Origin of the sequence: Pseudomonas sp. AE27 (assembly GCF_037113495.1) — a bacterium.
Taxonomy (GTDB): Bacteria; Pseudomonadota; Gammaproteobacteria; order Pseudomonadales; family Pseudomonadaceae; genus Aquipseudomonas; species Aquipseudomonas palmensis.
The window spans coordinates 5,618,529-5,676,199 of sequence record NZ_CP146966.1 but is presented as its reverse complement, the minus strand read 5'-3'; the positions used below and the strand labels follow the sequence as shown (position 1 = coordinate 5,676,199).

The following is a 57,671-nucleotide window of genomic DNA, read 5'->3' as shown; positions in this document are numbered from 1 at the left end:
AGCGCCTGCAGAACGCAGGCTACCAGGCCTACCTGGTCGGCGGTTGCGTTCGCGATCAACTCCTGGGCATTACCCCCAAGGACTTCGACGTCGCCACCAGTGCCACCCCCGAACAGGTCCGTGCAGAGTTTCGCAATGCCCGGATCATCGGCCGGCGGTTCAAGCTGGTGCATATCCATTTCGGTCGCGAAATCATCGAAGTCGCCACCTTCCGCGCCAACCATCCCGAGGTCGAGGAAGAGAACAGCCACACCTCTTCACGCAACGAGAGCGGGCGCATCCTGCGTGACAATGTATACGGCACCCTGGAAGAAGACGCGCAGCGCCGCGACTTCACCATCAATGCCCTGTACTACGATCCGGTCAGCGAGCGCATTCTCGATTACGCCAACGGCGTGCACGATATCCGCAACCGTCTGATCCGCCTGATCGGCGACCCTGTGCAGCGCTACCAGGAAGACCCGGTACGCATGCTGCGGGCCGTGCGCTTCGCGGCCAAGCTCAACTTCGGTATCGAAAAGCACACCGTGCAGCCGATCCGCGAGCTGGCCCCGATGCTGCGCGAAATCCCTGCCGCACGCCTGTTCGAAGAAACCCTGAAGCTGTTCCTGTCCGGCTATGCGGCCGACACCTTCGAGATGCTGGTCGACCTGCAACTGTTCGACCCGCTGTTCCCGGCCAGTGCCCAGGCGCTGGAAGACCAGCCGACCTACACCCACACCCTGATCAGCCAGGCGCTGATCAACACCGACCTGCGCATCAAGCAAGGCAAGCCGGTCACCCCGGCCTTCCTGTTCGCCGCCATGCTCTGGCCGGCGCTGCCAGGGCGTGCCCTGCGCCTGCAGAGCCGCGGCATGCCGCCGATCCCGGCCCTGCAGGAAGCCGCCCACGAGCTGATCGCCGAACAGTGCCAGCGCATTGCGATCCCCAAGCGCTTCACGATGCCGATCCGCGAGATCTGGGACATGCAGGAGCGCCTGCCACGGCGCAGCGGCAAACGTGCCGACCTGCTGCTGGACAACCCGCGCTTTCGCGCCGGCTACGACTTCCTGCTGCTGCGCGAGAGCGCGGGCGAGGAAACCGACGGCCTGGGCCAATGGTGGACCGACTACCAGGACTGCAACGACAGCGAGCGCCGCGACATGATCCGTGACCTGGGCAGCCGCGACGACGGCGCCGGCGCGGGCCCGCGCAAACGCAAGCGCAGCCCGAGCAAGCGCAAGCGCGCCGACGGCGCAGGCGAGTAACGCCGCATGGTGCGTGCCTACATCGGCCTGGGCAGCAACCTGGCCGACCCGCAACAGCAACTGCGCAGCGCCCTCGAGGCGCTGGGCCGGTTGCCGGGTTCGCAACTGGCCGGTGTGTCGTCGTTCTACGCCAGCGACTCGCTGTCGCCTGGCCAGCCGCGCTACACCAACGCGGTTGCGGCGCTCGAAACCTCGCTGGCGCCGCTGGCGCTGCTCGATGCCCTGCAGGCCATCGAGGCCGACCAGGGCCGCGAACGCAAGGAACGCTGGGGGCCTCGCACCCTGGACCTGGATATCCTGCTGTATGCCGATCAGGTGCTCGACGAGCCGCGCCTGAAGGTTCCCCACTACCACATGCACGCACGCCCGTTCGTGCTGTACCCCCTGGCAGAGCTGGTGCCCGGCAACTTCTGCCTGCCCGACCAGCGCCCCCTCGCGCGATTGCTGGCAGAATGCCCGTTCGTTGGCCTCGAGCGCCTGTAACCGGGCGCTCCCCCACGCGGTAACGCCCGTAACAGCGCCTTCGTAACAATGCGGTAACAGGGTAATTGACTTCAGTCTTCGTGCTCACGACTATAGGCGTCCTGCAGCGCCCCGGCGCCGCATAAGGCGTATATAGGCCTGGAACAGGGTTGTACTCCAAACACCACAATCGATGATGTGCTGTTCCAGTAGATGAATACACGCGTTGTACGCAGTCGTTTTTCACAGCGCCTGAACGAGGATTCCTTTCATGCCAGAAGTAACCCTGACCACCCTGCAAGGCCTCAAGGCCAAGGGCGAGAAAATAACCATGCTGACCTGCTATGACGCGACCTTTGCCAAGGTGGCGAGTCAGGCCGGCGTGGAAATATTGCTGGTGGGTGACTCCCTGGGCATGGTCCTGCAGGGCCATGACAGCACCTTGCCGGTGACCAACGCCGAAATGGCCTACCACACCGCCTGCGTCAAGCGCGGCAACCAGGGTGCGCTGATTCTGGCCGACCTGCCCTTCATGGCCTGCGCCACCACCGAGCAGGCCTTCGCCAATGCCGGCGCACTGATGCAGGCCGGCGCGCACATGGTCAAGGTCGAGGGCGCCGCCTGGCTGGCCGAGACCATTCGCCTGCTGGCCGAACGCGGCGTGCCGGTGTGTGCGCACATGGGCCTCACGCCGCAGACCGTGAACATCCTGGGCGGCTACAAGGTCCAGGGCCGCCAGGAGAACCAGGCACGGCAGATGCGCGCCGACGCCATCGCCCTGGAGCAGGCCGGCGCAGCCATGCTGCTGCTCGAATGTGTGCCCAGCGAGCTGGCGGCGGAAATCACCCAGGCCGTGACCATTCCGGTCATCGGCATCGGTGCCGGCAGCGCCACCGATGGCCAGGTACTGGTGATGCACGACATGCTCGGCCTGTCGCTCAGCGGCCGCGTGCCCAAGTTCGTGAAGAACTTCATGCTCGGCCAGCCCGACATTGCCGGTGCTTTCGGTGCCTACGTGCAAGCCGTCAAGGGCGTGACCTTCCCCGGCACCGAACATGGGTTCAGCGCATGAATACCGTCAAGACCATCCTTGAACTGCGCGCTGCGGTCGCCCGCGCACGCAGCGAGGGCAAGCGCATCGGCTTCGTGCCCACCATGGGCAACCTGCACAGCGGGCATGCCGCGCTGGTGACCAAGGCCGCGCAGCGGGCCGATTTCGTGGTGGCGAGCATCTTCGTCAACCCGCTGCAGTTCGGCGCCAACGAAGACCTCGACAAGTACCCGCGCACCCTCGCCGCCGACCAGGAAAAACTCCTGCAGGCCGGCTGCCACCTGCTGTTCACCCCCAGCGTCGAAGAAATGTACCCCGACGGCATGGCGGCCCAAACCCTGGTCAGCGTGCCGCACCTGTCCGAAGGGCTGTGTGGCGCCAGCCGTCCCGGGCACTTCGAGGGTGTTGCCACGGTGGTCAGCAAGCTGTTCAACATGGTCCAGCCCGACCTGGCCGTGTTCGGCCAGAAGGACTTCCAGCAACTGGCGGTGATCCGCGCGCTGGTGCGCGACCTCAACCTGCCCATCCAGATCATCGGCGAGCCGACCGTGCGCGCCGAGGACGGCCTGGCCCTGTCGTCGCGCAACGGTTACCTGACCGACGCACAACGTGCCACTGCGCCCACGATCTACCGCACCCTGAGCCGGATCGCCCAGGCAATCGGCCAGGGCCGCCGTGACTTCGAGGTGCTGATCGCCGAAGGTCGGCAACAACTGGTGGAGGCCGGCTTCAAGCCCGACTACCTGGAAATCCGTCAGGCGCTGAACCTGCGCCCGGCAGCGGCGCACGACCGCGACCTGGTGATTCTGGTGGCAGCGGTACTGGGCGCCACGCGCCTGATCGACAACCTGCACCTGAACCTCGACGAACAGTGACAACGCACCCGGCCGGGCTGCCGGGCAATTAACCTGCCACACTGGAAACGGGCCCGTCTTTCCAGTGTCAAAGGCAGTTCACGTACCAAGGAAACCTGCAGCGATGGCGTACTACCGCACCCCCCACGATGTCACTACGCTGCCCGCCTGGCAGGCGCTCCAGCAACACCGCAGCGCCATGCAGGGCTTCAGCATGCGCGATGCGTTCAACGCCAACCCGCAGCGCTTCGAGCAGTTCAGCCTGAGCAGCTGCGGGCTGTTTCTGGACTATTCGAAAAACCTCATCGACCACCAGACCCGCGACCTGCTGGTGGGGCTGGCCAACGAAGTGGGCCTGCAGGACGCGATCAAGTCGCTGTTCGCCGGCGAAATCGTCAACGCCTCCGAAGGCCGCCCGGCCCTGCATACCGCGCTGCGGCGCCCGGTGGGCGACAAGCTGAGCGTCAATGGCGTGAACATCATGCCCGACGTGCACAAGGTGCTGAATCAGGTCACCGAGCTGGTGGGGCGCATCCACGACGGCCTGTGGCGCGGCTACAGCGAAAAGCCGATCACCGACGTGGTCAACATCGGCATCGGCGGCTCGTTCCTCGGCCCGGAGCTGGTCTCCGAAGCCCTGCTGCCCTACGCCCAGCGCGGCGTGCGCTGCCACTACCTGGCCAATATCGACGGCAGCGAATTCCACGAGCTGTCGGCCAAGCTGCGTGCCGAGACCACGCTGTTCATCGTGTCGTCCAAATCCTTCAATACCCTGGAAACCCTGAAGAACGCCCAGGCGGCTCGGGTCTGGTACCTGGCCCAGGGTGGTTCGGAAGCCGAGCTGTACAAGCACTTCATCGCCGTATCGAGCAACAAGGCCGCTGCGGTGGCCTTCGGTATCCGTGAAGAGAACATCTTCCCGATGTGGGACTGGGTAGGCGGACGCTATTCGCTGTGGTCGGCCATCGGCCTGCCGATCGCCCTGGCCATCGGCACCGCCAACTTCAAGGAGCTGCTGTCGGGTGCCCACACCATGGACCAGCACTTCCAGACCGCACCGTTCGAGCAGAACATGCCGGTGCTGCTGGCCTTGCTGGGCGTGTGGTATGGCAACTTCTGGGGCGCCCAGAGCCACGCGATCCTGCCGTACGACCATTACCTGCGCAACATCACCAAGCACCTGCAGCAACTGGACATGGAGTCCAACGGCAAGAGCGTGCGCCAGGACGGCACCCCGGTCGACCACGACACCGGGCCGGTGATCTGGGGCGGCGTGGGCTGCAACGGCCAGCATGCCTATCACCAGTTGCTGCACCAGGGCACCCAGCTGATCCCGGCCGACTTCATCGTGCCGGTGGTGAGCTTCAACCCGGTGGCCGACCACCACCAGTGGCTGTACGCCAACTGCCTGTCCCAGAGCCAGGCGTTGATGCTCGGCAAGACCCGCGCCGAAGCCGAGGCCGAGCTGCGCGACAAGGGCATGGCCGAAGCCGAGGTACAGCGCCTGGCGCCGCACAAGGTGATCCCGGGCAACCGTCCGAGCAACACCCTGGTGGTGGAGCGTATCAGCCCGCGGCGCCTGGGCGCGCTGGTGGCGATGTACGAGCACAAGGTGTTCGTGCAGAGCGTGGTGTGGGGCATCAATGCCTTCGACCAGTGGGGTGTGGAGCTGGGCAAGGAACTGGGCAAGGGCGTGTACCAGCGCCTGACCGGCGGTATCGAAGAGCCGGCCGAAGATGCCTCGACCCAGGGCCTGATCAACTACTTCCGCGGGCGTCACCGGGGCTAAGGGCTACACTGTCGGGATGTTGTTGTACCCATCGCGGGCCAAGCCCGCTCCCACAGGTACGATGTACACCTCGTGGGAGCGGGCTTGGCCCGCGATGGGAGCGACACCTATCCAACAGGAAAGGGCCCCCCAATGTTCGATATCAGCGACTACCCCGAAGCCGATGCCGTCAGCAAGGCGGCACAACTCTCCCAGGCCGACTACCAGCGCCTGTATCGCCAGTCCGTAGACGATCCCGACACCTTCTGGGCCGAACAAGCCAGGCGCCTGGACTGGGTCAGCCCCTGGTCGGCTGTTCAGCAGAGCGATCTGCGCACGGGCCAGGCAACCTGGTTCAAGGATGCCAAGCTCAACGTCAGCTACAACTGCCTGGACCGCCACCTGGCTCAGCGCGGCGACCAGCCGGCGATCATCTGGGAAGGCGACGACCCGCAGCAGTCCACCACCCTCACCTACCGCCAGGTTCATCAGCAGGTGTGCCGCCTGGCCAACGTGCTCAAGCAGCGCGGGGTGAAAAAGGGCGACCGGGTGTGCATCTACATGCCGATGATTCCCGAAGCTGCCTTCGCCATGCTGGCCAGTACCCGCATCGGCGCGATTCACTCGGTGGTGTTCGGCGGCTTTTCCCCCGACGCCCTGCGCGACCGCATCCTCGACGCCGACTGCCGCACGGTGATTACCGCCGACGAAGGCGTGCGCGGCGCCAGGAGCATTGGCCTGAAGAACAACGTCGACAAGGCCCTGCAAAGCTGCCCGGACGTCAGCAGCGTGGTGGTGGTACGCCGCACCGGCGGCCCGGTGGACTGGAACGAAGCCCGCGACCTCTGGTACCACGAGGCAATCAGCCAGGTGGGCGACGACTGCCCGCCCGAGCCGATGGATGCGGAAGACCCGCTGTTCATCCTCTACACCTCCGGCAGCACCGGCAAGCCCAAGGGCGTGCTGCACACCACCGCCGGCTACCTGCTGCAGGCCGCCCTGACCTTCAAGGTGGTGTTCGACTACCGCGACGGCGAGGTGTTCTGGTGCACCGCCGATGTCGGCTGGGTAACCGGCCACAGCTACATCGTCTACGGCCCGCTCGCCAACGGCGCCACCACCCTGATGTTCGAAGGCGTGCCCAACTACCCCGATGCCTCGCGCTTCTGGCAGGTGGTCGACAAGCACCAGGTGAACATCTTCTATACCGCCCCCACCGCTCTGCGGGCACTGATGCGCGAAGGTTCGGCGCCGCTCGACGGTACCTCGCGCAAGAGCCTGCGCCTGCTGGGCAGCGTGGGCGAGCCGATCAACCCGGAAGCCTGGGAATGGTACTTCGAGAAGGTCGGTGAGAAGCGCTGCCCGATCGTCGACACCTGGTGGCAGACCGAGACCGGCGGCATCATGCTCAGCCCGCTGGTCAGCGCCCGCCACATCAAGCCCGGTTGTGCCACCCGTCCGCTGTTCGGCGTGCAGCCAGTGCTGCTGGACGACAAGGGCGCGCTGATCGAGGGCCCCGGCAGCGGGCTGCTGGCGATCAAGGCCAGTTGGCCGGGGCAGATCCGCAGCGTATACGGCGATCATCAGCGCATGATCGACACCTACTTCAAACCCCTGCCGGGCTACTACTTCACCGGCGACGGCGCGCGCCGCGATGCCGATGGCGACCTGTGGATAACCGGGCGCATCGACGACGTGATCAACGTGTCCGGGCACCGCATCGGCACTGCCGAGGTGGAAAGTGCCCTGGTGCTGCACGACAGCATCGCCGAAGCCGCCGTGGTCGGGTACCCTCACGACCTGAAGGGCCAGGGCATCTATGCCTTCGTCACGCCCATGAACGGCGTGACCCCGGACGACCACCTCAAGCAGGCACTGCTGGCGCTGGTCAGCAAGGAGATCGGCAGCTTTGCCAAACCCGAGCTGATCCAGTGGGCGCCAGCACTGCCCAAGACCCGCTCGGGCAAGATCATGCGCCGCATCCTGCGCAAGATCGCCTGCAACGAGCTGGACAACCTGGGCGACACCTCGACCCTGGCCGACCCGAGCGTGGTCCAAGGCCTGATCGACAAACGCCTGAACCAATGAACGGCACCGCGGCGACGGTGCCTCAAGGTACCCATGGAAGCGCTACGCCGCCGTATCGAAACACAGTTGCTGAGCCTCACGGGCCTGGCCCTGGGCCAACTCGACCTCGAACAGCCCAAGGGCGACCCCGGGCTGTTCGGCCCGCGCAGCATCAGCTGGCAGGTGCACGGGGATTTCCCCAGCATGCTCATCGGCGGTATCAGCGCCTTGCTGCTGCAGGTGCTGCACCCGCTGGCCCTGGCCGGGGTGTGGGACCACTCCAGCTTTCGCCAGGACATCATCGGCCGCCTGCGCCGCACCAGCCAGTTCATCTCCGGCACCACCTTCGGCTCCACCCGCGACGCCGAATGGCTGATCGACAAGGTACGCACCATTCACCTGCAGGTGGTGGGGACCGCGGCCGATGGCCGCCCGTATGCCGCCAGTGACCCGGACCTGCTGACCTGGGTGCACGTGGCCGAAGTCAGCAGCTTCATGGCCGCGCACCTGCGCTACCGCAACCCGCACCTCTCGCTGGCCGACCAGGACGCCTACTACGCCGAGATCGCCCTGGTGGCCGAACGCCTGGGGGCTCGCAACGTGCCGCGTTCGCGCCAGGCGGTGGCGCACTACCTGCAAGCCATGCGTCCGCAACTGGTATGCGACGAGCGCAGCCGCGAAGTGGTGCGTGTGTTGCTGGAGGCCCCGGCGCCGAGCCGCCTGGCCAAACCGGTGGCCAACCTGATGATGCAGGCGGGGATCAACCTGCTGCCCGATTGGGCCGGCGAACTGCTCGAGCGCACGCCGCACCCGCTCAAGCGGCGGCTGGTAGGCCTGGGCATCGACAGCACGGCGCCGGTACTGCGCTGGGCCATGCGCGACAGTTCGCTGCACCGGGCCAGGCGGCGAGTGGGCTGCGCCTGAACAGGTGCAAGGCACCCGCCTGCTGTTAAACTGCACGCCCGCAAACCAAGGCTACGTGCATGTCCTCCTTGAATCAGGCGCTGCGCGCCGCCCTCGACGCCCGCCAGCAGCTTCTAAGTGAGCTGCACGCCCAGGGCACCGACTGTTACCGGCTGTTCCACGGCAGCCAGGAAGGCGCGGGCGGACTGACCGTCGACCGCTATGGCCCGCAGTTGCTGGTACAGAGCTTTCACCACACCCTCGAGCGCGATGCCCTGCTGGACCTGCATGGGCACATCGAGCGCGAACTGGGCCTGCCACTGCTGCTGGTGTACAACGACCGCTCCCAGGGCAACAGCCGCATCGACCGGCGCGACCCGGTCTACCAGCCCAGCGAGGCCGCGCTGGCCGACCTGGTCGGTCACGAGTGGGGCCTGAACTACCGCGTGCGCGGTCGCCATGCCGGCCAGGACCCGCTGCTGTTTCTGGACCTGCGCAATGCCCGTGGCTGGGTCAAGCAACACAGTGCCGGCAAACGCGTGCTCAACCTGTTCGCCTATACCTGCGGGGTAGGCCTGAGCGCTGCCGCCGGGGGTGCCAGCGCGGTGTGCAACCTGGATTTCGCCGAAGGCAACCTGGCCGTTGGCCGCGAGAACGGCGCACTCAACCCGCAACTGGCGCCCATGGAGTTCATCCAGTCCGACTACTTTCCGGCCATTCGCCAGCTGGCAGGCCTGCCGGTCAGCCAGCGTCGCGGGCACAAGCTGCCGGCCTACCCGCGCCTGGAGCCGCGCGAGTTCGACCTGGTACTGCTCGACCCGCCTGCCTGGGCCAAGAGCGCGTTCGGCACCGTCGACCTGCTGCGTGATTACCAGAGCCTGCTCAAGCCCGCCCTGCTGAGCACGGCCGAAGGCGGCGTGCTGATCTGCTGCAACAACCTGGCCAAGGTCGGCCTCGACGACTGGCGCGAGCAGGTGCTGCGTTGCGCACAGAAGATCGGCCGCCCGGTGCGGGAATGGCAGGTGCTCAAGCCGGCAGACGACTTCCCGTCACTGGACGGACAGCCGCCCCTGAAGTGCTTGATCCTGCAGCTGTAAGTGGAAAAAACCGCAGGTAGTCCGGTATTTCGGACTACCTTCGGAACCGAATTAACGTGCCATACTCCAAGCACTCCCGCTCTAGACAGACGACGCCGCACATGCCCAAAGGATTGAAACGCGCCCTCGGCGCCTTGTTGGCCGGCCTGGCCCTGTACAGCCTCCTCGGTTTCCTGATCCTGCCTGGCGTAGCCTTGCGCATCGCCAATCAGCAGTTGGCCAGTTACGCCACCGTGCCGGCGCACATCCAGCGTATCGAGCTCAATCCGTTCAGCCTCGAGCTGACGCTATGGGGCTTGCAGATCGGCGAGACCGGCAAGGAGCAGGTCGGCTTCGAACGCCTCTACGCCAACCTGCAGCTCGACAGCCTGTGGTCCGGTGCCCTGCACCTGGCAGCCGTCGAGCTGGACAAGCCGCGCACCGAGCTGCTGTTCGCCAAGGACGGCAGCCTGAACCTGACCCAGCTGTTCAAGCTGCCGCCCAGCGAGCCCAAGGCCGAGACACCGGCAAGCGAACCGTTCCCGCTGCGCATCGGCAGCATCAAGCTGAGCGAGGGCTACCTGCACTTCCAGGACCTGCGCCCGAGCGAGCCGATCGAATTCCTCTACGACTCGATGAACCTGGAGCTGAAGAACCTCAGCACCCTGCCCGACGACAACGCCGACATGACCCTGGTGGCCGCCGGGCCAGAGGGCGGGCGCATCGACTGGGCCGGCACCATCAGCCTGGTACCGATCGCCTCCGAAGGCACCCTCAAGGTCACCGACGGCAAGATGAAGGTGTGGTGGCCGTACGTGCGCGACGCCCTGCCGCTGGTGCTTGAAGACGGCGTGCTCAACCTGGACACCCATTACAAGCTCAACCTGTCGAAGGAAACCGAGCTGCTGCTGGACAACGCCTCGCTCAGCATCGCCCCCTTCGCGATCAAGGCCCCGGACGGTCGCCCGCTGGCCCGCCTGGCCCGACTGGACGTGAGTGAAACCACGGTCGACCTGGCCAAACAGCTGGTCACGGTCGGCAAGATCCGCAGTGAAAAGCTGGAAACCTGGGCTGCCCTGGAAGCCGACGGCCAGCTCGACTGGCAAAAACTCTTCGCCAGCCAGCCTGCCAAGGCCACCCCCAAGGAAAAGGCCGAGCCGGCCACTGCCGGGGCCGCGCCGCAGGAAGCCAGCGCCAAGGTCGCGCCCGGCAAGCCGTGGCAGGTGCTGCTGCGCGACGTGCAACTGCGCAACTACCAGGTTCATCTGGCCGATCGCTCGCAGAAAGAAGCGGTGGCGCTGGATGTCGGCCCGCTCAACCTCGACCTGCAGAACTTCGACAGCCTCAACAAGAGCCCCTTCACCCTCAAGCTCGACAGCGGCGTCGGCCGCCAGGGCAAGCTGCAGGCATCGGGTGAGGTCAACCTGGCACCGGTCAGCGCCCGGCTCAAGGTCAGCACACAGGACATCGACCTGCGGGTAGCCCAGGCCTACATCAGCCCGTTCATTCGCCTGGAGCTGCGCAGCGGCATGCTCGGCAGCGACCTGAACGTGGACCTGAAGAACACCGCCCCGCTGGCGTTCAGCGTCACCGGCAAGGCGCAGGTCAATCAGTTGCATACCCTGGACACCATCAAGGGCCGTGACTTCGTCAAATGGCAGCAACTGAACGTGGACGGCCTGGACTATCGCCACGGCGATGCGCTGAGCATTGCCAAGGTGACCCTGCAGCAGCCCTATGCCCGCTTCATGATCAACGAAGACCGCACCACCAGCGTGGATGACCTGCTGATTCCGCAGCCGGCCAACGGCGCCGCCAAGCCCCAGGGCAAGCGCACGGCCAGCAATGAAAAGCCCCTGGGTATCCGTATCGGTGGCATCGACATCAACGATGGCTCGGCCAACTTCGCCGACTTCAGCCTGACGCCCAACTTCGCCACCGCCATCCAGCAGCTCAACGGCCAGATCGGCACCATCGACAACCGCCAGCCACACCCGGCCAAGGTCGATATCAAGGGCAAGGTGGATCGTTATGCGCCCGTCACCATCAAGGGCGCGCTCAACCCGTTCGACCCTATGGCCAGCCTGGACATCGCCACCAGCTTCAAGCGTGTCGAGCTGACGACCCTGACGCCGTACTCGGGCAAGTTCGCCGGCTACCGGATTCGCAAGGGCCGCCTGAACCTGGACCTGCATTACCTGATCACCAAGGGCCAGCTCAAGGCCGAGAACAAGGTGGTGGTCGAGCAGTTGCAACTGGGTGAGAAGGTCGACAGCCCCGACGCCGTCAACCTGCCGATTCGCCTGGCGATCGCGCTGCTCAAGGACACCGAGGGCAAGATCTCCATCGAGTTGCCGGTGTCGGGCGACCTCAACAACCCGCAGTTCAGCGTAATGCCGATCGTGTGGCAGACCCTGCGCAACCTGGTGCTGCGCGCCGCCCAGGCGCCGTTCAAGTTCATCGGCGGGCTGGTCAGTGGTGGCGGTTCCGAAGACCTGGGCACCGTGTCCTTCGCCCCCGGCTCAAGCGAGCTGAGCAGCGATGCCCAGGGCTCGCTGGACAAGCTGGCGGCAGCACTCAAGGAACGCCCTGCCCTGCGCCTGGAAATCGAAGGCACCAGCGCCCAGAGCAGCGACGGGCCACTGATTGCCGCACAGCGTCTGGATCGTGAGTACCAGAGCACCTACTACAAGATCCTTCAGCGTCGCGGCGACAAGGTGCCGGCACAGGCCTCGCAACTGCAGGTGCCCGATGGCGACAAGCCGGCCATGCTCGAGGGCATCTACCGTACCCGTCTCAAGCAGCAGCCACCGGCCGAGTGGGAGCAGCTGGACCGTGCACAGCGTACTGCCAAGCTGCAGGAAGCGGTGATCAAGTCGTGGGCAGAGAGCACCGTGCTGCTGCGTCAGCTCGGTCAGGCACGCGCCAGCAGCATCAAGGACTACCTGGTCGACAAGGGTCAGTTGCAAGACGACCGGGTGTACTTCATCGACGCCACGCTGGGCCAGGCCGAAGCGGATGGCCGGGTGATCTCGCCCCTGCACCTGGACGCCGAGTAGGGCTGGCGGGAGCACTGGCGCCAGGCCAGCGTTCCAACGCACAAAGAAAAGCCCCGGCTGACTGCGCCGGGGCTTTAGGGTTGGCCACCTCCGTGTGGCCTTTCGCATGAACCGTCAGGATCAGCGAGCGAAACGCTTACTCAGCTTTCAGGCCATCAGCCGAAACGGCTTTCACGCCCTTGATTTTCTTGGCGATGTTCACCGCAGTGGTTTTCTGCGCTTCGGTGATCGCGGTGGTCGAGGACAGGGAAACCACACCTTTGTTGGTTTCGACCTTGATGTCGGTACCCGGGATGCCTTTCTCGGTGACCAGGTCGGCTTTGACCTTGGTGGTGATCCAGGTATCGGAAGTTTCTTCTTTGGCCTTGGTCATTTCACCAGCAGCCAGCATCATCGGTGCTTGCGATGCAGGTTGGGCTGCAAAGGCGGCGTTAGCCATGGTCAGGGTCAGCGCGGTGGCAGTAGCAGCAGCAATAGCGAACTTCTTCATACGAGACACTCCTGTTTTTCGAAAGGTCTGCGCCGTCATTCCTGGCAGCAGGTAACAGGGATATTGCAGAAGCTGTGCCAATCCGAATAAAAAATAAAACCTTTAAAAATCAATAGCTTAAAAATCACCAAAAAATAGCCCATCGTGCACATTGCATGCTTTGCGATGGATGCGCGTGCAAGTTGCATGTTCACAAAATACCGCCGCACCCATGCCCGGGAATCCAACGGGCGTTGCAATATGTACCACTGCCTTCAACAGGGCACCCTCTAACGTGGCAGGCGTCGTGAGCCGGATGAACCGGGTCCCCCGCTGCAGGAAACGCCATGATCGTGATGCCCTACTTTGAGCCCGGCACCTTGCGCGCAGGCTTCATCACCGCGCTGGAGACCGCACAGCGCGACCTGAGCCTGAGCATCATCGAAGCGCGGTGGCTGCGTCGCCTGGCCGATCAAACGTCCCTGCCGGCGAGCATGCGGGTGGAGGTGACAGGCAACCTGCAGCCACTGTCTGCCAATTGCCTGGTCATTCATCAGCGCGACCCGCTGCTTGAGGCGACCTACCTGTACAGCCCATTGCATGGCGTACAGGGCTTCAACACGCTGCAACAGCTTGAAAGTGCCCTGCAGGCACAGCTGACTCACCTGGGCGTGCCGAGCGAACCGCTGCAGTTCGTGAACCTGAGCGATGCCGTGTTCACCCGGTGGTCACACCACCTGATGCAACAGCAAATCGATCTGCTGCGGGGGCAATCGGGCGGGCTGGCCAAACTGCCCACCCTGACCGGTGTTCTCGACAGTTGCTTGAGCACAGCCTTCTCGACGCTGCTGGAGGGCGTCGACGACATCGCGCAACAACGGGTCCAGGTCATTGCCAGTAACGCCAGCGTGGTGCGCACGCAGGCCCTGGCCGATGTTGCACTGGACGCGTTCAGCGGCCAGCCGCTGGGCATCGACCTGAAGCGCCGCTTCGTACGCGATGGCACCGCAACGCACGACACGCCCGACCCGCTCGCCTGCGAGCAGGCCCTTGCCAGCACTGCCAAGGCCGTTCCGGGGGCCTTTGCACAGGCGCTGCGAAGCTATTGGAGCAGTGTCGACAACGACGTGGGCAGCGATAACCGCGAAGCCCTGGCTCTTGGCCTTGCCGACAACTACTGTCGTACGCTGTTGCGAGCGGCCAATGAACAACGCATCGACACCCCTCAGCTGCAATGGCTGCGTGAAGCGCTGATCCCCGACCTGGGCGCCTTGCGGGTGTGTAGCCTGGCGTTGGTGCCAGCGGCTCAGGACATGGGTAGGACGGTGCTGCTGGCCGACAGCCTGGCCCTGCAGCAACCGACCGATACCAGCAAGGGGGTGTTCCTGTTCAGCACACGAACCGGGTTCCAACACTTCGCCGATCAGGCCGCCCTTGAACGGCATTGCCAGGCCCTGCTCACACAACCTGCTTGCCCCGCCTCGATCAGCCGCGATGACTGGGAGCAGTTGCAAGCCAGCGCGACACCTGTGGTCAGGCTGGTCGAGGTCGGCCAACCGATGTTCCTCGCACTTGCTGATGCGCTGATCGCACTGGTCAACCGGCGTCTTGCCCACGCACTACGCTTCCCGGGTGCCCAGAGCAGCACGGCCATGGCCGGGGTCGAAGATGCACTGGACATGCGCGCGCTGGTGGACAGGCGCCTGACCCACCTGGGGGTCAACGGTCGATGGCTGCCCGATGCACAGCCAGCAGTCGCCATGAGGCTGCCCGTGCCACCCAGCCAGAGCGTTACGCTGGTAGAGCGCCTCACCCGTGCCAGGGCACTGCATCAGCTGTTTCAATCCCTGGCCACCGCCCAGCCGAAGGTGCAGTCCTGTGTTCTGGACATGCTTGCCCCCAGCCTCGACGCCATCAGCGACGGCCAGTTGCACCCCTTGGACATTCAGCTCAAATGGGCAGAAAAGACTGGCACGGTGGTCGACAGGTTTCTCGAACAGCTGGGCGAAACAGGCAACCAGCACGCGCCGCAGGATCAGGTGCAGGTGCAGGACCGGCAAGGCTTGCCACTGTCGTGGCCGTCGGCACCCGTGATCCGGCAACAGATCGACACCCTTAAAGCGGGCTTTGCCTCGACCTACCTTGAACAACTCGAGGCGTTCGACACGGGTCGGTTACGCCTGAAGGACAGTGTGGTGTCCCCGCTCACGAGCATGCGCAGCTTGTACGAAGCGCTACTGCGCATCGAACTGGAGCAAGCCCGCGAGAACGGCGTGATCGATGACGCGCTGCTCGACCTGCTGCAGCAAGCATTGGACCGGCCGGGGCACAGTGCCATTCGCCTGCACAGCCTGAGCTTGTCGGTACCCGGCAAGGCCGGGCTGCTGCCACTGGCCGATACATTCGTGCTGCAGCGGGCAACGGCCGACAATGACAGCCTGTTGCTCTGGTCACCGCTGGAGCCACTGAGCCAATTCAGCAGCGAAGCAGCCTTGCGCTCTGAAATGACCGGCGCATTCGACGACCCGGAGAAGCTTCATCAGTGGCTGAGCCTGGTGAACGCCGAAGACCTGCGCAACTGGCACACCCTGGCGCAGCTTCCAGGTGCCAGTCAGCCCAGCGTACGTCTCATCGAACAAAGCGAGCTGTTCGCGTTTGTTGAACACAGTGCGGCACGCTTTCGTGCTGCAACCCGGCGTTACTACCTGGGCTATGCCCTGCGCAGCAGGCTCGGCACCTCATTGCTGCAACGCTTCATCGATAACCAGACCGCCAGGCACCCGTTCGAAGGGGCCTTGCAGCGAGTACGCGACAGCCTCGAGGGTCAGTATTTGCGCACCCTTCTACCGGCATGGCTATGCAACGCGACACCGCAGCAAATGAAAAACTACGCGCAACTGGTGCAGGCCTGCGCCCGTGTCAGCAACCCCAAGTTCAACTACCTGTTCTCGATCCCAACGCTCAACGACTTCGCCAATCAGCAGCTCAAGGCAGGGCTCGCCCAGGATTACCCGAGCGCACCGGACGATCCCGACCTGATTACCGTCACCTTCACGCACTTCACCCCCAACCTGGTAATGCCCGGCCAGACGCCCTCGCCGATTTCCTCGGACCTGGCCACCACCACCAAGACACTGAGCGAGTACGCCCTGACCCACAGCCGGTTGACCGGCACAGCGACAAGCATGAAGGTCAGCGTCACGCGACCAGGCATGGCACCTGAAGCGCTGGAAGCAGCCACCATCCGCAACATGATCGACCGCCTCGACGTGGCCAGTGCATACCGTGCCCTGCTCGAGAAGAAGTTCACCCCGCAGGATCCCGACTACCTCGAACGCCGTCATCGCTACACGCTGGTAGCCACCGCCTACCTGATGGAAGAGGGGTATCAGCATTTTCTGGACAACAAACTATCGGCCAAGGCGCTTTACTACTTTTCCCATGTGCTGGCCAAGCCGGATGCCCTCGCCCGCGACCTGGTCGAGGGCAGGAAGATCACCCTGTGCCAATTGCAGCTACGGGCCGAGCAAGGGTTCGCCCCCGATACCGTGAGGGGCATGTATGTGATCGGCCCGCAGGGCGAACAGGACGGGCCCCTGGTGTTGTACTGCGCCTACCGGCCACACAAGATGTTGCTCGAGTTCAAGGACCAGGGCGCACTGCGCAGTGCCATCCTTTCGGACCCAGAGCTGCAACGAGATATTCTGAACCGGCTTCCCGACACGGTGCAGTCGCGATACGACCACAACGGCTTTCTTCACCCCCACCTGTTCTGGTCCTCATCGGACCTGTTCGATTTCTCGCCCACCCCCGGTGCGGTTCAACTGGTGCGCAGCGAGATCGAAGGCAATGCCCTTGACTACCTGTTCACCGAGAACGTGGCATTCCTGCGGGCACTGACCAAGGCACGCACGGTAACTACCGCCGAGGAATACTGGAATGTGCTGCGCTATGTAATGGGCCTTGCCATCGAGCAGAGTTCGTTTTTCCTGCCTGGAAAGCTGGCAGCCATGCTCAGCTCGCTACAGAGTGTCCAGTGGTTGCAGGCATCCGGTAACGCCGCTTTGCAGCACAACTGGGGCGAATCGCTTGCGGAGTTCGTCACCGCCCTGAGTGGCCTGGTCATGATGCGCCCAGGTGGCTCGAGCGTGAGCAGGAAGACACCTGACGAGCCTTCACCCGTCACGCCTGCACTGGAACTGGACCCTGCCTGGAACGAGGTACTGCTCAACCCCCTGGTACCCAACCGGCTGAGTGACCTGCAGGCGCAGAACGTGCAACTCAAGGACATGGTCCGCAACACCACCCTGGGGCTTTATTTCGCCCCGGGTACCGAACGTTTCTATTGCGTGATCGCGGGCCACGTCTATGAAGTGGCCAAGCCAGCACAGCAGTGGCAGATCATCAAGCAGGGCCGACTCGGGCCCACACTGCAAAGAACGGGAAATCAGTGGCAGGTTGATCTGCAGGAAGGCTTGCGTGGCGGCGGCGCGGCCTACAGCAGTTTCGAATCAGCCCTGGCCGACGAAGACATATCCCTGCGCTACACCACGCTGGCTTCGGGGATGAAGAACATTGCCGCGCTCCAGCCGACCAAGTACCAGATGCTACTGCGTGCCCATGCCTTGAGCCGCCACTATCTGGACACCTGCCTGAAGAACCTCAACCTGTCTTCGCCCCAGGCGCCCCTGCCGCCCGAGACACTGAGCATCTTGCAAAACGTGTTCGACCACCCTCCCTCCGACCAGACAGTACGCCTGCTGCGTGACTATACCCAGCGGATACTGGACGAGCTGTTGTCGGCCTCGATGGACACGGTCACCTCCAAACGCCTCGTGGTGGGCATGAACATGCCCGATCAGCGCGATACCTACGGTTTCACCTACCACAACGACCCCGGCAAGCGGATCTTTCTCACCGAGCGCGTGTTCACCCTGCCATGGGACGTTTCGATTTACGCAACGCCACCGGCCATCGAGCTGCTCGCCCACCAGCAAGCAACGACGCTGATACACGAGCTGTCACACCAGGTGCTTCGAACCGTGGATATCGCCTACGTGGAAGCCGCGGCCCCCTTCCCGGACCAGATCAGCCAGCACACGCGGGGCGGGCGTATCGCCTATCAGACGATCCTTGGCTACAAACAGAACGGGCTCTCGATCAACACCCCCGCCCAGGCGCTGTTCAGAACCTTCGACACCTCGAGCCAGACCTGGAGAGATATCAGGAAAAAGGATGGACGAGCCCTGCCCGCGATCTTTCGGCTAAGCAAGACAAACACCCTGGCGGCTGCACGCACTGCGTTCTACAGCGATCCGCAGGTACGCACCGACCTGATCCTGGCCAACGCCGACTCGCTGAGCCTGATCATCACCAACCTGGGGCGCAGGCGCTTTGCCGGCGCTGCCGGCTGAAAGCAAAAAAAATGCCCCGTATCCTGCGATACGGGGCATTGGCACTACCGGGCAGTTACCTGCCCTGCTGCATCATCAGACGCCCGACGCCTTGGCGGCGGCAACGTCCTTGATCGACAGCTTGATACGGCCGCGGTTGTCCACGTCCAGTACCAGTACTTCGACTTCCTGGCCTTCTTTCAGGATGTCGGTCACTTTCTCGACGCGAGCATCGCTCAGCATGGAGATGTGAACCAGACCGTCCTTGCCCGGCAGGATGTTGACGAATGCACCGAAGTCGACGATGCGCTCGACCTTGCCGACGTAGATCTTGCCGATCTCGGCTTCGGCAGTGATGCTCAGAACGCGCTGGCGCGCAGCTTCTGCAGCATCCTTGGTTTCGCCGAAGATCTTGATCGAACCGTCGTCTTCGATATCGATCGACGCCTTGGTTTCTTCGCAGATGGCACGGATGGTTGCGCCGCCCTTGCCGATGACGTCGCGAATCTTGTCGGTGTCGATCTTCATCGCGATCATGGTCGGTGCGTTTTCCGAAAGCTCGGTACGCGACTGGCCAATGATCTGGTTCATCTGGCCGAGGATGTTCAGGCGCGCTTCCAGGGCCTGGCCCAGGGCGATTTCCATGATCTCTTCGGTGATGCCGTTGATCTTGATGTCCATCTGCAGCGCGGTCACACCCTTGGCGGTACCGGCTACCTTGAAGTCCATGTCGCCCAGGTGGTCTTCATCACCCAGGATGTCGGTCAGGATGGCGAACTTCTCGCCCTCTTTGACCAGACCCATGGCGATACCGGCTACCGGCGCCTTCATCGGTACACCAGCGTCCATCAGGGCCAGGGAAGCGCCACAGACCGAAGCCATCGAGCTCGAACCGTTGGATTCGGTGATCTCCGACACCACGCGGATGGTGTACGGGAACACGTCGGCGGCCGGCAGCATGGCCTGGACCGAACGACGGGCCAGACGGCCGTGACCGATTTCGCGACGACCAGCACCGCCCATGCGGCCACACTCGCCCACCGAGAACGGCGGGAAGTTGTAGTGCAGCATGAAGGGGTCTTTGCGCTCGCCTTCCAGGGTGTCCAGCAGCTGTGCGTCACGTGCAGTACCCAGGGTCGCAACGACCAGGGCCTGGGTTTCGCCACGGGTGAACAGGGCCGAACCGTGGGTTTTCGGCAGCACGCCGACTTCGATGTTCAGCGGGCGCACGGTCTTGGTGTCGCGACCATCGATACGTGGCTTGCCGTTGACGATGTTTTCGCGAACGGTGCGGTATTCGATTTCACCGAAGATCTCTTTGACTTCAGCGGCAGTCGGCTGGCCTTCTTCGCCGGAGAACTTGGCGATGACCTGCTCGCGCAGCTCGCCCAGGCGAGCGTAACGGTCGGCCTTGACGGTGATGGTGTAGGCATCGGACACCGCGGCACCGAATTCGCCACGAATGGCGCTCAGCAGCGGGGTGTTCTCGGCCTTGGCAGTCCAGTCCCAGGTAGGCTTGGCGGCTTCGGCAGCCAGCTCCTTGACGGCCTGGATCACGGCCTGGAATTCGTCGTGGGCGAACAGCACGGCGCCCAGCATCTGGTCTTCGGTCAGCTCCTTGGCTTCCGATTCGACCATCAGCACGGCGTCGGAGGTACCGGCAACGACCATGTCCAGGCTCGAGGCAGCCAGTTGCTCGTAGGTCGGGTTCAGCAGGTAGCCGGTGCTTTCGTGGAAAGCGACACGGGCGGCGCCGATAGGGCCTTCGAACGGAATGCCGGAGATGGCCAGCGCAGCCGAGGTACCGATCATGGCAGCGATGTCCGGATCGGTTTTCTTGCTGGTGGAAACGACGGTGCAGACAACCTGCACTTCGTTCATGAAGCCTTCAGGGAACAGCGGACGGATCGGACGGTCGATCAGACGCGAGGTCAGGGTCTCTTTCTCGGAAGGACGGCCTTCACGCTTGAAGAAACCACCAGGGATCTTGCCGGCGGCGTAGGTCTTTTCCTGATAGTGAACGGACAGGGGGAAGAAGCCTTTGCCTGGATCGGCCTGTTTGGCACCGACCACGGTCACCAGCACGGTGACATCGTTGTCGACGGTGACCAATACGGCGCCGGACGCTTGACGAGCAATACGGCCCGTCTCGAGGGTAACGGTCGATTGACCGAACTGGAATTTCTTGATTACCGGGTTCACGGTTTCCTACCTTCTTCAGTGGCTCTGGGGGAACTGGTTCTTGCGAATTCTTGGGCAGCACAGGGAATCGGCCCTGTTGGCAGTCCAGATAAAACTAGAGGTTGGGAGCCTGCCCTGCCCTTGCGGTAAACCGCGCGGGCGAGGCAGACAGCCAACCTCATAGATACGCGCGGCGTGCTCACCCGCGCGGGGGCCGAAGCCCTCGGCGGATGACAGCAGCACGCCGTGCACACCACTGACCAGGCCGCTATTAGCGACGCAGGCCCAGACGACCGATCAGGGCGCTGTAACGAGTGGTGTCTTTACCTTTCAGGTAGTCCAGCAGCTTGCGACGCTGGTTTACCATGCGGATCAGACCACGACGGGAGTGGTGGTCTTTACCGTTGGCCTTGAAGTGGCCTTGCAGCTTGTTGATGTTGGCGGTCAGCAGGGCAACCTGCACTTCCGGGCTACCGGTGTCACCGGCTGCTTGCTGGTATTCGCCAACGATCTTTGCTTTTTCTTCAACGCTGAGTGCCATCTGGCTTCTCCAATATCAAGGGAAACCGTACACACGGTTTCCAATAGGCCAGGGACAGATCCCTGTATTTAAAAGTGAGGCGTGACCGTGCCTATTGACAGCCATCCTCTTGCCCGCCAGTGCCGGGCCTGAACCCGACACTGAAGGTTTCGATCATTCCGACCGAATCAGTCGACGTGGCGCAATGCGCCCGTCTTCGCTCACTTCACCGATACCGATGAAACGACCGTTGTGATCCTGCACGCGGACCATGCCGAACTTCGGCGCATCCGGTGCACGTACCGGCTGACCATGCAGCCAGTAGAACGCGCTGTGCTCGGAGAAGTGCAGCAACGGCCAGTCCTGCAACCCGCTGTCCGATGGCATCAGGAAGCGGTCGACCGCTTCGTTGCCACCTTCGGCGTGCACCTGCTCGAGCTCTTCGAGGGTGACGGTCTGGGCCAGTTCGAAGGGGCCTGCATGCGTACGGCGCAATTCTGCAACATAGGCGCCGCAGCCCAGCTGCTCACCGATGTCCTCTACCAGCGTACGGATGTAGGTGCCCTTGCTGCAGCCTACCGAGAGGCGTACCCGGGTGCCTTCGCACTCGAGCAGCTCCAAGCGGTTAATAGTAACAGAACGCGCTTCACGCTCCACTACTTCGCCTGCACGTGCCAGCTTGTACAGCGGCTGGCCATCGCGCTTGAGCGCCGAGTACATCGGCGGTATCTGGCTGATTGGACCACGAAACTTTGGCAGTACGGCTTCAACGTCGCTGCGACCAACGGTCACTTCGCGGGTTTGCAGAATTTCGCCTTCGGCGTCGCCCGTGTTGGTGGTCTGCCCCAGTTGCATCACCGTCTCGTAGCCCTTGTCGGACTCGAGCAGGTATTGCGAGAACTTGGTCGCCTCGCCGAAGCACAGCGGCAGCACGCCACTGGCCAGCGGGTCGAGGCTGCCGGTATGTCCGGCCTTCTCGGCGTTGAGCAGCCAGCGCACCTTCTGCAGGGCAGCATTGGAGGTGAACCCCAACGGCTTGTCGAGCAGGATGATGCCGCTGACGTTACGACGGATACGCTTGACCTGAGCCACCGCTTACTCCTTGGTGTCCAGGGGGGTATCGTCGGACTTGTGCTGGCTGTCCTCGGCGACCGCGCGCTCGATCAGTGCCGACAGATGGGCACCGCGGGTCACGCTCTCGTCGTAATGGAAGTGCAGTTGCGGCACGCTGCGCAGCTTCATTTCCTTGCCCAGTTGCATGCGCAGGAAACCGGCGGCGCTGTTGAGCACCTTGAGGCTTTGCTTGATGTCTTCTGCGCTGTCCTCGCCCATCACGGTGATGAACACCTTGGCGTGGCCGACATCGCGGCTGACGTCGACGGCGGTGATGGTCACCAGGCCGACGCGCGGATCTTTGACTTCGCGACGGATCAGTTGCGCCAGTTCGCGCTGCATCTGATCGCCGATACGTTGGGTACGGCTGTATTCTTTTGCCATGTTTTGCTACCTGTAACTAAAGCGGCAAACGCCCGGCCAGGCTTGGGCCTGACCGGGCGTTGCGTTCAGAGCCGCCGACCTGCGCCTTGCGGCGGGCGATCTGCGGCTCCCAAGCTCGCGGCTTAGAGCGTGCGAGCCACTTGGACTTTCTCGAAGACTTCGATCTTGTCGCCTACCTTGACGTCGTTGTAGCTCTTGACGCCAATACCGCACTCCATGCCGGCACGCACTTCGGACGCATCGTCCTTGAAGCGACGCAGCGACTCCAGTTCGCCTTCGAAGATCACCACGTCGTCGCGCAGTACGCGAATCGGACGGTTGCGGTAAACCACACCCTCGGTGACCATGCAGCCGGCGATGGCGCCGAACTTCGGCGAACGGAACACGTCACGCACTTCGGCGATACCCAGGATGTTCTCGCGAACATCGCTGCCGAGCATGCCGGTCAGGGCTTTCTTGACGTCTTCAATGATGTCGTAGATCACGTTGTAGTAACGCATATCCAGACCTTCCTGCTCGACGATCTTGCGCGCGCCGGCATCGGCACGCACGTTGAAGCCGAACAGTACTGCATTGGAAGCCAGGGCCAGGTTGGCGTCGCTCTCGGTGATACCACCGACACCGCCGCCGATCACGCGAACCTGTACTTCGTCGTTGCCAAGACCGCTGAGGGAGCCCTGCAGGGCCTCCAGAGAACCACGCACATCGGACTTGAGTACGATGTTGAGGGTCTTCTTCTCTTCCTGGCCCATGTTCTCAAAGATGTTCTCGAGCTTGCCAGCGTGGGCACGTGCCAGTTTGACTTCGCGGAACTTGCCTTGACGGAACAGAGCCACTTCACGGGCTTTCTTCTCGTCGGCAACCACGCTCAGTTCGTCACCGGCATCCGGGGTGCCATCCAGGCCGAGAATCTCGACCGGGATCGACGGGCCGGCTTCCTTAACAGGCTTGCCGTTCTCGTCGAGCATGGCCCGTACACGGCCGTAGTTCGAACCGCACAGCACCATGTCGCCCTGACGCAGGGTACCGTCCTGAACCAGCACGGTAGCCACCGGGCCACGGCCCTTGTCCAGGCGCGACTCGACCACGACACCACGGCCAGGGGCCGATGGGGTGGCCTTGAGCTCGAGGATCTCAGCTTGCAGCAGAACGGCTTCGAGCAGTTCGTCGACGCCGGTACCCATCTTGGCCGAAACCTTGACGAATGGCGTGTCGCCACCCCAGTCCTCGGAGGTCACGCCTTCGACGGCCAGTTCGTTGCGGATGCGGTCCAGGTCTGCACCTGGCTTGTCGATCTTGTTCACTGCAACGACCAGTGGAACACCTGCCGCCTTGGCGTGCTGTACCGCTTCACGGGTTTGCGGCATCACGCCGTCGTCCGCCGCGACCACCAGGATCACGATGTCGGTCGCCTTGGCACCACGGGCACGCATTGCGGTAAACGCGGCGTGACCCGGGGTGTCGAGGAAGGTGACCATGCCACGGTCGGTTTCCACGTGGTACGCACCGATGTGCTGGGTGATACCACCGGCTTCGCCGGCAGCTACCTTGGCACGACGGATGTAGTCGAGCAGGGAAGTCTTACCGTGGTCAACGTGGCCCATTACGGTCACGACCGGCGCACGGGAGAACGACTCGCCTTCGAACTTCAGGGACTCGGCCAGGGAATCTTCCAGCGCGTTGTCGCTGACCAGCGTGACCTTGTGGCCCAGCTCTTCGGCGATCAGCTGAGCAGTTTCCTGATCGAGCACCTGGTTGATGGTGACCGGAGTACCCATCTTGAACATGAACTTGACGACTTCAGCGGCCTTGACCGACATCTGCTGTGCCAGCTCGGAAACGGTGATGGTCTCGCCAATGGCCACGTCGCGGATAACCGGACCGGTCGGGCTCTGGAAGCCGTGGGCATTGCGCTTCTTCATCTTGCCCTTGCCACGGCCACCACGGCGGAAGCTGTCGCTTTCCTCTTCGGTGGTACGTGGGGCGGCACGTGGAGCTGGCGCCTTTTCCTTTTCCTTGACCTTGACCGATACGCGCGGGGCCTCGTTGCGGCGCTCGCCACCACGGCGGTCGTCGTCACGCGACTTGTCGTTGCGACGGGCGTCTTCGGCTTTCTTGCGCTCGACACCCGGGGCCGGAGCTGCAACCGGCTCGGCAGCTGCAGGCGCAGCCGTCACGGCCGGTGCTGCAGCGGCTGGCGCAGGTGCGCTGGCCGGCTGACGGCTGGCGGATTCTTCGGCACGTTTACGCGCTTCAGCTTCAGATTTGTCGCGTGCTGCGTTTTCAGCGGCACGACGTTCTTCCAGCTCGCGATTCTGCTCAGCCTGGATTTCTTCGGGGCTGCGCTGTACGAAAACTTTCTTCTTGCGTACTTCTACGCTGATGCTCTTGCTACCAGCAACACGCAGGGTGCTGGTGGTCTTGCGCTGCAAGGTAATCTTGCGCGGCTCTTCCACCTTCGCCTTGTGGCTGCTTTTCAAGTGGGTCAGCAGAGCCTGCTTCTCACTGTCGGTCACTACCTGACCGGCGTCGGTGTGCGGCAGACCTGCCTCACGCATCTGCTGCAGCAGGCGCTCTACCGGTGCAGCGACCTCTTGGGCCAATTCTTTCACCGTGACTTGCGTCATGCACTTCTCTCCTCAGGCCAGCCTACTTACTCGAACCAGTGGGCTCGGGCGGCCATGATCAACTTGCCGGCACGTTCTTCGTCGATGCCGTCGATGTCGAGCAGGTCATCAATCGACTGCTCGGCCAGGTCTTCGCGGGTAACCACGCCGCGCACCGCCAGTTCCGCCGCCAGATCCTTGTCCATACCCTCAAGCGAGAGCAGGTCTTCGGCCGGATGGGCGTCTGCCAGTTTTTCCTCAGTAGCGATGGCTTTGGTCAACAGGCGGTCCTTGGCACGCGCGCGGAGTTCGTTGACGATCTCCTCGTCGAAGCCATCGATGTTGAGCATTTCTTCCAGCGGTACGTAGGCAATTTCTTCCAGGCTGGTGAAACCTTCGTCAACGAGAACCTGCGCCAGCTCTTCGTCGACTTCCAGCTCTTCGATGAAGTTACGCAGAATGTCGCCGGTTTCAGCTTGTTGCTTGGCCTGGATGTCCGACTCGGTCATCACGTTCAGGGTCCAGCCGGTCAACTGGCTGGCCAGACGTACGTTCTGACCACCACGGCCAATGGCTTGCGCCAGGTTGTCCGCGGCTACAGCGATGTCCATCGCGTGGGCATCTTCATCAACGATGATCGCCGCGACTTCTGCCGGCGACATGGCGTTGATGACAAACTGGGCCGGGTTGTCGTCCCACAGGACGATATCCACTCGCTCGCCGCCCAACTCGCCAGACACTGCCTGTACGCGCGAACCGCGCATACCGATGCAGGCGCCTTGCGGGTCGATGCGCTTGTCCTTGGAGCGGACAGCGATCTTGGCGCGAGAACCCGGGTCACGGGAAGCCGCCATGACCTCGATAAGGCCCTCGGCGATTTCCGGCACTTCGATGCGGAACAGTTCGATCAGCATCTGGGGCGCGGTACGCGACAGGATCAGCTGCGGGCCGCGGTTTTCGGTGCGGATTTCCTTGAGCAGTGCACGTACACGCACACCGACACGGAAAGTCTCGCGGGAGATGATGTCTTCACGGGCCAGCAGCGCTTCGGCGTTGTTGCCCAGGTCGACGATCACGTTGTCACGGGTAACCTTCTTGACGGTACCCGAGATGATTTCACCCAGACGCTCGCGATAAGCATCGACCACCTGTGCGCGCTCGGCTTCGCGGACCTTCTGCACGATGACCTGCTTGGCGGTCTGTGCAGCGATGCGGCCGAACTCGATGGACTCGATCTTCTCTTCGATGACATCGCCAACCTTGGCTTCAGGATGGGTTTCCTGAATCTTGCTTGGCCAGGTTTCGATCGCAGGATCGTCAAGATCCTCTTCCTCGACCACCGTCCAGCGACGGAAGGTCTCGTAGTTACCGGTGTGGCGGTTGATCTCCACACGCAGGTCGACTTCATCTTCGAAGCGCTTCTTGGTAGCAGTGGCCAGGGCCACTTCCAATGCTTCGAAAATCACGTCTGCCGGTACACCCTTTTCATTGGATACCGACTCAACAACCAGCAGTACTTCTTTGCTCATCGTACGCCTCGCCTTTCGCAAGCCATTGGGTCCGCACGAACTATCGGACCCGGCATGTCTCAGTCAAAACTGGGAATAATGTTGGCCTTGTCGATCATGTCGATCGGCAGAAGGAATTCGTGGTCATCTACCTGCACCACGACATCCTGCTCTTCCACACCGCGCAGAAGGCCCTGAAAATTACGTCGACCTTCGAAAGGCGAGCGCAGTTTAATCTTCACCTGCTCACCGACATACTTTGCAAACTGTTCAAGTGTGAACAGCGGGCGTTCCATGCCAGGAGAGGAAACTTCAAGGGTGTATTCAACGGAAATGGGATCTTCGACATCCAGAATGCCGCTGATCTGACGGCTGACGATGGCGCAGTCATCCACCAGCACACCGCCTTCTTTGTCGATATAAACGCGCAACATTGAGTGGCGGCCTTGAGCCGAAAACTCGATACCCCAGCATTCATAGCCTAGGGCCACGACCACCGGGGCCAACAAGGCCTGCAACTCTTCTAGCTTGCTCGACACCTGAACCCCCTTGTGCATGCTATGCAAATAAAAAATGGGCGAAGCGCCCATCCCTGATACGCCGGGTGAATACCGGCGCTGAGAACTGATCAGCTAACAAAAAGCCCCTGAAAAGGGGCTCTGCTGAAACTGGTTGCGGGGGCTGGATTTGAACCAACGACCTTCGGGTTATGAGCCCGACGAGCTACCAGACTGCTCCACCCCGCGTCAAAGCTGGGGCGAAAGTATACGACCGAACCCCGCGAGGGGTCAATCTAACCTCCACCTACAAGAAAGCCCGCTGTAGCGGGCTGTCTTGTTTCAATTGGTACCGAGAAGGGGACTCGAACCCCTACACCCTATGGGCACAACCACCTCAAGGTTGCGTGTCTACCAATTCCACCACCTCGGCAATACTACTTTGAAACCCGTTACTTCTGCTCTTGAGCTGGAGGTACATCGCCGGTGTTGCTGGCGGGTGCCTGTTGCTCCTGGAGCACCGGTACATCATCTGTTGCCGGCTTTTGCTGCTTCACTTCAAGTACCGCTGGATCTGGAAGCCCTACCTGAGTCAGCTGATGAGCTTTCTCTTTAGCAAAGTAACCTAACCCTAGGGCGGTTATGAAGAAACTGGCGGCAAGTATAGCAGTAAACTTACTAAGAAAGGTAGCAGAACCTTGGCTTCCGAACACAGTATTTGAAGCCCCTGCGCCGAAAGATGCACCTGCTTCCGCACCTTTACCCTGTTGCAGCAACACCAGCACTACCAAACCCAGTGCGCCCAACAGATGAAAAACTACTACGACTGTTTCCAGCATTTTTCAGTTTCCTGCGGCGCGACAAATTGCACCGAATTCGTCTGCGTTCAGGGAAGCTCCACCTATGAGCCCCCCATCGATATCCGGCATGCCGAACAGCTCAGCCGCATTGGCCGCCTTCACGCTGCCGCCGTATAGAAGCCGCACATTCATCGCGACCTCTGAATTCTTTTCCGCCAGTTGCTCGCGAATGGCCTTGTGCACATCCTGAGCCTGTTGCGGGCTGGCCGTGAGGCCGGTGCCGATGGCCCATACAGGCTCATAGGCAATGATTGCACTGGCGAAGGCCTCAACACCGAATGCTTCGATGATGCTGCTCAACTGACGCCCTACAACCTCAAGCGTTTTGCCAGCTTCGCGCTCCTCCAGGGTTTCCCCCACACAGAGCACAGGCTTCAACCCGCAAGCCTGAGCCGCAGCGAACTTGCGATTCAGTACTTCGTCGCTTTCGCCCAGTATCTGGCGACGCTCCGAGTGCCCGATCAGCACCAGCTCACATCCCGCATCGACCAGCTGACTCGGAGCAACCTCACCGGTCAGCGCGCCTTGCTGGGGCTCTACCGCAGAATCCTGAGCACCCACGGCTATCGACTTGCCCTGCAACCCTTCAATCGCTTGATTGATGTACAGGCAGGGCGGGAACACCGCGACTTCAACACCGCTCGGCAGGGCTAGATTGCTCAAGCCCTTGATCAGCTCAGCGACGCTGGCGCGGGTACCGTGCATCTTCCAGTTACCAGCTACCATAGGGCGACGCATGCTGTACCTCGTCGGTCAAAGTGGGCGCAGATGTTACCCAACCCGATCACCACTGGCAAGCGCTAATCAGGCGCAAACTTCAGTTACCAGCTTTGCCAGTTCCTCGGCGTAGCCGCGCACCTGACTTTCGTCGTCACCTTCGACCATCACACGCACCAGTGGCTCTGTGCCGGACTTGCGCAGCAGCACGCGACCACGACCCGCCATGGCCTCGGTGACCCGCTCGCAGGCCTGTTTGACCGCCGGGTGCTCGACAGGGTCCACCTTGCTCTCGCCAAAGCGAACATTGATCAGCACCTGCGGGCATTTGCGCAGCGCCTGACGGGCCTGAGCCAGGGTTTCACCGCGACGCTTGAGCGCCATCAGCACCTGCAGGGCAGCGATGATCGCATCCCCTGTCGTGGTATGACTGAAGCACACCACGTGCCCGGAATTCTCGCCGCCGATGTTCCAGTCGCGCTCCAGCAGTTCGGCCATCACATAGCGGTCACCCACCTTGGCACGCACAAACGGTATCGAGAGCTCCTGCAAGGCCAGTTCGAGGCCCAGGTTGCTCATCAGCGTACCCACAACGCCACCATTGAGCTTGCCACGCTCCTGGAGGTCACGGGCAATGATGAACAGCAATTCGTCACCATCGACGATCGCGCCGGTATGGTCGACCATCAGCACCCGGTCACCGTCACCGTCGAACGCGATCCCCAGGTCGGCATGCCCTACCAGCACCGCCGCCTGAAGCGACTCGATATGGGTCGAACCGCAGTTCTCGTTGATATTGAGGCCATCCGGCTGCGCTGCCAGCACCGTGACATCGGCGCCGAGCTCGCGAAATACGCTGGGGGCCACCTTGTACGTGGCGCCGTGGGCGCAGTCGACCACCAGCTTGAGGCCGGCGAAATCGGTACTGGTCGGCACGCTGCTTTTGCAGAACTCGATGTAGCGGCCGGCCGCGTCGTTGATGCGCGACACCTTGCCCAGCTTGCTCGACTCGACCACGGTCATGGGCTTGTCGAGCAACTCCTCGATCATCTGTTCCACATCGTCGGGCAGCTTGGTGCCCTGGCCGGAGAAGAACTTGATGCCGTTGTCGTCATGCGGATTGTGCGACGCACTGATGACGATCCCGGCTTCGGCATGAAAGGTGCGGGTCAGGTAGGCGATGGCCGGCGTCGGCATCGGGCCGAGCAGCAGCACATCTGCGCCCGCCGCCGACAGACCGGCCTCAAGGGCCGACTCGAACATGTAGCCGGAGATACGCGTGTCCTTGCCTACGAGCACCCGGCAGGCGCCGAGCTTGCGAAAGGCCATGCCAGCGGCCCAACCGAGCTTGAGCATGAAATCCGGCGTGATCGGGTATTCGCCGACACGGCCACGAATGCCGTCGGTACCAAAATATTTTCTGCTCATAGTGAAATGCTCCGTCACTCTTATTCGGCGGCTTCAACCGCTGCAATCATCCGTACCACGTCGACGGTCTCGGCAACATCGTGAACCCGCAGGATGCTCGCACCCCGGGTCATCGCCAGCGCAGCAAGCGCCAGGCTGCCATAAAGCCGCTCACCGACCGGACGCTCCAGCGCCAGGCCGATCATGCTCTTGCGCGAAACACCCACCAGGAGGGGACGGCCCAGGCGATAAAGGTCCTGCATATGCTTGAACAGGCTGAGGTTGTGCGCAAGCGTCTTGGCAAAACCAAAGCCCGGATCGAGCACAATCTTTTCGGCGCCGATACCCACCGAAGCACAGGCTGCCATGCGCTGCTCGAGAAACATCGCCACCTCGACGGTTACATCGTCGTAGTGCGGGTTGTTCTGCATGTCGCCGGGCTCGCCGCGCATGTGCATCAGGCAGACCGGCAAACCGGTGGCTGCAGCGGCATCCAGGGCGCCATCGCGGGTCAGCGAGCGCACATCGTTGATCAGCCCCGCGCCCAGGCGGGCAGTCTCGCGGATCACCGCCGGCGTCGAGGTATCGACCGAGATGATGACATCCAGCTCGCGACTGATCGCTTCGACAATGGGTGCAACCCGCTCGAGCTCTTCGAGAGCAGTGACCACGCGTGCACCTGGCCGGGTGGACTCCCCACCGACATCGACAAGCGTAGCACCGGCCGCCACCATCGCTTCGGCATGGCGCAAGGCCGCATCACGCTGGGTGAAGCGACCGCCGTCCGAGAAGGAATCAGGGGTTATGTTGAGGATACCCATCACATGGGTACGGGAAAGGTCGAGAACCCGGTTGCTGCAAGGCAACCGGGTTGGGTACTGCTGTGAAGTCATGTCAACCCTTAGAGCTGCGCCGCCGGACCACCGATCGGGGACTCGGGGCGATCACCTTGCGTGGCAGAGGTGCCCGAAGTGCCCGAACCACCTTCCCAGTCACGTGGCTCACGCGGCTCGCGACCGGCCATGATGTCGTCGATCTGGTCGGCATCGATGGTCTCGTACTTCATCAGCGCATCGGCCATGGCATCGAGCTTGTCACGGTTTTCGGTGAGGATCTGCTTGGCAGTGGCATAGCACTGGTCGATGATGCTGCGCACTTCGGAGTCGATCAACTTGGCCGTCTCGCCCGAAACGCTGGCGTGCTGGGAACCGGCACTGCGGCCCAGGAACACCTCGCCTTCTTCTTCGGCGTACATCAGTGGGCCAAGTTTTTCCGACAAGCCCCACTTGGTGACCATGTTGCGAGCGATCTGGCTGGCTCTCATGATGTCGTTGGAGGCACCCGTGGTAACGCCATCGAAGCCAAGGGTCATTTCCTCGGCGATACGACCACCGTACAACGAGCAGATCTGACTGATCAGCGCACGCTTGGACAGGCTGTAGCGGTCCTCTTCCGGCAGGAACATGGTCACACCCAGGGCGCGACCGCGCGGAATGATCGAGACCTTGTACACCGGGTCGTGCTCGGGCACCACGCGACCGACGATGGCGTGACCCGCCTCGTGGTAAGCGGTGTTCTGCTTCTCTTTCTCGGACATGACCATCGACTTGCGCTCGGCGCCCATCATGATCTTGTCCTTGGCCAGCTCGAACTCCTTCATCTCGACCACACGCTTGCCGCCGCGCGCAGCGAACAGCGACGCCTCGTTGACCAGGTTGGCCAGGTCGGCACCGGAGAAGCCGGGCGTACCACGAGCGATCACGGCAGGGTTCACGTTGTCGCCGATCGGCGTCTTGCGCATGTGCACCTTGAGAATCTGCTCGCGACCACGGATGTCGGGCAGGCCCACGACCACTTGGCGGTCGAAACGACCTGGACGCAGCAACGCAGGGTCAAGCACGTCCGGACGGTTGGTAGCGGCGATCACGATGATGCCGTCGTTCATTTCGAAGCCGTCCATCTCCACCAGCAACTGGTTGAGGGTCTGCTCGCGCTCGTCATGACCACCGCCCATGCCGGCGCCACGGTGGCGGCCGACGGCGTCGATTTCGTCGATGAAGATAATGCACGGTGCGTGCTTCTTGGCCTGCTCGAACATGTCACGTACACGGCTGGCACCGACACCCACGAACATTTCAACGAAGTCGGAACCGGAAATGGTGAAGAACGGCACCTTGGCCTCACCCGCAATGGCCTTGGCCAGCAGGGTCTTACCGGTACCGGGCGGGCCGACCATCAGCACGCCGCGCGGAATACGACCGCCCAGGCGCTGGAACTTGCCTGGATCACGCAGGAACTCGACCAGCTCGCCAACCTCTTCCTTGGCTTCATCGCAACCTGCGACGTCGGCCAGGGTGGTCTTAACCTGGTCTTCGGAGAGCAGGCGCGCCTTGCTCTTGCCGAAACTCATCGGCCCACCCTTGCCACCGGCACCGCCCTGCATCTGGCGCATGAAGAACATGAACACGGCGATGATGACCAGGATCGGGAAGCTGGCGACCAGCAACTGGGTCCAGATGCTTTGTTGTTCAGGCTGCTTGCCTTCGACCACGACGTGGTTGTCGACCAGGTCGCCGATCAGGCCGTTGTCGGCGATCGCGGGACGCACGGTCTTGAAGCTGTCGCCGTCGGTACGCTTACCAATGATGACTGCACCGTCGACCGTCACACGCTCGACCTTGCCATCCTTGACCTGCTGAATGAAGTCGGAATAGTTGAGGGTCTGCGGCTCGTTCGGGCTGGAGAAGTTGTTCATCACGGTCACCAGGACCGCGGCGATGATCAACCACAGGATCAGATTCTTTGCCATGTCGTTCAATTAGCTACCCTCTGAGGCAGGCCTTAGGCGCAGCCGTGCCTCGCATGATAATCACCGGCTTAACTTACTACATTACCTACATGTCTGCAGGCGCCGTCTGTAACCCTTTGTGAAACCTAGACTACACGATGTTCATCCAGGTCAGGCAGGACATCCGATTGGAAATAGCTATCGGATACCCTGGAAGCTGCCGGCCTGAAGCCCTACTCGCCCTTGTAGCCACGCCCCAGCATGTACTGCTCGCGGGAGCGATCGCGTGAAGAATCGGGCTTGAGCATCTGCACCTTGTCGAATTTCTTGCGGGCGTCCTTGAGGTAGACGTCAAACCCCTCGCCCTGAAAGATCTTGATCAGAAAATCGCCACCCGGCTTGAGTACCCGGGTCGCCAGATCAAGGGCCAGCTCGCACAGGAACATGGCCTTGGGCATATCCACAGCGGGCGTACCACTCATATTGGGGGCCATATCGGAAATCACAAGGTCTACGTGCGAATTACCGACCGCCTCGAGAATCTGCGCCAGCACTTCATCCTGGGTAAAGTCGCCCTGGATGAAGGTAACGTCGGGAATACTGTCCATTTCGAGGATGTCGGAGGCGATCAGACGCCCCTGACCACCAATCAGACGACTGGTCACCTGTGACCAGCCACCGGGCGCCGCGCCCAGATCGATCACGCTCATGCCCGGGCGGATCAAACGGTACTTTTCCTGGATTTCGAGCAATTTGTAGCTCGCGCGCGAGCGATATCCGTCCTTTTGCGCCTTTTTGACGTAAGGATCGTTGAAGTGTTCTTTCAGCCAGCCAAGGCTTGTCTTGGAACGCGCCACTGGGCACCTCGATGATAAGGGTCGTGATTAACTGGGCGGATCCACGGGCCCTCGGGTAAAATGGCCGCCATTTTTACAGAATCTAGACAAAGGGTCAGATTATGCCGCTCAATAACGAGCAGAAGAAACAGTACAAATCCATTGGCCACGATCTGAAACCAGTTCTGATTGTGGCAGGCAACGGCCTGACTGAAGGGGTTATCGCCGAACTCGAGCGCGCCCTGGCCGATCACGAACTGATCAAGGTAGAGATCCGCTCGGAAGACCGCGAAGAACGTGCCGCCGCCATTGCCGCACTGTGCAAGGCCGGCCGCGCCGAACTGGTGCAGACCATCGGCAAGAAGGCACTGATCTATCGCCGCAACCCGCAGCCCAACAAGCAACTGTCGAACATCCACCGCTACAAGTGATGTTCGCGCCGTTCAGTGGCGCGCCTTGCGCGCCCTGCCCGGCGGCGGCTGCAGCACCAGCAGCAAACCGCTGAGGCCCAGCACCAGGTAGCAGAACAGCTGCCAACGCAACTGCCCCGCCCCGCCAACCCGCAAGACGAAATACATCACGCACGCCGCCACTGCCATCAGCAGCAGTTGCCCACGCATGTCTCGCCACAGGCTGGCCATCCCTTCGGCCTGAATCAGCACCAGCACCTGCACGCCGCAGCCCACCGCCGCAAAGACGACCAGCAGCGACGCGGCCAGCACGCCAAAATCCTCGATCAACAGCGGCGCCAGGCCAATCTGGCCCAGCACCGGCAGTACCGCAAAATGCAGCATCCACACGCCGCCGACCCAGAGCACCTGGGCCAGCTGCCAGATCACTGCCGACGCGGCAAAGCCGCGCGGGCGATCAAATGTGACGGACTTCGACAATCTCGTACTCGACTGTGCCGCTCGGCGTCTTGATCACCACAGTGTCACCCTCTTCCTTGCCGATGATGGCGCGGGCGATCGGAGCACCGACCGAGAGCTTGCCGTTCTTGACGTCCGCCTCGTCCTCACCAACGATCTGGTAGGTCACCTGATCGCCGGTTTCGGTGTTTTCAAGGTTCACGGTGGTACCGAAGATCACCTTGCCCGTGTGGGCAATGGTGGTAACGTCGATCACTACCGCATTCTGCAGGCGGCCTTCGATATCGCGGATACGCGCCTCGACCATGCCCTGTTCTTCACGGGCAGCGTGGTACTCGGCGTTTTCCTTGAGATCGCCCAGCTCACGGGCTTCGCCAATCGCCTGGCTCAGGCGCGGGCGTTCAGTCTTGCTCAGGAAGAGATGCTCTTCCTCCAGGGCGCGAGCGCCCTGAACGGTCATCGGGTATTTGGTAATACTCATGCTTTGAGTCCTGCATGCAGATCCTGCAAGCGACGTACGGTTTTTTCCGGACCGAACTTCAGCGCTTCGCAGATGGCTTCACCGGCCGCAATGGTCGTGGTGCAGTAGATCTTGTGCTGCAACGCATTGCGACGAATCGAGTAGGAGTCGGCAATCGACTGGCGACCTTCGGTGGTGTTGATGATCAGCGACACTTCGTCGTTCTTGATCATGTCGACCACGTGCGGACGACCTTCGGTCACCTTGTTCACGCGACGCACTTTCAGGCCTGCCGCCTCGATGATCTTGGCGGTACCGGCCGTGGCAACCACTTCGAAGCCCAGGTTGATCAGGTCGCGGGCAACGCCAGCCACCTGCGGCTTGTCGTCGTCACGCACGCTGATGAACGCGGTGCCGCCGGTCGGCAGCACTTCGCTGGCGCCCATCTGGGCCTTGGCGAAGGCTTCGCCGAAGGTGTCGCCGACACCCATGACTTCACCGGTGGACTTCATTTCAGGGCCGAGGATCGGATCGACGCCCGGGAACTTCGCGAACGGGAACACCGCTTCCTTCACGCTGTAGAAGTTCGGAATGATTTCCTGGGTGAAACCGATCTCTTTCAGGGTCTTGCCGGCCATGACGCGAGCCGCAATCATCGCCAGCGAGGTGCCGATGCACTTGGACACGAACGGCACGGTACGCGAAGCACGCGGGTTGACCTCGATCACGTAGATCTTGTCGCCCTGCAGCGCCAGCTGCACGTTCATCAGGCCAACAACGCCCAGCTCCAGGGCCATCTTCTTGACCTGGTCGCGCACTTCGTCCTGCACATAGGCAGGCAGCGAGTACGGCGGCAGCGAGCATGCCGAGTCACCGGAGTGAACACCGGCCTGCTCGATGTGCTGCATGATCGCGCCGATCACCACGTCGGTGCCGTCGCAGACCGCATCCACGTCCATCTCGATGGCGCAGTTGAGGAAGTGGTCCAGCAGCACAGGGCTGTCGTTGGACACCTGCACCGCTTCACGCAGGTAGCGCTTGAGTTCGTCCAGTTCGTAGACAATCTCCATCGCACGGCCGCCCAGTACGTAGGACGGGCGCACCACCAGCGGGTAACCGATGACGCCGGCGGCACGAATCGCTTCGTCTTCGCTGCGCACGGTGGCGTTTGGTGGCTGCAGCAGGTTCAGGCGCTGAACCATCTGCTGGAAGCGCTCACGGTCTTCGGCGCGGTCGATGGAGTCCGGGCTGGTACCGATGATCGGTACGCCGGCTTCTTCCAGGGCACGGGCCAGTTTCAGCGGAGTCTGGCCGCCGTAGTGCACGATGACGCCCTTCGGCTTCTCGACACGCACCACTTCCAGCACGTCTTCCAGGGTCAGCGGCTCGAAGTACAGGCGGTCGGAGGTATCGTAGTCGGTGGAGACGGTCTCCGGGTTGCAGTTGACCATGATGGTCTCGTAGCCGTCTTCACGCAGTGCCAGTGCCGCATGGACGCAGCAGTAGTCGAACTCGATGCCCTGGCCGATACGGTTGGGGCCGCCACCCAGGATCATGATCTTGTCGCGGGTCGACGGGTTGGCCTCGCACTCTTCCTCGTAGGTGGAGTACAGATAGGCGGTGTCGGTGGCGAACTCGGCAGCGCAGGTATCGACGCGCTTATAGACCGGGAAGATCTCGAGCTTGTGGCGGTGACGACGCAGGTTCTTGTCGGTGATGCCCAGCAGCTTGGCCAGGCGCTGGTCAGAGAAGCCCTTGCGCTTGAGGCGCAGCATCAGTGCCTTGTCGATATCGGCCAGGCCCAGGGTCTTGACCTTCTCTTCTTCCTTGATCAGGTCTTCCATCTGCACCAGGAACCAGCGGTCGATCATGGTCAGGGCGAAGATTTCATCCACGCTCATGCCCGAACGCATGGCGTCGGCCACGTACCAGATACGCTCGGCGCCCGGCACGGTCAGCTCGCGCTTGAGGATGCTGGCAGCTTCCGGGCTGGCCAGGTCGACTTTCGGGTCCAGGCCGCATACGCCGACTTCCAGGCCGCGCAGGGCTTTCTGCAGCGACTCCTGGAAGGTGCGGCCGATGGCCATGACTTCACCCACGGATTTCATCTGGGTGGTCAGACGGGCATCGGCTTTCGGGAATTTTTCGAAGGCAAAGCGCGGCAGCTTGGTGACGACGTAGTCGATCGACGGCTCGAACGAGGCCGGCGTGCGACCACCGGTGATGTCGTTCTGCAGTTCATCGAGGGTGTAGCCAACAGCCAGCTTGGCGGCGATCTTGGCGATCGGGAAGCCAGTGGCTTTCGAGGCCAGGGCCGAGGAACGCGAAACCCGCGGGTTCATCTCGATCACGACCATGCGGCCAGTGTCCGGGCAGATACCGAACTGCACGTTGGAGCCGCCGGTTTCGACACCGATTTCACGCAGCACCGCCAGCGAGGCGTTGCGCATGATCTGGTATTCCTTGTCGGTCAGGGTCTGTGCCGGTGCGACGGTGATCGAGTCACCGGTGTGCACGCCCATCGGGTCGAAGTTCTCGATGGAGCAGACAATGATGCAGTTGTCCTTTTTGTCGCGGACCACTTCCATCTCGTACTCTTTCCAGCCGATCAGCGATTCGTCGATCAGCAGTTCCTTGGTTGGCGACAGGTCCAGACCACGGGCGCAGATTTCTTCGAATTCTTCACGGTTGTAGGCGATGCCGCCACCAGTGCCGCCCATGGTGAAGGACGGGCGGATAATGCACGGGAAGCCCAGCTTCTCGAGCACCGCATTGGCCTCTTCCATGCTGTGGGCGATACCCGAGCGCGGGCATTCCAGGCCGATGGCCTTCATGGCCTTGTCGAAACGCGAGCGGTCTTCGGCCTTGTCGATGGTGTCGGCGTTGGCACCGATCATTTCCACGCCGAATTTTTCCAGGACGCCTTCGCGCTCCAGGTCCAGCGCGCAGTTCAGCGCGGTCTGGCCGCCCATGGTCGGCAGAAGCGCGTCAGGGCGCTCCTTCTCGATGATCTTGGCCACCGACTGCCACTTGATCGGCTCGATATAGGTGGCGTCGGCCATGGCCGGGTCGGTCATGATGGTGGCCGGGTTGGAGTTCACCAGGATGACGCGAAAACCCTCCTCGCGCAGGGCCTTGCAGGCCTGGGCGCCGGAGTAGTCGAATTCGCAGGCCTGGCCGATCACGATCGGGCCGGCGCCGAGAATCAGGATGCTTTTGATGTCTGTACGTTTTGGCATGGGTTGTCACTCAAATCCGCGGGTCAGTGGGCAAGCTGTGTCGAACAATCCACTCGAGGAGCGCCTGAACGCGGCCTGTGCCGGTTCAGGACTGCCTCCGGGGGTGCTCAGCGGCGCTTGGCCATGGCATCGATGAAACGATCAAACAGTGGCGCGACGTCGGTCGGGCCCGGGCTCGCCTCAGGGTGACCCTGGAAGCTGAAGGCGCTCTTGTCGGTGCGCTCGATGCCCTGCAGGGTACCGTCGAACAGCGACTTGTGGATGGCGCGCACGTTGCCTGGCAGGGTCGCTTCATCTACCGCGAAACCGTGGTTCTGGCTGGTGATCATCACCACGCCGGTGTCCAGGTCCTGGACCGGGTGGTTGGCACCGTGGTGACCATGACCCATCTTGACGGTCTTGGCACCGGAGGCCAGGGCCAGCAGCTGGTGGCCCAGGCAGATACCGAACACCGGCACTTCGGTTTCGAGGATTTCGCGGATCGCCTGGATCGCGTAGTCGCAAGGCTCGGGGTCGCCCGGGCCGTTGGACAGGAACACGCCATCGGGGTTGAGCGCGAGCACTTCGCTGGCCGGGGTTTGCGCTGGCACCACGGTGACGCGGCAGCCGCGCTCGACCAGCATGCGCAGGATGTTCAGCTTGACGCCATAGTCGTAGGCCACGACGTGGTACGGCAGCTCGGCGGCGTCGATGGTCGGATGGCTGTCGGTCTTCAGGTTCCACACGCTGGAGCGCCACTCGTAGCGGCTCTTGGTGCTGACGACCTTGGCCAGGTCCATGCCCTTCAGGCCTGGGAAGCCGCGCGCGGCTGCGATGGCCGCCTCTTCAGAAATGTTGTCGCCAGCCAGGATGCAGCCGTTCTGCGCGCCCTTCTCACGCAGGATGCGGGTCAGGCGACGGGTGTCGATACCGGCGATGGCCACCACATTGTTGGCCTTGAGGTAATCGGACAGCGACATCGTGTTGCGCCAGTTGCTGGCGATCAGCGGCAGGTCACGGATGACCAGGCCGGCCGACCAGACCCGATCGGACTCGGCGTCTTCCGGCGTGGTGCCGGTGTTGCCGATGTGCGGGTAGGTCAGGGTAACGATCTGCTGCGAGTAAGAAGGGTCAGTCAGGATTTCCTGATAGCCGGTCATTGCGGTGTTGAACACCACCTCACCAACGGTCTGACCGTCGGCTCCAATGGCCTCACCGCGAAAAATGCTGCCATCGGCAAGGGCGAGTATGGCTGGCTTAGTCAAGAAGACCTCCCAAAAATAAAGCCTGAAGGGGCGATCGCAGGTTGCAAAAAAGCGGAATGACGTATAGACACGTCACCCCGCTTTCTTCGTCGAATTATCTGCGCGCTTTTAGTGGACACACTAAAGCTGTAGCTTACAGAAAAAGGCTTTTTCGGTCTACCACTGATGTGCCTGAAAGGCATGGGAATGCGACAGAAAGTCGCTTGTTTCAAACGCTCGGCCAGGGAGGCCGGCGAAGGGGCCGCATGGCAGCCCCTGATGCAGCAATCAACGCAGGTCGAGCACGTCCTGCATGTCGTACAGGCCCGGCGCACACCCATCCAGCCACAGCGCGGCACGTACCGCACCCTTGGCGAAGGTCATGCGGCTGGAGGCCTTGTGGGTGATCTCCAGGCGCTCGCCGTCAGCGGCGAACAGCACGGTATGGTCACCTACCACGTCACCGGCACGCACGGTGGCAAAGCCGATGGTCTTGCGATCCCGCGCGCCGGTCTGGCCTTCCCGGCCATACACGGCCACTTCCTGCAGGTCACGGCCAAGTGCATTGGCCACCACCTCGCCCATACGCAGCGCGGTACCCGACGGCGCATCCACCTTGTGACGGTGATGGGCCTCGATGATCTCGATGTCCACATCGTCGCCCAGCACGCGCGCCGCCATGTCCAGCAGCTTCAGGCTGAGGTTGACGCCAACGCTGAAGTTGGCGGCAAACACGATGGGGATGTCCTTGCCCGCCTCGGCCAGCAGTTGCTTCTCTTCAACACTGAAACCGGTGGTGCCGATGACCATCGCCTTGCCCGCCTTGCGGCAGAACGCCAGGTTCTTCAAGGTCACCGAAGGATGGGTGAAGTCGATCAGCACATCGAACTCGTCGACCACCCGATCCAGATCACCCGACAGCGGCACACCAATACGCCCCAGCGCCGCCAGCTCGCCGGCGTCAGCCCCGACCAGCGTACTGTCCGGACGATCCACGGCGGCGGTCAGGCCCGCCCCCGGCGTCTGCTGCACTGCCTCGATCAGGGTCTTGCCCATCCGCCCTGCCGCGCCCATTACCGCTATACGTCGCATGCCCTGTTCCTTCTTACAGATCGCCGAAGAAGCGCTTCACGCCTTCGAACCAGCCATTGGCCTTGGGAGAATGGCAGCTGTCGCCATCCAGCGAAACACGCAACTCTTCGAGCAGCTCACGCTGACGACGACTCAGGTTGACCGGCGTTTCTACCGCCACCCGGCACATCAGGTCGCCCGCACCACCGCCACGCACCGGCGCAACGCCCTTGCCGCGCAGACGGAACTGCTTGCCGGTCTGGGTCCCCTCGGGGATCTTCAGCTTGACCCGGCCATCGAGGGTCGGCACTTCCAGCTCGCCACCCAGCGCCGCATCGGTGTAGCTGATCGGCACTTCGCAGTACAGGTGCTTGCCGTCGCGCTGGAAGATCGGGTGCTCGCGCACATTGATCACCACGTACAGGTCGCCGGTCGGGCCACCCTGGGAACCTGCCTCGCCTTCGCCCGACAAGCGAATGCGGTCACCGGTATCGACGCCGGCCGGCACTTTGACCGAGAGGGTCTTGTACTCTTCGACACGACCTTCGCCATGGCACGAATCGCACGGGTCGGTGATGATCTTGCCCTGGCCGTGACAGCGCGGGCAGGTCTGCTGCACCGAGAAGAAGCCCTGCTGCATGCGCACCTGGCCAATACCGCCGCAGGTCGGGCAGGTCGAAGGCGACGAGCCTTTCTTGGCACCCGAGCCATCGCACGGCGCACAGTTGACCAGCGTCGGCACACGGATATTGACCGTGGTGCCGCGCACGGCCTCTTCCAGGTTCAGCTCGAGGGTGTAGCGCAGGTCGCTGCCACGCTGAGCGCCACCGCGGCCACCGCCCCGGCCACCGCCGAAGAAGTCGCTGAACACATCACCGAAGATGTCGGAGAAGTTGGCGCCACCGAAACCGGCACCGCCGCCACCCATGCTCGGGTCGACACCGGCATGGCCATACTGATCATACGCAGCACGCTTGCTGGCATCGGAGAGCACTTCGTAAGCCTCGTTGGCTTCCTTGAACAGCTCTTCCGAGGCCTTGTCATCAGGATTACGGTCCGGGTGGTGCTTCATCGCCAGGCGACGATAGGCCTTCTTCAGGTCGGCCTCGCTCGAGCCGCGCTCGACTCCCAGAACCTCGTAATAGTCACGCTTTGCCATAATTCTTTGCACTCTTGAGGACGTTCGGCATACCTCGGCGCATACCGCGCTGTGCCGCCAGCATTCAAGCGCGCTCGAATGCTGTAAAAATTCGGGTATTCCAGACACGCCAACGCGGGAGCAAGCCCCCGCGCGGCGACATCCTACCAGTCACTGCCGAACAGCAGTCAACCGGGCGACAACCTGTAGCTATTACTTGTTGTCTTTTACTTCTTCGAACTCAGCGTCGACCACGTCGTCGTGCTTGGGCTCTTCAGCTTCTGGCTGAGCACCGCCCTGAGGCTGTTCGGCCTGCTCGGCGTACATCTTCTGAGCCACTGGCGCGGAGACCTTCGACAGCTCTTCGACCTTGGCTTCGATGGCAGCCTTGTCGTCGCCTTTTACAGCGGCTTCCAGGGCGACAACGGCAGCTTCGATAGCAGCCTTCTCGTCCGCGGTTACCTTGTCACCAGCGTCGGCGACCATCTTGCGGGTCGAGTGAACCAGCGCGTCACCCTGGTTGCGGGCAGCGGCCAGCTCTTCGAACTTGCGGTCTTCCTCGGCGTTGACTTCAGCGTCACGCACCATCTGCTGAATTTCTTCCTCGGACAGACCCGAGTTGGCCTTGATCACGATCGACTGCTGCTTGCCGGTCGCCTTGTCCTTGGCACCTACGTGCAGGATGCCGTTGGCGTCGATATCGAAGGTCACTTCGATTTGCGGTACGCCACGTGGTGCTGGCGGAATCTCGGCCAGGTCGAATTTACCCAGCGACTTGTTCTGCGCAGCTTGCTTGCGCTCGCCCTGCAGCACGTGAATGGTCACGGCGCCCTGGTTGTCGTCGGCCGTCGAGAACACCTGCGACTTCTTGGTCGGGATGGTGGTGTTCTTCTCGATCAGCGCAGTCATCACGCCACCCATGGTTTCGATACCCAGGGTCAGCGGGCTGACGTCCAGCAGCAGCACGTCTTTCACGTCACCAGCCAGTACGGCGCCCTGAATGGCAGCACCCATGGCGACAGCTTCGTCAGGGTTCACGTCCTTACGTGCTTCCTTGCCGAAGAAGTCGGTCACCAGTTTCTGCACCAGTGGCATACGGGTCTGACCGCCGACCAGGATCACGTCGTTGATCTTGCTCACGTCGATACCGGCGTCTTTCAGCGCGATGCGGCATGGCTCGATGGTGCGCTGAACCAGGTCTTCGACCAGCGATTCCAGCTTGGCGCGGGAAATCTTCACGTTCAGGTGCTTAGGACCGGTGGCGTCTGCAGTGATGTACGGCAGGTTCACGTCGGTCTGCTGGCTCGAGGACAGCTCGATCTTGGCTTTTTCGGCAGCTTCTTTCAGGCGCTGCATGGCCAGCGGGTCACCCTTGAGGTTCATGCCGCTTTCTTTCTTGAATTCGTCGACGAGGTAGTCGATCAGACGAATGTCGAAGTCTTCACCACCCAGGAAGGTGTCGCCGTTGGTAGCCAGTACTTCGAACTGGTGCTCGCCGTCGACTTCAGCGATCTCGATCACCGACACGTCGAAGGTACCGCCACCCAGGTCGTAGACGATCACGGTGTGATCACCCTTGGCCTTGTCCATACCGTAGGCCAGTGCGGCTGCGGTCGGTTCGTTGATGATGCGCTTGACGTCCAGACCGGCAATGCGACCGGCGTCCTTGGTAGCCTGACGCTGGCTGTCGTTGAAGTAGGCAGGTACGGTGATGACCGCTTCGGTCACTGCCTCGCCGAGATAGTCTTCGGCGGTTTTCTTCATCTTTTTCAGAATTTCGGCCGAGATCTGAGGCGGAGCCATCTTCTGGCCGTTCACTTCCACCCAGGCGTCGTTGTTGTCAGCCTTGACGATCTTGTAAGGGACCATCTGGATGTCTTTCTGAACGACTTCTTCGTCAAAACGACGGCCGATCAGACGCTTTACCGCGTACAGGGTGTTGTGCGGGTTGGTCACCGCCTGACGCTTGGCCGACTGGCCGACCAGGATCTCGCCGTCATTGGCGTAGGCAATGATCGAAGGGGTGGTACGAGCGCCTTCGGCGTTCTCGATGACCTTGACGTTGCCGTTTTCCAGAATGGAGACACAGGAGTTGGTGGTCCCCAGGTCGATACCGATAATTTTGCCCATGTTAACTCTCCCGAAACTTTGGATTTGGTTGCCGCAGCGGTGGTTGCCAACTGCGGTAGCACTTAAACGCTTGACACTTAAATGGGGGCCGCCAGGCTAATTTCAAGCCTTCTCGTCAATCGAGGGCGAAACCGGAGCCGGAGCCTTGCTGACCACGACCATGGCCGGGCGCAGCAGACGCCCATTGAGCTGGTAGCCCTTCTGGAACACCTTGAGCACGCTGTTGGGCTCGACGTCCGCACTCTCCTGCATGGCCATGGCCTGGTGCAGTTCGGCATTGAATGGTTCGCCGTGCGGGTCGATCGCCTCGAGGTTGTAGCGCTTGAGGGTGTCGTGGAACATCTTCAGGGTCAGCTCGATGCCTTCACGCATCGGGCGGATGCTCTCGTCTTCGGCGCTGGACAGCTCCAGGCCGCGTTCAAGGCTGTCGATCACCGGCAACAGGTCACCAGCGAATTTCTCAAGGGCGAACTTGTGCGCCTTCTCGACATCCTGCTCGGCGCGACGGCGCACGTTCTGAAGGTCTGCGGCGGTGCGCAGGGATTGATCCTGGGCCGCCGCCAGTTGCTCTTCGAGCACCTGCACGCGCGTGCTCAGCTCATCGCCGGCCGCCTCGGCGTTCAGATTCTGTTCATCCAGCGTCTGTTCGTCAGCCATAAAATCTCTCCTTTGCAATTTCGTCAGCGAACTTACTCGCACGTCTGCCGGCTATATGGGGTCTGAAAATGCAGCTTCAAGGGCTGATGAACAGTCAGCAGCATTACCCTCATAACCCCTTGCGATCAAAACCCTCACCGAGCAACCGAATCAAACTAAGCACAAGCATTGTCAGGCGATTTCAAAACACTGTATAAATAACCAGACCTTACGCCTGGGAGCCGCCCCAATGCTGGTGCATCTTTCCGTACACAACTACGCCATCGTCGAACACCTGGACCTCGAACTCGCCCGCGGGATGAGCGTCATCACCGGTGAAACCGGGGCCGGCAAATCGATCATGCTCGATGCCCTCGGCCTCACCCTGGGTGATCGCGCCGACAGCGGCGTGGTGCGCCCCGGGGCAGACAAGGCCGACATCCTGGCCACCTTCGACCTGGGCGACATTCCCGAGGCCCGTACCTGGCTGGCCGAGCGCGACCTGGACACCGACGGCCCGTGCATACTGCGCCGGGTGATCACCGCCGAAGGCCGCAGCCGCGGCTATATAAACGGCACGCCTTGCCCGCTGGGCGACCTCAAGGCCCTGGGCGAGCTGCTGATCGACATCCACAGCCAGCACGAACACCAGTCGCTGCTGAAGACCGACACCCATCGCCGCCTGCTCGACGAATACGCCGGCGCCACCGACCTTGCACGCCAGGTCCAGCTGGCGGCGCAGCGCTGGCGGCAGACCCGCCAGGAGCTCGAGCGGCTGAGCAACTCCGGGGACGAACAGCGCGCGCAGCACCAGTTGCTCAGCTATCAACTCGAAGAGCTGGAAAACCTCAACCTGGGCGAAAACGAACTTGAGCTGCTGGAACAGGAACACAAGAACCTGACCAATGCAGAGGCCCTGTTCGGTATCTGCCGCCAGGTCATCGACCATTGCAGCGAGAGCGACTCGGGCAATGTGCTCAGTGCGCTGACCGTCAGCCTCAATCGCCTGACCGCCGTACAGAATGCCCCCAAGGCGCTGGCCGAGGCGGCCAACATGATCGCCAGTGCGCAGATTCAGGTGGAAGAAGCAGTGGGCGAGCTCAACCGCTTTCTCGACCATTTCGACGCCGACCCCGCGCGGCTGCAGCAGCTGGAAGAACGTCTCGACGCCCTGTACACCCTGGCGCGCAAACACCGCGTGCACCCCAGCGAGCTGGCCGACCTGCAGCAACGCCTGATGGAGGAGCTCGAAGGCCTCAACGCCAACGACGAGTCCATTGCCCGACTGGGTGACGAACTTGCCGCCTATGCCCGCCACTACCAGGAAAAGGCCTCGGAGCTGAGCCGCCTGCGCCAGCAGGCCGCGACCCAGCTGGCTGGCGCGGTGGAGCTTGAGATTCAGCGCCTGGGCATGCCTGGCGGACGCTTCAGCATCGAACTTCGCCCCAACAGTGGCGAAGACTTGTTGCCCCAGGGCCTGGAGCAGGTCGAACTGCTGGTCAGCGCCAACCCCGGCCAGCCGCTCAAGGCACTGACCAAGGTGGCTTCCGGGGGTGAATTGTCACGGATCAGCCTGGCGATCCAGGTCATTACCGCTCAGACCTCGCGCATTCCGACCCTGGTGTTCGACGAAGTCGACGTGGGTATCGGCGGCCCGACCGCTGAAATCGTGGGGCAGCTGTTGCGTCGCCTGGGCGAGCGTGGGCAGGTATTGACGGTCACCCACCTGCCGCAGGTTGCCGCGCAGGGCCACCATCACCTGTTCGTGCACAAGGTGCGCAACAGCGATGCGACCCATACGGCAGTGGCGAGCCTGGGCAAACGCGAGCGGGTCGAAGAGGTGGCGCGCATGCTGGGCGGCATCGACCTGACCAAGGAATCGCTAGCGCATGCCAGAAAGATGGTCGTCACCAGCAAAGCCTGAGTGCCCCCGCAGGAGCCGGCCTTGCCGGCGTAAAACATTACAGCCCCCACAAAGCACGAAGGCGACCCCAGGGTCGCCTTCAATGCCGTGCAATTCAAAGCAAAGTGCTTACTTTTTCTTGCGCACGTACAGCACGAGATTGTGATCTACCAACTCGTAGCCGTGCTCCAGCACGATTTCCTTCTGACGCTTTTCAATTTCAGCATCGAAGAACTCGATGACTTCGCCAGACTCCACGTTGACCATATGGTCGTGGTGGCCGCCGTCGGCCAGTTCAAACACTGCATGACCGCCGTCGAAGTTGTGACGAACGACAAGACCTGCCGCCTCGAACTGGGTCAGAACACGGTAAACCGTGGCCAGACCGACGTCCTCGCCTGCCTCCATCAACGCCTTGTAGACGTCTTCAGCACTCATGTGGCGCTGCTCGGTGGAGTCGAGCATCTGTAGAATCTTGACTCGAGGCAGGGTCACCTTGAGACCGGCTTTGCGTAATTCGCTATTTTCAACCATGGTCAGCTTTCTCGCCGATGCTGCTTCGCAGCTTCTCTGAATACGGGTATGATCGGGGTTTACGTTGTCCAGCCAAGATAGTGGAAGTCGCCCACCGATGCAAAACACCAAGCTCTTGCTAACCAGCCTCACCTTTGTGGGACTGCTCGCACTCGCCGGTTGCTCGTTCCCCGGGGTTTACAAAATCGACATCCAGCAGGGCAATGTCGTCACGCAGGACATGATAGACCAATTGCGGCCGGGAATGACCCGCCGGCAAGTACGGTTTATCATGGGCAACCCTCTGATCCAGGACACCTTCCACACCAACCGTTGGGACTACCTGTACAGTCTGCAACCAGGTGGGGGCGAGCGCCAGCAGGAACGGATGAGCGTGTTCTTCAACGAGAACGACCAGCTCGCCAGCCTGTCGGGTGACTTCATGCCGGGTGTGAGCCGCGATCAGGAAATCCTTGGCGGCGCAGCGGGCACCACTGTCAGCCCTGCCGAAGGCGAGACACCTGCCAAGCAGGAAGCCCCCGCCAAGCCTGGCTCGCTGGAAGACACGATCCAGCGCGACGTCGATACCATCGAAGTCATCCCGGTTCCAGTGCCGGAACCGCTGGACACCTCGCCGCAGTAAGCAAGGCGCAGGCAATAAAAAGCCCGGATCATTCCGGGCTTTTTCATGCGCGGCGTTTCACCGCTTGGCCTTCTTGAACACCCTGGCTACCTTGGCCGCGCGCTGTTTGCGCACCTCCTTGGGGTCGATCAGCAGCGGCCGATACAGCTCGATCCGATCACCAGCCTCGACCGGATGCTGCGACGCAACCACCTTGCCAAAGATACCCATCGGGCAATCCCCGATCGACACGCCCGGCAACTGCCCGGCGATGCCCGACAAGCGAACCGCCTCGCTCACCGACGTACCCGCTGGCACCTCCAGCGCCAGCAACAGCTGCTGCTCGGCGGTGGCGTAGACCACTTCGATGGGCAGCATCGGCTCAGCCATTGAGTTGCTTGGCCCGCTGGCAGAACGCATCCACCAGGGTGTTGGCCGCCTGGTTGAAGATCGGCCCCAGGGTGGCGCGCACCAGCGGCCCGGCGTAATCGAACGACAGGTCCAGGCTGATCTTGCAGGCCTTGTCGCCGAGTGCCTTGAACGTCCACAGCCCGTGCAGCTGATTGAACGGCCCCTCCTCAAGGTTCATCTCGATGGACTGCCCTGGCACCAACTCATTTCGCGTTACAAAACTCTGGCTCATGCCGCCCTTGGCCGCCTCGACTCGCGCACGCATCAGGGTCTCGCTCTGCTCCAGCACCGTGCTGGAGGAACACCACGGCAGAAATTCCGAATAGCGGGCGACGTCATTCACCAGGTCATACAGCGCCTGAGCGGGGTACGGCAACAGTGCCGAACGTTGAATATGGGTAGTCATCCAGGCGTCACTTCCAAAGCTGAGCGGTAAACACGATGCGAATGCCGAGGGGCGCCACATAGCGCATCAAGAGGAAAAACAGCGCGTATTGTCCGGGATTCACTCCAACGGCTCAAGCGTACCGCTACCCCGTAGCCGACAGCGCGACGACTGCCTATAATGCCGCCCCTATGGCTAAACAAAAGAAGCATCCGACAGGGACCATCGCGCAGAATAAAAAGGCGCGTCACGATTACTTCATCGAGCACAAGTTCGAGGCCGGATTGGTCCTGTCCGGTTGGGAAGTAAAAAGTCTGCGTGCCGGCAAGGCGCATCTTGTGGACAGCTACGTGCTGCTCAAGGACGGTGAAGCATGGCTGATGGGTTGCCATATCACCCCCCTGACCGCAGCCAGCACCCACGTGATCGCCGACCCGACCCGTACCCGTAAACTGCTGCTCAATCGCCGCGAGCTGGAGCGCCTGTTCGTGGGCGTACAGCAGAAGGGCTATACCTGCGTGGCCTTGTCGATGTACTGGAGCAAGCACTTGATCAAGTGCGAGATTGCCCTGGGCAAGGGCAAGAAGGAATACGACAAGCGCGATACCCAGCGCGAGCGTGATTCCGATCGCGAGTTGCAGCGCGCCGTGCGCAGCAAGGGCCGCGACGAGTAGGCACGACTGCTCTAGCCACTTCGCCGGCAAGGCCGGCTCCTACAGGCCAAGCGAAACCCTGTAGGAGCCGGCCTTGCCGGCGAAAGCCGCAACGCCTGTCTAGCGCCCGTTGCGCCGCTCTGCCCGCGCGACCCGCTGCACTTCCTGACGCACCTCTTCGAGCACCTCCTGCACATACAGAATGTGCTGGCTCGACACCTCTCGTGCATCCTGCGCACGCCCTTCGACAATCGCCAGGTACAGGTCCCGGTGCTGCGCAATCAGCATGTCGCGGGTCTCGCTGCGTTGCTTGTACATACCGCCGATGTTGGTCACCACGTTGCGCTTGAGCAGGTCGAACAACCCGCGAATGGTATGCAGCAGCACCGCGTTATGGCTGGCCTCGGCAATCGCCAGGTGGAACGACGCATCCGCCGCCCCTTCCTCGGCGCGGCTCACCTCATCGGCACGCGCATAACAGTCCTGCAGCGCATCGAACGCCACCTTCAACCGCTCGCGATCCACCGCGGTGGCACGCAATGCGGCGTAATAGGCACACGACGCCTCCAGCGTATGACGAAACTCCAGCAGGTCGCGTTCGACCTCCGGATTGTTCTCCAGCAATTGCAACAAGGGGTCGCTGAACGTCGAACCCATCGACTGAGCAACATAATTGCCGCCACCCTGTCGGCTCACCAGCATGCCCTTGGCTACCAGCTTCTGGATCGCCTCGCGCAACGACGGGCGTGACACCCCGAACTGCTCGGCCAGTTGCCGCTCGGCCGGCAACCGCTCACCGGCGGTCAAGGTGCCTTCAAGAATCATCCCCTCAAGCCGCTCGACGATATCGTCGGACAAACGGCGTTGGCGGACCTGGTTGAAAACCATCACATGCTCTCCACAATCCCGAGTTCGTTCGGGGCCGCCTATTTTGGCCTATCGATGCCCACGTCACACCCACCAGTTGGCGAATTTCGAAGCCGCTCAGCCGACCTTTTTTCAACCGTCCGACGAAAGTTTTAGCGGGGCAAATTGACACACCCACCACAGGGCTCTTAACCTAGCGGCTCGACATTGTAAATTGGTATGACCAATTAGCCAATGCCACTGCATGACCAACAACAATTAGGGGCCACCCCATATGCAAACCTGGCAACAACTCTATAGTCCGCTTGGTAGTCTCGGCCTGTCCGCCCTGGCGGCAGTCATCCCTATCGTGTTCTTCTTCCTGGCGCTGGCCGTGTTCCGCCTCAAGGGTCATGTGGCAGGCAGCATCACGCTGGCGCTGTCGATCCTGGTCGCCATCTTCGCCTTCCAGATGCCCGCCGACATGGCCCTGGCTGCTGCCGGGTACGGTTTTGCCTATGGCCTGTGGCCCATCGCCTGGATCATCGTCGCGGCGGTGTTCCTGTACAAACTGACGGTCAAGAGTGGCCAGTTCGAAGTGATCCGCAGCTCGGTGCTGTCGATCACCGACGACCAGCGTCTGCAGGTTCTGCTGATCGGCTTCTGCTTCGGCGCCTTCCTGGAAGGCGCGGCAGGCTTCGGCGCACCCGTGGCCATTACCGCTGCACTGCTGGTGGGCCTGGGTTTCAACCCGCTGTACGCCGCCGGCCTGTGCCTGATCGCCAACACTGCCCCGGTGGCCTTCGGCGCCCTGGGTATCCCGATCATCGTGGCCGGCCAGGTCACCGGTATCGACGCCTTCAAGATCGGCGCCATGACCGGTCGTCAATTGCCGCTGCTGTCGCTGTTCGTGCCGTTCTGGCTGGTGTTCATGATGGACGGCCTGCGCGGCGTCAAGGAGACCTGGCCTGCAGCCCTGGTGGCCGGCCTGAGCTTCGCCGTCACCCAGTACTTCACCTCCAACTTCATCGGCCCGGAACTGCCGGACATCACCTCGGCACTGGCCAGCCTGATCTCCCTGACCCTGTTCCTCAAGGTCTGGCAGCCCAAGCGCTCGATGACCACCGCCACCGGCAGCGTCGGTGCAGCCGTGGTCAACGGTGGCGGCAGCCAGCCTTCGCCTTACAGCTTTGGCGAGATCTTCAAGGCCTGGTCGCCGTTCCTGATCCTCACCGTGCTGGTCACCATCTGGACCCTCAAGCCATTCAAAGCGGCCTTTGCCGCCGGTGGTTCGATGTACAGCTGGGTGTTCAACTTCGCCATCCCGCACCTTGACCAGCTGGTGATCAAGACCGCGCCGATCGTCGCCGCCCCGACCGCCATGCCGGCGGTGTTCAAGCTCGACCCGATCTCGGCCACCGGTACCGCGATCTTCTTCTCCGCGCTGCTGTCGATGCTGGTGCTGAAGATCAACTTCAAGACCGGCCTGACCACGCTGAAGGAAACCTTCTTCGAACTGCGCTGGCCGATCCTGTCGATCGGCATGGTGCTGGCCTTTGCCTTCGTCACCAACTACTCGGGCATGTCGTCGACCATGGCCCTGGTACTGGCCGGCACCGGCGCAGCGTTCCCGTTCTTCTCGCCGTTCCTTGGCTGGCTGGGCGTGTTCCTGACCGGTTCGGACACTTCGTCCAACGCGCTGTTCAGTTCGCTGCAGGCCACCACCGCGCACCAGATCGGGGTCAACGACACCCTGCTGGTGGCCGCCAACACCAGCGGCGGCGTTACCGGCAAGATGATCTCGCCACAGTCCATCGCCGTGGCATGCGCGGCCACCGGGCTGGTTGGCAAAGAGTCGGACCTGTTCCGCTTCACCCTCAAGCACAGCTTGTTCTTCGCCACCATCGTCGGCCTGATCACCTTGATCCAGGCGTACTGGCTGACCGGCATGCTGGTTCACTAAAGTGAAAGAGGCCGGGCGCCCCAAGGGCGCCCGGCAGCTGCCCCTTTCAACCGACGCTGCGAGACACCATGATCATTTCAGCCTCTACCGACTACCGCGCCGCAGCCCAACGCAAGCTGCCGCCCTTCCTGTTCCACTACGCCGACGGCGGCGCCTACGCCGAGTACACCCTGCGCCACAACGTCGAAGACCTGGCCAGCATCGCCCTGCGCCAGCGCGTTCTGAAGAACATGTCCGAGCTCAGCCTCGAGACCCGCCTGTTCGATGAAACCCTGAGCATGCCCGTGGCCCTGGCACCGGTCGGCCTGACCGGCATGTACGCCCGGCGCGGCGAGGTGCAGGCGGCACGTGCCGCGGCGGCCAAGGGCATCCCCTTCACCCTGTCGACCGTGTCGGTGTGCCCGATCGAGGAAGTGGCCCCGGCCATCGACCGGCCCATGTGGTTCCAGCTCTATGTGCTCAAGGACCGCGGCTTCATGCGCAATGCCCTGGAGCGTGCCAAGGCCGCCGGCGTGACCACCCTGGTGTTCACCGTGGACATGCCCGTACCCGGCGCACGCTACCGTGACGCCCACTCCGGCATGAGCGGCCCTAACGCACCGCTGCGGCGCATGTGGCAGGCCATGACCCACCCCCAGTGGGCGCTGGATGTAGGCCTGCTGGGCAAGCCCCACGACCTGGGCAACATCTCCAAATACCGCGGCAGCCCCACCGGCCTGGCCGACTACATCGGCTGGCTGGGCGCCAACTTCGACCCGTCGATTTCCTGGAAGGACCTGGAATGGATCCGCGAGTTCTGGGATGGCCCGATGGTGATCAAGGGTATTCTCGACCCGGACGACGCGCGCGACGCCGTGAAGTTCGGTGCCGACGGCATCGTGGTGTCCAACCACGGCGGTCGCCAGCTCGACGGCGTGCTGTCCAGCGCCCGTGCCCTGCCGGCCATCGCCGATGCGGTCAAGGGCGACCTGAAGATCCTCGCCGATTCCGGTATCCGCAGCGGCCTGGACGTGGTGCGCATGATCGCCCTGGGCGCAGACACCGTACTGATCGGCCGTGCCTTCCTCTATGCCCTCGCCACCGCAGGCGAAGCCGGCGTGAAGAACCTGCTCGACCTGTTCGAAAAGGAAATGCGCGTGGCCATGGTGCTGACCGGCGCCAAGTCCATCAGCGAGATCACTCGCGATTCGCTGGTACGCGAATTCGGCGCCTGACCGCCTGCCCCATCACCGCCTGATTGTCCGGGGCACGCGGCGCGATAGACGCCGTGGCCCCGCGAGGAGTTTGCATGAGCCTGCCCACCGCGTTTCTCGACTCGGTTGAACGCCTGATCCCCCGTGAGCGCCGCTTCGACGACCCCACGTCTACCCTGGCCTTCGGTACCGACGCCAGCTTCTACCGGCTGATCCCCAAGCTGGTGGTGCGCGTGGAAAGCGAAGACGAAGTGGTGGGCCTGCTCCAGCTGGCCCAGCGCGACCGCGTGCCGGTGACCTTCCGCGCCGCCGGCACCAGCCTGTCGGGCCAGGCCATCAGCGACTCGGTGCTGATCGTACTGGGCGACAACTGGAACGGTCGCGAGATTCGCGAGCAAGGCCGGCAGATCCGCCTGCAACCCGGCGTGATCGGCGCCCAGGCCAACGCCTGGCTGGCGCCGTTCGGACGCAAGATCGGCCCCGACCCGGCGTCCATCAACGCCTGCAAGATCGGCGGCATCGTTGCCAACAACGCCAGTGGCATGTGCTGCGGCACCGCCCAGAACACCTACCACACCCTGGCCGGCCTGCGCCTGGTGCTGGCCGACGGCACCCGCCTGGACAGCGAAGACCCGGCCAGCGTCGCGGCCTTCCAGAGCAGCCATGCCGACCTGCTCGAATCGCTCGCGCGCCTGGGCCGCGAGACCCGCGCCAACACCGAACTGGCTGCGAAAATCCGCCACAAGTACCGGCTCAAGAACACCACCGGCCTGTCGCTCAACGCCCTGGTCGACTACGACCAGCCACTGGACATCCTCAACCACCTGCTGGTGGGCTCCGAGGGCACCCTGGGCTTCATCAGCGCGGTTACCTACGACACCGTGATCGATCACCCGCACAAGGCGTCGGCGCTGATCGTGTTCCCGGACGTGGAAACCTGTTGCACCGCCGTCACCGTACTGAAAAGCCAGCCGGTATCGGCCGTGGAACTGCTCGACCGGCGCAGCCTGCGCTCGGTGCAGGACAAGCCCGGCATGCCGGCCTTCGTGCAGCAGCTGTCCGAGGGTGCGTGCACCCTGCTGATCGAGTCCCGCGCTGCCACCCAGACACTGCTGCACGAGCAGTTGGGCCTGATCATGGCCTCGCTGGCGCAATTTCCGGTCGAGAAACAGGTCGACTTCACCGAAGACGCCAAGGAAAACGCCAAGCTCTGGGCCATCCGCAAAGACACCTTCCCGGCCGTCGGCGCCGTACGAAAGACCGGCACCACGGTCATCATCGAAGACGTGACCTTCCCGGTCGAGCAACTGGCCATCGGCGTCAACCGCCTGATCGAGCTGTTCGAGCGGCACCACTATGACGAAGCCATCCTGTTCGGCCATGCGCTGGAGGGCAACCTGCACTTCGTGTTCACCCAGGGTTTCAACAGTGCCGAAGAGGTCGCCCGCTACCAGGCGTTCATGGACGACGTGGCGCACCTGGTGGCGGTCGAATTCGGCGGTTCGCTCAAGGCCGAGCATGGCACCGGGCGCAACATGGCGCCGTTCGTCGAACTGGAATGGGGCCACGATGCCTACCAGCTGATGTGGACGCTCAAGCGCCTGCTCGACCCCAACGGTATCCTCAACCCGGATGTGGTGCTCAGCAACGACCCGCAGATCCACCTTAAGAACCTCAAGCCGTTGCCGGCCGCCGACGAGATCGTCGACAAGTGCATCGAGTGCGGCTTCTGCGAACCGGTGTGCCCGTCCAAGGGGCTGACCCTGAGCCCGCGCCAGCGCATCGTGATGTGGCGCGACATCCAGGCCAAGAAGCGGGCCGGGGTCGATACCACCGCGCTTGAACGCGACTACCAGTACCAGGGCATCGACACCTGCGCCGCCACCGGCTTGTGCGCCCAGCGCTGCCCGGTAGGCATCAACACCGGCGAACTGGTGAAGAAACTGCGCGCCCAGGCTGCCAGCCACGTGAAGACAGCCGACTGGCTGGCGGAGCATTTCCACACCGCGCTAAGCGGCGCCCGCCTCACCCTGCGCGCAGCCAACGGTGCCCGCCGCCTGTTGGGCGCGCCACGTCTGGCCCGCATCAGCCAGTCGTTGAGCAAAGCCAGCAACGGCCGCCTGCCGCTCTGGACGCCGGCCATGCCGCAGCCCCTGCAGCCCATCCAGTTCAGCCCGGCGAGCAACGATGCGCGGCCCCGCGTGGTGTACCTGGCGGCCTGCGTATCGCGCGTCATGGGCCCGGCCGCTGGCGATCGCGAACAGACCTCGCTGCTGGACAAGACCCGCGGCCTGCTGGAGAAGGCCGGCTACCAGGTGGTGTTCCCCGAGAACCAGGACAGCCTGTGCTGCGGTCAGCCGTTCGCCTCCAAGGGCTATGCCGAACAGGCCGAGCACAAGCGCCAGGAACTGATCGGCGCGCTGCTGCATGCCAGCCGCGGCGGGCTCGACCCGATCTACTGCGACACCAGCCCGTGCACCTTGCGCCTGGTGCAGGACCTCAAGGACTCGCGCCTGGACCTGTATGACCCGGTGCGCTTCATCCGCACCCACCTGGTGGACAAGCTGGAATTCACCCCGCAGGACGCACCGATTGCCGTGCACGTGACCTGCAGTACCCAGCACCTGGGCGAGAGCCAGGCCCTGATCGACCTCGCGCGGCGTTGCAGCAAAGAGGTGGTGATACCCGAGGGCATCCACTGCTGTGGGTTCGCCGGCGACAAGGGCTTCACCACCCCCGAACTGAACGCACATTCACTGCGCAGCCTAAAGGACGCCGTGCAGTACTGCAGCGAAGGCATCTCCACCAGCCGCACCTGTGAAATCGGCTTGAGCGAGCATGGCGGCATCGACTATCACGGCCTGGTGTACCTGGTGGACCGGGTGACCAGAGCCAGGGCGCTGTGAGCCAAGGCGGCTCCTGCACACCGGCAGGAGCTGGCCTTGCCGGCGAACCGGCCATCTGCCACAACATCCGTCTGAACCCCTGGTATCGGCCGCAGTCCATGCAAATAGGCCCCTTATCCTGAGGCCTTCCCAGCCAAGGAGATTCACATGAAGCGTACTGCGATTACCGGACTGTTCCTCAGCGCCGCACTGCTAGCCTCGCCTGTGTTCGCGGCGGATAAAGACCTGTGTACCAACAACCTGCAGAAGATCGACGACCAGATGGCAACCATGGGCGCGACTTCCGAAGGGCTGGACGATGCGCTGAAGCAGCATGTGGCTGACGCCAAGGCCGCGCAGGCGGCGGGCAACGACAAGGATTGCATCACCATCAGCGCCAAGGTGCTGTCGCGCCTCGAGAAGACCGACAAGGGCGGCAACGGTCAGTAACCTCGGTGGGCGACCGGACCGGTAGTCGACGTCGCCCGACCGATGGCGTATACTCCGTCACATGCACCCGAAACGGTGCTAGCGCTAGAGCAGTAAAAAATGGGGCCGATTAGGATTCGACGCCGGTGATGAAACTCTAGGTGCATGCCGAGTTGGTAACAGAACTCGTAAATCCACTGTTGCAACTTTCTATAGTTGCCAATGACGAAAACTACGAGGGTTACGCTCTCGCTGCGTAAGCAGCCGAGCCCGCTCTCCTGGTAGCTTCGGCTCCAGCAATCACTAGGGGATGCCTGTAAACCCGAAGTGATTGTCATACAGAACAGGATCGTCGTGTAGCACGTTGGGGGCAAAGCGACTAAAACTTACCCAACTCGTCCAAAGCACCCTGCCCGTCGGGCGGCTGCGGATTAACTCAATAGACACGGCTAAGCATGTAGTACCGACAGCGGAGTACTGGCGGACGGGGGTTCAAATCCCCCCGGCTCCACCACTTTTACATCTAAAGACGTCCACGGACGTCTTTTTTGTGCCTGAAAGCTAGAGAAATCAAGGGTTTCAGGTCCTATGGCGTCCGAGGCTATCCGAGCAGATCTTACAATCTATGTATTCCACGTGGTATTCCAAGGCTACCACTGGTATTTTTTGGAATACATGAGGCTCTGGAGACGACCATGTGCGCCCAAGCTGCGCGGCTATCAGACCTGAAGGTCAAGGCCGCCAAACCTGCTGAAAAAGATTACATTCTCACCGATGGTGACGGCCTGCAGATGAGAGTAAGGGCCAATGGCTCGAAGCTCTGGAATTTCAATTACATCCACCCAGTGACCAAAAAGCGTGTGAACATGGGTCTGGGCACCTTTCCGGAGGTCGGCCTAGCGCTCGCTCGCAAACGGACCGTAGCGGCGAGAGAACTTGTTGCTCAAGGGCTAGATCCGAAGGAAGCACGAGACGCAAATCGCCAGGCCCTCAAAGCGACGGTGGAGCACACCTTTAAAAATGTGGCAATTGCATGGTTTGAGCTGAAGAAGGACGCAGTCACTCCCGCCTATGCCGAGGATATTTGGCGCTCGCTGACGCTGCACATTTTTCCCGACCTTGAAGAAACGCCGATATCTACAGTCACTGCACCAACAGTAATCAAGCTGCTTCGCCCACTTGAAACAAAGGGCAGCCTCGAAACGGTCAAGCGCCTAAGCCAGCGCCTGAACGAAATTATGACTTACGGCGTGAATTCCGGTTTGATTCATTCGAATCCGCTGACTGGAATTCGGTCAGTCTTCAAAAAGCCGAAAAAGAAAAATATGGCGGCCCT

The 57,671-nt window shown here is 62.3% G+C and carries 45 protein-coding genes, 2 tRNA genes and 1 other RNA gene (2 of these 48 cut by a window edge); 20 read left to right on the top strand and 28 right to left on the bottom strand.

What is annotated here, in order from left to right:
- The 9 genes from V9K84_RS26150 to V9K84_RS26110 form a co-directional block, all read left to right on the top strand.
- Positions 1-1,247: the 3' portion of a polynucleotide adenylyltransferase PcnB gene (locus V9K84_RS26150; protein ID WP_338793227.1), read on the top strand. The gene continues 139 nt to the left of window position 1, outside the view; the window shows 1,247 of its 1,386 coding nt (coding positions 140-1,386); the start codon falls outside the window, past its left edge; the stop codon is at positions 1,245-1,247.
- Positions 1,248-1,253: 6 nt separating this feature from the next.
- Positions 1,254-1,730 (top strand): 2-amino-4-hydroxy-6-hydroxymethyldihydropteridine diphosphokinase, encoded by a 477-nt coding sequence (gene folK, locus V9K84_RS26145; RefSeq protein ID WP_088514002.1) that lies wholly within the window; start codon positions 1,254-1,256, stop codon positions 1,728-1,730.
- A gap of 250 nt (positions 1,731-1,980) precedes the next feature.
- A complete protein-coding gene (gene panB, locus V9K84_RS26140) occupies positions 1,981-2,781 on the top strand; it encodes a 3-methyl-2-oxobutanoate hydroxymethyltransferase (RefSeq protein WP_043863808.1) in 801 nt (266 codons plus the stop codon).
- Complete coding sequence (panC, locus tag V9K84_RS26135) at positions 2,778-3,635, top strand: pantoate--beta-alanine ligase (protein ID WP_088514001.1); 858 nt, start codon at positions 2,778-2,780, stop codon at positions 3,633-3,635. Before panB ends, panC begins: the two co-directional genes overlap by 4 nt.
- Positions 3,636-3,738: 103 nt before the next feature.
- Positions 3,739-5,403, top strand: coding sequence for a glucose-6-phosphate isomerase (pgi, locus tag V9K84_RS26130; protein ID WP_088514000.1), 1,665 nt, complete (start codon positions 3,739-3,741; stop codon positions 5,401-5,403).
- A gap of 132 nt (positions 5,404-5,535) precedes the next feature.
- Entirely contained in the window at positions 5,536-7,470 is a 1,935-nt protein-coding gene (gene acs, locus V9K84_RS26125) for an acetate--CoA ligase (RefSeq protein WP_088513999.1), read from the top strand.
- A 33-nt stretch (positions 7,471-7,503) separates the two neighbouring features.
- A complete protein-coding gene (locus tag V9K84_RS26120) occupies positions 7,504-8,373 on the top strand; it encodes an oxygenase MpaB family protein (protein ID WP_058540550.1) in 870 nt (289 codons plus the stop codon).
- 59 nt (positions 8,374-8,432) lie between these two features.
- Positions 8,433-9,449: a class I SAM-dependent methyltransferase gene (locus V9K84_RS26115; RefSeq protein ID WP_043863813.1), complete on the top strand. Its 1,017-nt coding sequence runs from the start codon at positions 8,433-8,435 to the stop codon at positions 9,447-9,449.
- A gap of 101 nt (positions 9,450-9,550) precedes the next feature.
- On the top strand, positions 9,551-12,487 hold the full coding sequence (locus V9K84_RS26110; RefSeq protein ID WP_088513998.1) for a DUF748 domain-containing protein: 2,937 nt from the start codon (positions 9,551-9,553) through the stop codon (positions 12,485-12,487).
- Positions 12,488-12,623: 136 nt separating this feature from the next.
- On the opposite strand, the gene V9K84_RS26105 is transcribed toward V9K84_RS26110, so the two are convergent.
- Positions 12,624-12,977 (bottom strand): BON domain-containing protein, encoded by a 354-nt coding sequence (locus V9K84_RS26105; protein ID WP_043863815.1) that lies wholly within the window; start codon positions 12,975-12,977, stop codon positions 12,624-12,626.
- A gap of 326 nt (positions 12,978-13,303) precedes the next feature.
- Between V9K84_RS26105 and V9K84_RS26100 the strand changes: the two genes are divergently transcribed.
- Entirely contained in the window at positions 13,304-18,370 is a 5,067-nt protein-coding gene (locus tag V9K84_RS26100) for a hypothetical protein (RefSeq protein ID WP_088513997.1), read from the top strand.
- A 75-nt stretch (positions 18,371-18,445) separates the two neighbouring features.
- On the opposite strand, the gene pnp is transcribed toward V9K84_RS26100, so the two are convergent.
- The 15 genes from pnp to rlmE form a co-directional block, all read right to left on the bottom strand.
- Positions 18,446-20,551, bottom strand: a complete 2,106-nt coding sequence (gene pnp, locus V9K84_RS26095; protein WP_043863817.1) for a polyribonucleotide nucleotidyltransferase — start codon at positions 20,549-20,551, stop codon at positions 18,446-18,448.
- A 250-nt stretch (positions 20,552-20,801) separates the two neighbouring features.
- Positions 20,802-21,071 carry a 30S ribosomal protein S15 gene (rpsO, locus tag V9K84_RS26090; protein ID WP_010222985.1) on the bottom strand — a complete coding sequence of 90 codons (270 nt, stop codon included), beginning with the start codon at positions 21,069-21,071 and terminating at the stop codon, positions 20,802-20,804.
- Positions 21,072-21,224: 153 nt separating this feature from the next.
- A complete protein-coding gene (gene truB / locus V9K84_RS26085) occupies positions 21,225-22,142 on the bottom strand; it encodes a tRNA pseudouridine(55) synthase TruB (protein WP_088513996.1) in 918 nt (305 codons plus the stop codon).
- Between the two features lie 3 nt (positions 22,143-22,145).
- Positions 22,146-22,547 (bottom strand): 30S ribosome-binding factor RbfA, encoded by a 402-nt coding sequence (gene rbfA, locus V9K84_RS26080; protein ID WP_043863819.1) that lies wholly within the window; start codon positions 22,545-22,547, stop codon positions 22,146-22,148.
- Between the two features lie 122 nt (positions 22,548-22,669).
- Complete coding sequence (gene infB, locus V9K84_RS26075) at positions 22,670-25,174, bottom strand: translation initiation factor IF-2 (RefSeq protein WP_043863820.1); 2,505 nt, start codon at positions 25,172-25,174, stop codon at positions 22,670-22,672.
- A 26-nt stretch (positions 25,175-25,200) separates the two neighbouring features.
- Complete coding sequence (gene nusA / locus V9K84_RS26070) at positions 25,201-26,682, bottom strand: transcription termination factor NusA (protein ID WP_043863821.1); 1,482 nt, start codon at positions 26,680-26,682, stop codon at positions 25,201-25,203.
- 59 nt (positions 26,683-26,741) lie between these two features.
- Entirely contained in the window at positions 26,742-27,200 is a 459-nt protein-coding gene (gene rimP, locus V9K84_RS26065; RefSeq protein WP_043863937.1) for a ribosome maturation factor RimP, read from the bottom strand.
- 130 nt (positions 27,201-27,330) lie between these two features.
- A tRNA-Met gene (locus V9K84_RS26060) sits at positions 27,331-27,407 on the bottom strand.
- Positions 27,408-27,505: 98 nt separating this feature from the next.
- A tRNA-Leu gene (locus V9K84_RS26055) sits at positions 27,506-27,591 on the bottom strand.
- Positions 27,592-27,610: 19 nt separating this feature from the next.
- Positions 27,611-27,997: a preprotein translocase subunit SecG gene (gene secG / locus V9K84_RS26050; protein WP_078481335.1), complete on the bottom strand. Its 387-nt coding sequence runs from the start codon at positions 27,995-27,997 to the stop codon at positions 27,611-27,613.
- Positions 27,998-28,000: 3 nt separating this feature from the next.
- Positions 28,001-28,756: a triose-phosphate isomerase gene (gene tpiA / locus V9K84_RS26045; protein WP_088513995.1), complete on the bottom strand. Its 756-nt coding sequence runs from the start codon at positions 28,754-28,756 to the stop codon at positions 28,001-28,003.
- Positions 28,757-28,822: 66 nt separating this feature from the next.
- Positions 28,823-30,163 carry a phosphoglucosamine mutase gene (gene glmM, locus V9K84_RS26040; RefSeq protein ID WP_054916542.1) on the bottom strand — a complete coding sequence of 447 codons (1,341 nt, stop codon included), beginning with the start codon at positions 30,161-30,163 and terminating at the stop codon, positions 28,823-28,825.
- Positions 30,164-30,183: 20 nt separating this feature from the next.
- Positions 30,184-31,035 (bottom strand): dihydropteroate synthase, encoded by an 852-nt coding sequence (folP, locus tag V9K84_RS26035; protein ID WP_088513994.1) that lies wholly within the window; start codon positions 31,033-31,035, stop codon positions 30,184-30,186.
- An 8-nt stretch (positions 31,036-31,043) separates the two neighbouring features.
- Positions 31,044-32,951: an ATP-dependent zinc metalloprotease FtsH gene (gene ftsH, locus V9K84_RS26030; protein WP_043863825.1), complete on the bottom strand. Its 1,908-nt coding sequence runs from the start codon at positions 32,949-32,951 to the stop codon at positions 31,044-31,046.
- Between the two features lie 212 nt (positions 32,952-33,163).
- On the bottom strand, positions 33,164-33,787 hold the full coding sequence (rlmE, locus tag V9K84_RS26025) for a 23S rRNA (uridine(2552)-2'-O)-methyltransferase RlmE (protein WP_043863826.1): 624 nt from the start codon (positions 33,785-33,787) through the stop codon (positions 33,164-33,166).
- Between the two features lie 101 nt (positions 33,788-33,888).
- Here rlmE and yhbY point away from each other — a divergent pair, with 101 nt between their 5' ends.
- Entirely contained in the window at positions 33,889-34,197 is a 309-nt protein-coding gene (gene yhbY, locus V9K84_RS26020) for a ribosome assembly RNA-binding protein YhbY (protein WP_038606752.1), read from the top strand.
- A gap of 12 nt (positions 34,198-34,209) precedes the next feature.
- On the opposite strand, the gene V9K84_RS26015 is transcribed toward yhbY, so the two are convergent.
- The 8 genes from V9K84_RS26015 to grpE all read right to left on the bottom strand — a co-directional run bounded on the left by V9K84_RS26015 (position 34,210) and on the right by grpE (position 44,553).
- On the bottom strand, positions 34,210-34,605 hold the full coding sequence (locus tag V9K84_RS26015; RefSeq protein ID WP_088513993.1) for an MFS transporter: 396 nt from the start codon (positions 34,603-34,605) through the stop codon (positions 34,210-34,212).
- A 28-nt stretch (positions 34,606-34,633) separates the two neighbouring features.
- Positions 34,634-35,116: a transcription elongation factor GreA gene (gene greA, locus V9K84_RS26010; RefSeq protein ID WP_078481340.1), complete on the bottom strand. Its 483-nt coding sequence runs from the start codon at positions 35,114-35,116 to the stop codon at positions 34,634-34,636.
- The gene (gene carB, locus V9K84_RS26005) at positions 35,113-38,334 is read right to left on the bottom strand and encodes a carbamoyl-phosphate synthase large subunit (RefSeq protein WP_088513992.1); all 3,222 of its coding nucleotides are present in this window, start codon (positions 38,332-38,334) and stop codon (positions 35,113-35,115) included. The genes greA and carB overlap by 4 nt, the downstream gene beginning before the upstream one ends.
- Positions 38,335-38,441: 107 nt before the next feature.
- Positions 38,442-39,578 (bottom strand): glutamine-hydrolyzing carbamoyl-phosphate synthase small subunit, encoded by a 1,137-nt coding sequence (gene carA, locus V9K84_RS26000; protein ID WP_043863829.1) that lies wholly within the window; start codon positions 39,576-39,578, stop codon positions 38,442-38,444.
- Between the two features lie 267 nt (positions 39,579-39,845).
- Complete coding sequence (gene dapB / locus V9K84_RS25995) at positions 39,846-40,649, bottom strand: 4-hydroxy-tetrahydrodipicolinate reductase (RefSeq protein WP_088513991.1); 804 nt, start codon at positions 40,647-40,649, stop codon at positions 39,846-39,848.
- 13 nt (positions 40,650-40,662) lie between these two features.
- Positions 40,663-41,787 carry a molecular chaperone DnaJ gene (dnaJ, locus tag V9K84_RS25990; protein ID WP_043863831.1) on the bottom strand — a complete coding sequence of 375 codons (1,125 nt, stop codon included), beginning with the start codon at positions 41,785-41,787 and terminating at the stop codon, positions 40,663-40,665.
- 192 nt (positions 41,788-41,979) lie between these two features.
- Positions 41,980-43,896: a molecular chaperone DnaK gene (gene dnaK, locus V9K84_RS25985; protein ID WP_043863832.1), complete on the bottom strand. Its 1,917-nt coding sequence runs from the start codon at positions 43,894-43,896 to the stop codon at positions 41,980-41,982.
- 102 nt (positions 43,897-43,998) lie between these two features.
- Entirely contained in the window at positions 43,999-44,553 is a 555-nt protein-coding gene (grpE, locus tag V9K84_RS25980; protein WP_043863833.1) for a nucleotide exchange factor GrpE, read from the bottom strand.
- 229 nt (positions 44,554-44,782) lie between these two features.
- On the opposite strand from grpE, the gene recN reads away from it, so the two are divergent.
- Positions 44,783-46,456: a DNA repair protein RecN gene (recN, locus tag V9K84_RS25975; RefSeq protein WP_088513990.1), complete on the top strand. Its 1,674-nt coding sequence runs from the start codon at positions 44,783-44,785 to the stop codon at positions 46,454-46,456.
- Positions 46,457-46,564: 108 nt separating this feature from the next.
- On the opposite strand, the gene fur is transcribed toward recN, so the two are convergent.
- On the bottom strand, positions 46,565-46,969 hold the full coding sequence (fur, locus tag V9K84_RS25970; RefSeq protein WP_043863835.1) for a ferric iron uptake transcriptional regulator: 405 nt from the start codon (positions 46,967-46,969) through the stop codon (positions 46,565-46,567).
- Between the two features lie 97 nt (positions 46,970-47,066).
- Between fur and V9K84_RS25965 the strand changes: the two genes are divergently transcribed.
- The gene (locus V9K84_RS25965) at positions 47,067-47,591 is read left to right on the top strand and encodes an outer membrane protein assembly factor BamE (RefSeq protein ID WP_043863836.1); all 525 of its coding nucleotides are present in this window, start codon (positions 47,067-47,069) and stop codon (positions 47,589-47,591) included.
- A 57-nt stretch (positions 47,592-47,648) separates the two neighbouring features.
- On the opposite strand, the gene V9K84_RS25960 is transcribed toward V9K84_RS25965, so the two are convergent.
- Both V9K84_RS25960 and V9K84_RS25955 read right to left on the bottom strand, forming a co-directional pair.
- Positions 47,649-47,960, bottom strand: a complete 312-nt coding sequence (locus V9K84_RS25960; RefSeq protein WP_078481341.1) for an RnfH family protein — start codon at positions 47,958-47,960, stop codon at positions 47,649-47,651.
- On the bottom strand, positions 47,953-48,387 hold the full coding sequence (locus V9K84_RS25955) for a type II toxin-antitoxin system RatA family toxin (protein ID WP_043863838.1): 435 nt from the start codon (positions 48,385-48,387) through the stop codon (positions 47,953-47,955). Before V9K84_RS25955 ends, V9K84_RS25960 begins: the two co-directional genes overlap by 8 nt.
- A gap of 170 nt (positions 48,388-48,557) precedes the next feature.
- Between V9K84_RS25955 and smpB the strand changes: the two genes are divergently transcribed.
- Positions 48,558-49,040: an SsrA-binding protein SmpB gene (smpB, locus tag V9K84_RS25950; RefSeq protein ID WP_043863839.1), complete on the top strand. Its 483-nt coding sequence runs from the start codon at positions 48,558-48,560 to the stop codon at positions 49,038-49,040.
- 99 nt (positions 49,041-49,139) lie between these two features.
- Here the strand turns inward: smpB and V9K84_RS25945 are convergent, their stop codons facing one another.
- On the bottom strand, positions 49,140-49,907 hold the full coding sequence (locus V9K84_RS25945) for a GntR family transcriptional regulator (RefSeq protein ID WP_043863840.1): 768 nt from the start codon (positions 49,905-49,907) through the stop codon (positions 49,140-49,142).
- Positions 49,908-50,160: 253 nt separating this feature from the next.
- Between V9K84_RS25945 and V9K84_RS25940 the strand changes: the two genes are divergently transcribed.
- From V9K84_RS25940 to V9K84_RS25915, 6 genes are all read left to right on the top strand, one after another.
- Positions 50,161-51,828, top strand: a complete 1,668-nt coding sequence (locus V9K84_RS25940; protein WP_043863841.1) for a lactate permease LctP family transporter — start codon at positions 50,161-50,163, stop codon at positions 51,826-51,828.
- A gap of 68 nt (positions 51,829-51,896) precedes the next feature.
- On the top strand, positions 51,897-53,042 hold the full coding sequence (gene lldD, locus V9K84_RS25935) for an FMN-dependent L-lactate dehydrogenase LldD (protein WP_043863842.1): 1,146 nt from the start codon (positions 51,897-51,899) through the stop codon (positions 53,040-53,042).
- 74 nt (positions 53,043-53,116) lie between these two features.
- The gene (locus tag V9K84_RS25930; protein ID WP_088513989.1) at positions 53,117-55,927 is read left to right on the top strand and encodes an FAD-binding and (Fe-S)-binding domain-containing protein; all 2,811 of its coding nucleotides are present in this window, start codon (positions 53,117-53,119) and stop codon (positions 55,925-55,927) included.
- 147 nt (positions 55,928-56,074) lie between these two features.
- Entirely contained in the window at positions 56,075-56,356 is a 282-nt protein-coding gene (locus tag V9K84_RS25925; RefSeq protein WP_088513988.1) for a hypothetical protein, read from the top strand.
- Positions 56,357-56,457: 101 nt separating this feature from the next.
- Positions 56,458-56,849: a transfer-messenger RNA gene (gene ssrA / locus V9K84_RS25920) on the top strand.
- 181 nt (positions 56,850-57,030) lie between these two features.
- Positions 57,031-57,671: the 5' portion of an integrase domain-containing protein gene (locus V9K84_RS25915; RefSeq protein ID WP_088513987.1), read on the top strand. Its footprint extends 580 nt past the window's final position; the window shows 641 of its 1,221 coding nt (coding positions 1-641); the start codon lies at positions 57,031-57,033; the stop codon falls past the right edge of the window.

Excerpts from the sequence above, each read along its gene's own strand:
- nusA (WP_043863821.1), bottom strand. The coding sequence starts at position 26,682 with ATGAGCAAAGAAGTACTGCTGGTTGTTGAGTCGGTATCCAATGAAAAG.
- recN (WP_088513990.1), top strand. The coding sequence starts at position 44,783 with ATGCTGGTGCATCTTTCCGTACACAACTACGCCATCGTCGAACACCTG.
- lldD (WP_043863842.1), top strand. The coding sequence starts at position 51,897 with ATGATCATTTCAGCCTCTACCGACTACCGCGCCGCAGCCCAACGCAAG.
- rbfA (WP_043863819.1), bottom strand. The coding sequence starts at position 22,547 with ATGGCAAAAGAATACAGCCGTACCCAACGTATCGGCGATCAGATGCAG.
- ftsH (WP_043863825.1), bottom strand. The coding sequence starts at position 32,951 with ATGGCAAAGAATCTGATCCTGTGGTTGATCATCGCCGCGGTCCTGGTG.
- glmM (WP_054916542.1), bottom strand. The coding sequence starts at position 30,163 with ATGAGCAGAAAATATTTTGGTACCGACGGCATTCGTGGCCGTGTCGGC.
- folP (WP_088513994.1), bottom strand. The coding sequence starts at position 31,035 with ATGACTTCACAGCAGTACCCAACCCGGTTGCCTTGCAGCAACCGGGTT.
- panC (WP_088514001.1), top strand. The coding sequence starts at position 2,778 with ATGAATACCGTCAAGACCATCCTTGAACTGCGCGCTGCGGTCGCCCGC.
- V9K84_RS26120 (WP_058540550.1), top strand. The coding sequence starts at position 7,504 with ATGGAAGCGCTACGCCGCCGTATCGAAACACAGTTGCTGAGCCTCACG.
- V9K84_RS26115 (WP_043863813.1), top strand. The coding sequence starts at position 8,433 with ATGTCCTCCTTGAATCAGGCGCTGCGCGCCGCCCTCGACGCCCGCCAG.
- V9K84_RS25945 (WP_043863840.1), bottom strand. The coding sequence starts at position 49,907 with ATGGTTTTCAACCAGGTCCGCCAACGCCGTTTGTCCGACGATATCGTC.
- fur (WP_043863835.1), bottom strand. The coding sequence starts at position 46,969 with ATGGTTGAAAATAGCGAATTACGCAAAGCCGGTCTCAAGGTGACCCTG.
- V9K84_RS25955 (WP_043863838.1), bottom strand. The coding sequence starts at position 48,387 with ATGACTACCCATATTCAACGTTCGGCACTGTTGCCGTACCCCGCTCAG.
- V9K84_RS26105 (WP_043863815.1), bottom strand. The coding sequence starts at position 12,977 with ATGAAGAAGTTCGCTATTGCTGCTGCTACTGCCACCGCGCTGACCCTG.
- V9K84_RS25940 (WP_043863841.1), top strand. The coding sequence starts at position 50,161 with ATGCAAACCTGGCAACAACTCTATAGTCCGCTTGGTAGTCTCGGCCTG.
- smpB (WP_043863839.1), top strand. The coding sequence starts at position 48,558 with ATGGCTAAACAAAAGAAGCATCCGACAGGGACCATCGCGCAGAATAAA.
- V9K84_RS25930 (WP_088513989.1), top strand. The coding sequence starts at position 53,117 with ATGAGCCTGCCCACCGCGTTTCTCGACTCGGTTGAACGCCTGATCCCC.
- V9K84_RS25960 (WP_078481341.1), bottom strand. The coding sequence starts at position 47,960 with ATGGCTGAGCCGATGCTGCCCATCGAAGTGGTCTACGCCACCGCCGAG.
- acs (WP_088513999.1), top strand. The coding sequence starts at position 5,536 with ATGTTCGATATCAGCGACTACCCCGAAGCCGATGCCGTCAGCAAGGCG.
- infB (WP_043863820.1), bottom strand. The coding sequence starts at position 25,174 with ATGACGCAAGTCACGGTGAAAGAATTGGCCCAAGAGGTCGCTGCACCG.
- dapB (WP_088513991.1), bottom strand. The coding sequence starts at position 40,649 with ATGCGACGTATAGCGGTAATGGGCGCGGCAGGGCGGATGGGCAAGACC.
- panB (WP_043863808.1), top strand. The coding sequence starts at position 1,981 with ATGCCAGAAGTAACCCTGACCACCCTGCAAGGCCTCAAGGCCAAGGGC.
- tpiA (WP_088513995.1), bottom strand. The coding sequence starts at position 28,756 with ATGCGTCGCCCTATGGTAGCTGGTAACTGGAAGATGCACGGTACCCGC.
- greA (WP_078481340.1), bottom strand. The coding sequence starts at position 35,116 with ATGAGTATTACCAAATACCCGATGACCGTTCAGGGCGCTCGCGCCCTG.
- pgi (WP_088514000.1), top strand. The coding sequence starts at position 3,739 with ATGGCGTACTACCGCACCCCCCACGATGTCACTACGCTGCCCGCCTGG.
- carB (WP_088513992.1), bottom strand. The coding sequence starts at position 38,334 with ATGCCAAAACGTACAGACATCAAAAGCATCCTGATTCTCGGCGCCGGC.
- V9K84_RS26100 (WP_088513997.1), top strand. The coding sequence starts at position 13,304 with ATGATCGTGATGCCCTACTTTGAGCCCGGCACCTTGCGCGCAGGCTTC.
- V9K84_RS25965 (WP_043863836.1), top strand. The coding sequence starts at position 47,067 with ATGCAAAACACCAAGCTCTTGCTAACCAGCCTCACCTTTGTGGGACTG.
- rpsO (WP_010222985.1), bottom strand. The coding sequence starts at position 21,071 with ATGGCACTCAGCGTTGAAGAAAAAGCAAAGATCGTTGGCGAATACCAG.
- yhbY (WP_038606752.1), top strand. The coding sequence starts at position 33,889 with ATGCCGCTCAATAACGAGCAGAAGAAACAGTACAAATCCATTGGCCAC.
- secG (WP_078481335.1), bottom strand. The coding sequence starts at position 27,997 with ATGCTGGAAACAGTCGTAGTAGTTTTTCATCTGTTGGGCGCACTGGGT.
- V9K84_RS25925 (WP_088513988.1), top strand. The coding sequence starts at position 56,075 with ATGAAGCGTACTGCGATTACCGGACTGTTCCTCAGCGCCGCACTGCTA.
- V9K84_RS26110 (WP_088513998.1), top strand. The coding sequence starts at position 9,551 with ATGCCCAAAGGATTGAAACGCGCCCTCGGCGCCTTGTTGGCCGGCCTG.
- grpE (WP_043863833.1), bottom strand. The coding sequence starts at position 44,553 with ATGGCTGACGAACAGACGCTGGATGAACAGAATCTGAACGCCGAGGCG.
- folK (WP_088514002.1), top strand. The coding sequence starts at position 1,254 with ATGGTGCGTGCCTACATCGGCCTGGGCAGCAACCTGGCCGACCCGCAA.
- dnaJ (WP_043863831.1), bottom strand. The coding sequence starts at position 41,787 with ATGGCAAAGCGTGACTATTACGAGGTTCTGGGAGTCGAGCGCGGCTCG.
- dnaK (WP_043863832.1), bottom strand. The coding sequence starts at position 43,896 with ATGGGCAAAATTATCGGTATCGACCTGGGGACCACCAACTCCTGTGTC.